The 51,625-nt window shown below is 42.2% G+C and carries 50 protein-coding genes, 4 pseudogenes and 1 other annotated feature; of the genes and pseudogenes, 30 read left to right on the top strand and 24 right to left on the bottom strand.

The genetic code is table 11. The features are described from left to right. Positions 1-116: 116 nt before the first annotated feature. A complete protein-coding gene (tet(H), locus tag HF322_RS11245) occupies positions 117-1,298 on the bottom strand; it encodes a tetracycline efflux MFS transporter Tet(H) (protein ID WP_015589629.1) in 1,182 nt (393 codons plus the stop codon). A 91-nt stretch (positions 1,299-1,389) separates the two neighbouring features. Here tet(H) and tetR(H) point away from each other — a divergent pair, with 91 nt between their 5' ends. Then, positions 1,390-2,013, top strand: coding sequence for a tetracycline resistance transcriptional repressor TetR(H) (gene tetR(H), locus HF322_RS11240; RefSeq protein WP_006248868.1), 624 nt, complete (start codon positions 1,390-1,392; stop codon positions 2,011-2,013). Between the two features lie 2 nt (positions 2,014-2,015). Here tetR(H) and HF322_RS11235 read toward each other — a convergent pair whose 3' ends face one another. The 4 genes from HF322_RS11235 to HF322_RS11220 form a co-directional block, all read right to left on the bottom strand. Then, the gene (locus HF322_RS11235; RefSeq protein WP_219848223.1) at positions 2,016-2,438 is read right to left on the bottom strand and encodes a hypothetical protein; all 423 of its coding nucleotides are present in this window, start codon (positions 2,436-2,438) and stop codon (positions 2,016-2,018) included. A gap of 154 nt (positions 2,439-2,592) precedes the next feature. Beyond that, the gene (locus tag HF322_RS11230; protein ID WP_000155092.1) at positions 2,593-3,477 is read right to left on the bottom strand and encodes an Mph(E) family macrolide 2'-phosphotransferase; all 885 of its coding nucleotides are present in this window, start codon (positions 3,475-3,477) and stop codon (positions 2,593-2,595) included. A gap of 55 nt (positions 3,478-3,532) precedes the next feature. After that, positions 3,533-5,008, bottom strand: a complete 1,476-nt coding sequence (gene msr(E), locus HF322_RS11225; protein WP_000052512.1) for an ABC-F type ribosomal protection protein Msr(E) — start codon at positions 5,006-5,008, stop codon at positions 3,533-3,535. Between the two features lie 638 nt (positions 5,009-5,646). Continuing rightward, a complete protein-coding gene (locus HF322_RS11220; RefSeq protein WP_169393551.1) occupies positions 5,647-5,922 on the bottom strand; it encodes a mobilization protein MobS in 276 nt (91 codons plus the stop codon). Positions 5,923-6,036: 114 nt separating this feature from the next. On the opposite strand from HF322_RS11220, the gene HF322_RS11215 reads away from it, so the two are divergent. The 4 genes from HF322_RS11215 (at position 6,037) to HF322_RS11200 (ending at position 10,361) form a co-directional block, all read left to right on the top strand. Further along, positions 6,037-7,791, top strand: coding sequence for a MobA/MobL family protein (locus HF322_RS11215; protein WP_169393550.1), 1,755 nt, complete (start codon positions 6,037-6,039; stop codon positions 7,789-7,791). A gap of 179 nt (positions 7,792-7,970) precedes the next feature. After that, a complete protein-coding gene (locus HF322_RS11210; RefSeq protein WP_169393549.1) occupies positions 7,971-8,735 on the top strand; it encodes a hypothetical protein in 765 nt (254 codons plus the stop codon). 307 nt (positions 8,736-9,042) lie between these two features. Next, positions 9,043-10,020, top strand: a complete 978-nt coding sequence (gene repM / locus HF322_RS11205; RefSeq protein WP_169393548.1) for a replication initiation protein RepM — start codon at positions 9,043-9,045, stop codon at positions 10,018-10,020. 104 nt (positions 10,021-10,124) lie between these two features. Beyond that, positions 10,125-10,361, top strand: a complete 237-nt coding sequence (locus HF322_RS11200) for a PH domain-containing protein (RefSeq protein ID WP_024432465.1) — start codon at positions 10,125-10,127, stop codon at positions 10,359-10,361. Positions 10,362-10,404: 43 nt separating this feature from the next. Here HF322_RS11200 and HF322_RS11195 read toward each other — a convergent pair whose 3' ends face one another. Then, a complete protein-coding gene (locus HF322_RS11195) occupies positions 10,405-11,301 on the bottom strand; it encodes an RTG family carbenicillin-hydrolyzing class A beta-lactamase CARB-16 (protein WP_015589625.1) in 897 nt (298 codons plus the stop codon). Between the two features lie 230 nt (positions 11,302-11,531). On the opposite strand from HF322_RS11195, the gene HF322_RS11190 reads away from it, so the two are divergent. The 4 genes from HF322_RS11190 to HF322_RS11175 all read left to right on the top strand — a co-directional run bounded on the left by HF322_RS11190 (position 11,532) and on the right by HF322_RS11175 (position 13,528). Then, positions 11,532-12,167, top strand: coding sequence for a recombinase family protein (locus tag HF322_RS11190; protein WP_169393547.1), 636 nt, complete (start codon positions 11,532-11,534; stop codon positions 12,165-12,167). Between the two features lie 52 nt (positions 12,168-12,219). Beyond that, positions 12,220-12,408, top strand: a complete 189-nt coding sequence (locus HF322_RS11185) for a type II toxin-antitoxin system HicA family toxin (RefSeq protein WP_169393554.1) — start codon at positions 12,220-12,222, stop codon at positions 12,406-12,408. Between the two features lie 30 nt (positions 12,409-12,438). Continuing rightward, positions 12,439-12,849, top strand: a complete 411-nt coding sequence (locus HF322_RS11180; RefSeq protein ID WP_169393546.1) for a type II toxin-antitoxin system HicB family antitoxin — start codon at positions 12,439-12,441, stop codon at positions 12,847-12,849. A 190-nt stretch (positions 12,850-13,039) separates the two neighbouring features. Then, positions 13,040-13,528 (top strand): META domain-containing protein, encoded by a 489-nt coding sequence (locus tag HF322_RS11175; RefSeq protein WP_169393545.1) that lies wholly within the window; start codon positions 13,040-13,042, stop codon positions 13,526-13,528. A gap of 105 nt (positions 13,529-13,633) precedes the next feature. Here the strand turns inward: HF322_RS11175 and repM (HF322_RS11170) are convergent, their stop codons facing one another. Then, positions 13,634-14,569: a replication initiation protein RepM gene (gene repM / locus HF322_RS11170; protein ID WP_169393543.1), complete on the bottom strand. Its 936-nt coding sequence runs from the start codon at positions 14,567-14,569 to the stop codon at positions 13,634-13,636. Positions 14,570-15,518: 949 nt separating this feature from the next. On the opposite strand from repM (HF322_RS11170), the gene HF322_RS11165 reads away from it, so the two are divergent. Both HF322_RS11165 and HF322_RS11160 read left to right on the top strand, forming a co-directional pair. Continuing rightward, positions 15,519-16,787, top strand: coding sequence for a putative DNA modification/repair radical SAM protein (locus tag HF322_RS11165; RefSeq protein ID WP_169393542.1), 1,269 nt, complete (start codon positions 15,519-15,521; stop codon positions 16,785-16,787). Positions 16,788-16,805: 18 nt separating this feature from the next. Then, on the top strand, positions 16,806-17,678 hold the full coding sequence (locus HF322_RS11160) for a TIGR03915 family putative DNA repair protein (RefSeq protein ID WP_188211263.1): 873 nt from the start codon (positions 16,806-16,808) through the stop codon (positions 17,676-17,678). Positions 17,679-17,907: 229 nt separating this feature from the next. Here HF322_RS11160 and HF322_RS11155 read toward each other — a convergent pair whose 3' ends face one another. The 5 genes from HF322_RS11155 to HF322_RS11135 form a co-directional block, all read right to left on the bottom strand. Continuing rightward, positions 17,908-18,111 (bottom strand): hypothetical protein, encoded by a 204-nt coding sequence (locus tag HF322_RS11155; RefSeq protein ID WP_169393540.1) that lies wholly within the window; start codon positions 18,109-18,111, stop codon positions 17,908-17,910. An 18-nt stretch (positions 18,112-18,129) separates the two neighbouring features. Further along, positions 18,130-18,384 carry a Txe/YoeB family addiction module toxin gene (locus tag HF322_RS11150; protein ID WP_169393539.1) on the bottom strand — a complete coding sequence of 85 codons (255 nt, stop codon included), beginning with the start codon at positions 18,382-18,384 and terminating at the stop codon, positions 18,130-18,132. Further along, a complete protein-coding gene (locus HF322_RS11145; protein WP_169393537.1) occupies positions 18,381-18,650 on the bottom strand; it encodes a type II toxin-antitoxin system Phd/YefM family antitoxin in 270 nt (89 codons plus the stop codon). The genes HF322_RS11150 and HF322_RS11145 overlap by 4 nt, the downstream gene beginning before the upstream one ends. 278 nt (positions 18,651-18,928) lie before the next feature. Further along, the gene (locus HF322_RS11140; protein WP_169393536.1) at positions 18,929-19,198 is read right to left on the bottom strand and encodes a hypothetical protein; all 270 of its coding nucleotides are present in this window, start codon (positions 19,196-19,198) and stop codon (positions 18,929-18,931) included. A 139-nt stretch (positions 19,199-19,337) separates the two neighbouring features. Beyond that, positions 19,338-19,556, bottom strand: a complete 219-nt coding sequence (locus HF322_RS11135; protein ID WP_169393534.1) for a helix-turn-helix transcriptional regulator — start codon at positions 19,554-19,556, stop codon at positions 19,338-19,340. A 248-nt stretch (positions 19,557-19,804) separates the two neighbouring features. On the opposite strand from HF322_RS11135, the gene parA reads away from it, so the two are divergent. From parA to HF322_RS11120, 3 genes are all read left to right on the top strand, one after another. Next, positions 19,805-20,443, top strand: a complete 639-nt coding sequence (parA, locus tag HF322_RS11130) for a ParA family partition ATPase (RefSeq protein WP_169393533.1) — start codon at positions 19,805-19,807, stop codon at positions 20,441-20,443. Then, positions 20,443-20,652 carry a chromosome partitioning protein ParB gene (locus HF322_RS11125; RefSeq protein WP_169393532.1) on the top strand — a complete coding sequence of 70 codons (210 nt, stop codon included), beginning with the start codon at positions 20,443-20,445 and terminating at the stop codon, positions 20,650-20,652. Before parA ends, HF322_RS11125 begins: the two co-directional genes overlap by 1 nt. A 565-nt stretch (positions 20,653-21,217) precedes the next feature. Next, entirely contained in the window at positions 21,218-21,457 is a 240-nt protein-coding gene (locus HF322_RS11120) for a BrxA family protein (RefSeq protein ID WP_001353740.1), read from the top strand. A 187-nt stretch (positions 21,458-21,644) separates the two neighbouring features. On the opposite strand, the pseudogene HF322_RS11715 reads toward HF322_RS11120, so the two are convergent. Then, a pseudogene (locus HF322_RS11715) lies at positions 21,645-22,622 on the bottom strand (integron integrase). A 340-nt stretch (positions 22,623-22,962) separates the two neighbouring features. Here HF322_RS11715 and HF322_RS11105 point away from each other — a divergent pair. The 7 genes and pseudogenes from HF322_RS11105 to HF322_RS11075 all read left to right on the top strand — a co-directional run. Continuing rightward, the gene (locus HF322_RS11105; RefSeq protein ID WP_169393530.1) at positions 22,963-23,754 is read left to right on the top strand and encodes a phytanoyl-CoA dioxygenase family protein; all 792 of its coding nucleotides are present in this window, start codon (positions 22,963-22,965) and stop codon (positions 23,752-23,754) included. A gap of 78 nt (positions 23,755-23,832) precedes the next feature. Beyond that, positions 23,833-24,675, top strand: a complete 843-nt coding sequence (gene estX / locus HF322_RS11100; RefSeq protein WP_096124041.1) for an alpha/beta fold putative hydrolase EstX — start codon at positions 23,833-23,835, stop codon at positions 24,673-24,675. An 88-nt stretch (positions 24,676-24,763) separates the two neighbouring features. Next, positions 24,764-25,599 (top strand): annotated as a pseudogene (locus tag HF322_RS11095) (AadA family aminoglycoside 3''-O-nucleotidyltransferase). A 28-nt stretch (positions 25,600-25,627) separates the two neighbouring features. Then, positions 25,628-26,125, top strand: a complete 498-nt coding sequence (locus HF322_RS11090) for a hypothetical protein (RefSeq protein WP_001444089.1) — start codon at positions 25,628-25,630, stop codon at positions 26,123-26,125. Positions 26,126-26,185: 60 nt separating this feature from the next. Then, positions 26,186-26,557: a hypothetical protein gene (locus HF322_RS11085; protein ID WP_000119696.1), complete on the top strand. Its 372-nt coding sequence runs from the start codon at positions 26,186-26,188 to the stop codon at positions 26,555-26,557. Between the two features lie 409 nt (positions 26,558-26,966). Continuing rightward, entirely contained in the window at positions 26,967-27,344 is a 378-nt protein-coding gene (locus HF322_RS11080; protein ID WP_001271300.1) for a hypothetical protein, read from the top strand. 22 nt (positions 27,345-27,366) lie between these two features. Further along, positions 27,367-27,519 (top strand): annotated as a pseudogene (locus tag HF322_RS11075) (IS256 family transposase); the annotation flags it as partial. A 55-nt stretch (positions 27,520-27,574) separates the two neighbouring features. On the opposite strand, the gene HF322_RS11070 reads toward HF322_RS11075, so the two are convergent. From HF322_RS11070 to HF322_RS11045, 6 genes are all read right to left on the bottom strand, one after another. After that, the gene (locus HF322_RS11070; protein WP_000251879.1) at positions 27,575-29,191 is read right to left on the bottom strand and encodes a Tn7-like element transposition protein TnsE; all 1,617 of its coding nucleotides are present in this window, start codon (positions 29,189-29,191) and stop codon (positions 27,575-27,577) included. Further along, positions 29,192-30,718: a TnsD family Tn7-like transposition protein gene (locus HF322_RS11065; RefSeq protein WP_001243518.1), complete on the bottom strand. Its 1,527-nt coding sequence runs from the start codon at positions 30,716-30,718 to the stop codon at positions 29,192-29,194. A 2-nt stretch (positions 30,719-30,720) separates the two neighbouring features. Continuing rightward, the gene (locus tag HF322_RS11060) at positions 30,721-32,388 is read right to left on the bottom strand and encodes an AAA family ATPase (protein WP_001276994.1); all 1,668 of its coding nucleotides are present in this window, start codon (positions 32,386-32,388) and stop codon (positions 30,721-30,723) included. Next, positions 32,385-34,493, bottom strand: a complete 2,109-nt coding sequence (locus HF322_RS11055; protein ID WP_000267723.1) for a DDE-type integrase/transposase/recombinase — start codon at positions 34,491-34,493, stop codon at positions 32,385-32,387. Before HF322_RS11055 ends, HF322_RS11060 begins: the two co-directional genes overlap by 4 nt. Next, the gene (locus tag HF322_RS11050; protein WP_001029679.1) at positions 34,480-35,301 is read right to left on the bottom strand and encodes a TnsA endonuclease N-terminal domain-containing protein; all 822 of its coding nucleotides are present in this window, start codon (positions 35,299-35,301) and stop codon (positions 34,480-34,482) included. Before HF322_RS11050 ends, HF322_RS11055 begins: the two co-directional genes overlap by 14 nt. Before the next feature lie 190 nt (positions 35,302-35,491). Continuing rightward, positions 35,492-35,917, bottom strand: coding sequence for a hypothetical protein (locus tag HF322_RS11045; protein ID WP_169393527.1), 426 nt, complete (start codon positions 35,915-35,917; stop codon positions 35,492-35,494). A 406-nt stretch (positions 35,918-36,323) separates the two neighbouring features. On the opposite strand from HF322_RS11045, the gene HF322_RS11040 reads away from it, so the two are divergent. Both HF322_RS11040 and HF322_RS11035 read left to right on the top strand, forming a co-directional pair. Continuing rightward, on the top strand, positions 36,324-36,737 hold the full coding sequence (locus HF322_RS11040; RefSeq protein WP_169393526.1) for a hypothetical protein: 414 nt from the start codon (positions 36,324-36,326) through the stop codon (positions 36,735-36,737). Between the two features lie 141 nt (positions 36,738-36,878). After that, complete coding sequence (locus HF322_RS11035; protein ID WP_169393524.1) at positions 36,879-37,379, top strand: hypothetical protein; 501 nt, start codon at positions 36,879-36,881, stop codon at positions 37,377-37,379. A gap of 61 nt (positions 37,380-37,440) precedes the next feature. Here HF322_RS11035 and HF322_RS11030 read toward each other — a convergent pair whose 3' ends face one another. Next, positions 37,441-38,754 (bottom strand): replication initiation protein, encoded by a 1,314-nt coding sequence (locus HF322_RS11030; protein ID WP_169393522.1) that lies wholly within the window; start codon positions 38,752-38,754, stop codon positions 37,441-37,443. A 756-nt stretch (positions 38,755-39,510) separates the two neighbouring features. Beyond that, entirely contained in the window at positions 39,511-39,906 is a 396-nt protein-coding gene (locus tag HF322_RS11025; protein WP_169393521.1) for a hypothetical protein, read from the bottom strand. A gap of 249 nt (positions 39,907-40,155) precedes the next feature. On the opposite strand from HF322_RS11025, the gene HF322_RS11020 reads away from it, so the two are divergent. Continuing rightward, positions 40,156-42,789: a MobA/MobL family protein gene (locus HF322_RS11020; RefSeq protein WP_169393519.1), complete on the top strand. Its 2,634-nt coding sequence runs from the start codon at positions 40,156-40,158 to the stop codon at positions 42,787-42,789. A 137-nt stretch (positions 42,790-42,926) separates the two neighbouring features. After that, positions 42,927-43,850, top strand: a complete 924-nt coding sequence (locus HF322_RS11015; protein WP_169393517.1) for a hypothetical protein — start codon at positions 42,927-42,929, stop codon at positions 43,848-43,850. 95 nt (positions 43,851-43,945) lie between these two features. Here HF322_RS11015 and HF322_RS11010 read toward each other — a convergent pair. Then, positions 43,946-45,088: pseudogene (locus HF322_RS11010) on the bottom strand (IS256 family transposase); the annotation flags it as partial. 36 nt (positions 45,089-45,124) lie between these two features. After that, a protein-coding gene (locus HF322_RS11005) for an IS3 family transposase (protein WP_169393515.1) occupies positions 45,125-46,344 on the bottom strand; the annotation gives its coding sequence in 2 pieces (ribosomal slippage) (positions 45,125-46,059 and positions 46,059-46,344; 1,221 coding nt in all). Continuing rightward, positions 45,953-46,069: a sequence feature (AL1L pseudoknot), on the bottom strand. (Overlaps the previous gene by 117 nt.) A gap of 67 nt (positions 46,345-46,411) precedes the next feature. Between HF322_RS11005 and HF322_RS11000 the strand changes: the two genes are divergently transcribed. From HF322_RS11000 to HF322_RS10990, 4 genes are all read left to right on the top strand, one after another. After that, positions 46,412-47,554: an IS66 family transposase gene (locus HF322_RS11000; protein ID WP_223193275.1), complete on the top strand. Its 1,143-nt coding sequence runs from the start codon at positions 46,412-46,414 to the stop codon at positions 47,552-47,554. Then, complete coding sequence (locus HF322_RS11765; protein ID WP_308811495.1) at positions 47,517-47,738, top strand: transposase domain-containing protein; 222 nt, start codon at positions 47,517-47,519, stop codon at positions 47,736-47,738. The genes HF322_RS11000 and HF322_RS11765 overlap by 38 nt, the downstream gene beginning before the upstream one ends. Then, positions 47,701-47,847, top strand: a complete 147-nt coding sequence (locus tag HF322_RS10995; protein WP_188211264.1) for a hypothetical protein — start codon at positions 47,701-47,703, stop codon at positions 47,845-47,847. Before HF322_RS11765 ends, HF322_RS10995 begins: the two co-directional genes overlap by 38 nt. A 381-nt stretch (positions 47,848-48,228) precedes the next feature. Further along, entirely contained in the window at positions 48,229-49,761 is a 1,533-nt protein-coding gene (locus HF322_RS10990) for a catalase (RefSeq protein ID WP_308811494.1), read from the top strand. Here HF322_RS10990 and HF322_RS10985 read toward each other — a convergent pair. After that, positions 49,740-50,126 (bottom strand): hypothetical protein, encoded by a 387-nt coding sequence (locus HF322_RS10985; RefSeq protein WP_169393514.1) that lies wholly within the window; start codon positions 50,124-50,126, stop codon positions 49,740-49,742. The two genes, HF322_RS10990 and HF322_RS10985, sit on opposite strands and share 22 nt — an antisense overlap. Positions 50,127-50,428: 302 nt before the next feature. Between HF322_RS10985 and HF322_RS10980 the strand changes: the two genes are divergently transcribed. Then, positions 50,429-51,594 (top strand): IS3-like element ISPpy1 family transposase gene (locus HF322_RS10980; protein WP_169393513.1). Its coding sequence is split into 2 segments (ribosomal slippage): positions 50,429-50,702 and positions 50,702-51,594, totalling 1,167 coding nucleotides; the frame shifts between segments, so codons are not numbered across the junction. Positions 51,595-51,625 lie beyond the last annotated feature (31 nt).

The following is a 51,625-nucleotide window of genomic DNA, read 5'->3' as shown; positions in this document are numbered from 1 at the left end:
TTACCATACTCCTGCACAGGTTTATCTGGCTAACAATAGTTCGGATAATAAATCGTTTTATCAACCCAACTCTATCTTAATTTTATGATAATTTGGTCTAGACATTGGGGAGTACCTTAAGGTGTGGTTTTTCTTTGGTGAAAATAAGCGGTAATAAGCAACATAGCATAAAGTATTGCCCCCATCAGCCATAACAGACCATCCCAATAAGCGACGCTATAACTATAAATAAAGGCAAATAAAAGGGGACCAATGATCCCGGTAATATTGGTTAGGCTCACCAGAGTACCTTGTAATTTCCCTTGCGCATTATCATCGACAGATTTTGATAAATAACCTTGTAATGCGGGTTGCCCCATACCTCCTGCCGCTAAGCAAATTAATGCTGGTAAGATGACCCAAACGTGGCCTATCCACGCTAATAATAAACAGCCCATCATATCAATAGACATACTGATCATAATGGTGGTTTTTTCGCCCCATTTTTGTGCCAATTTCCCAGCGACAATCGCCTGAAAGAAAATATGTAATACACCCAGAACCGCCAAAGACATACCGATAGAAGTTGTGTTCCAATCAAAACGATATTGTGTAAACAGCACCCAGATGGTGGCAGGAATTTGCCCGATAAGCTGGATAATAAAATAGGTTGCTAACCAAAAGTAGAGGCTTTTCTTAAAAAAAACAGTGACTGTATTTGAGGCAGTTTGGTTTTCAGGTGTCCTATTGGCAACAAGCGCTTCTCTTTTTTGTGTTTCTCGGAAAAAGAGCAAAGAGAGTATTAATAATATCGAGTGTGAAATAGCGGCAAAAATAAATGGCATATGAGCACTGATATCACCTAATAATCCCCCTAGCATTGGGCCGATAATAAGGCCAACACCAAAAGCACCACCTAAGAAACCAAAATAGCGAGTTCGATTTTTAGCGGGAGTCACATCACTCATCGCTGATGCACATACGGCACCTGTTGCGCCTGTGATCCCCGCAATGATGCGCCCAATATAGAGCATCCAAAGTGTGGTTGAGAATGCCATTAAAAGATAGTCGAGTGCCGCGCCTAAAAGGGAAAACAGCAAGATGGGTTTTCTGCCGTATTTATCAGACAGTCGTCCTAGAATAGGAGCAAAAATAACCTGCATGGTAGCATAGAGCGCTAATAGCACACCGTAATGGGTTGCCAGTGAATTTTCACTGACAAATTCATTTAATAGAGTAGGGAGTACTGGCATGATAAGCCCGATACCAATGGCATCTAATACGGTGATCAGCAGTATAATAATAATTGATTTATTCATTGAGATCCTAAAAATCTATCAGTGATAGAGTGGGTGTAAAATATCTCTATCAGTGATAGATTGTCAAGGCTATTTTATTTTGAGGTAGGTAATGGCAAAGCTAGATAAAGAACAAGTTATTGATAATGCGTTGATTTTACTTAATGAAGTTGGTATTGAAGGATTAACAACGCGTAAGCTGGCGCAAAAAATAGGTGTGGAACAACCCACATTGTATTGGCATGTAAAAAATAAACGCGCTTTGTTAGATGCATTAGCAGAAACTATTTTGCAAAAGCACCATCATCATGTTTTGCCATTGCCGAATGAAACATGGCAGGACTTTTTGCGAAATAACGCGAAAAGCTTCCGCCAAGCCTTATTAATGTATCGTGATGGTGGCAAAATTCATGCGGGAACACGCCCCTCTGAAAGTCAATTTGAGACATCAGAACAGCAACTACAGTTTTTGTGTGATGCTGGGTTTAGTCTATCTCAAGCCGTGTATGCATTAAGCTCTATTGCGCATTTTACATTAGGCTCCGTACTGGAAACTCAAGAGCATCAAGAAAGCCAAAAAGAGCGTGAAAAAGTAGAGACGGATACTGTTGCCTATCCGCCATTATTAACCCAAGCCGTTGCAATTATGGATAGTGATAATGGTGATGCTGCATTTTTGTTTGTCCTTGATGTGATGATCTCTGGACTTGAAACAGTATTAAAGAGCGCTAAATAAATCTAAATTCGCTGACGCCCTTTTTGGCTAATTAGTTGCCCTTGTATGTCAGCGATACCAATGTGAGCAATACAACCTGCATTAAATTGTAAATAGTCATCTTCGATGCCATCAGAGAAAATTACGCCATTCTCTGGCATCAAAGATCCTAATTGCAGTGGTGAGTCAGGCTCAATAGTGCCAAAAGTCAGTGCAACACCTGTTGTTCTACTTGGAAATGGCTCTCTTACACTAAATTGTAGCTTTCGATCACTCCAGCTAAAGCCTTGTAATAGAGGGTGCGAAGCTTCTCCTGTAATTGCCATCGCACCAGCAAGAATAGATTGAAACCACCCCGTTGATCCCAATCCTGTTGATACAATAATGCCTGATGAAGATTGCACTTCTTCAGCGCCATTCCATTGCAAAATATACTGTGCGGGCACCGCTGCATTCAGGTTACTTCACATAAGAAATTTTATGTTAAATGATTGTTAGAAATGCCCCTTGATCGAGGCATTTTCTATAAAGAATACTAAAAACTAATTAAAGCCAACCAAGTTTCAAAACAAGGCAGTTCTCAGCAATCATATTTTTAAATTATATAACTCCCAACTGAGCTTTTGCTCCAACGATAAGGCTTTCATTTTGAGTTTCTAAGGCAAATAAACCATACATCAAAGGAGAGGCCGCTGCTCTTTCTAAAGTCTGTTCATATAGTTTATTCCAAACTTTACCCCCTAGTTTTTCATACTCGATGATTAGAGTTTTGAGGCTTTCTTCTCCAAACAAAGTTACATGCCCAGCAAAATCAATCGCTGGGTCATCTATATGGGCTGTTGACCAATCAATAACGCCTGAAACAGCTCCATCCTTTGAAGCTAGTACATGCCCAGCATATAAATCGCCATGTATAAATTGGGTGAAATCTGCCCATAGAACATCATTATCCAACCATTTTCTGTAGCGGGTTTCCAATTGCTCACTTATACCAATTTCAGATTTTACTAACTGCAAATTGTTTGCTATTTCAGGTCTTAAATCTGAAGGTTTCATAATTTTCAAATCATTTTCCCGAACTTCTTTTTCAGGAATACTATGGATTTCAAATAAGGTTTTTGCCAAAGATGTTATGTATTTCGGGCTATCTTTGTCCATATTCCAAATTATTTCATAGGTTTCAGCATCCAAATTTAAAACAGGATTATCTTTAAGTATGGGATAAGCCACTAATTCTGTAGATGAAATTCTCCAATCAGGAACCTCTACAGAAAGATGTTTTTTTACCAATTCTAAAATGCGTTTTTCTTTCTTGATTTGTTCCCTCATGCCATCACGACGAGGAATACGCAGCAACCATTGTTGCCCCTTTGTATCAAGAGCAAAAACGACCTTAAAATCAATGCCCATTTCATTGAAATTCATTTTGTCCGTAAGCAACAAGCCGTGTGCTTCAGCAAGTGATTGAATATCTTGAATTGTCATTTTTAATTTCCTTTAAAGAGTTCAATAATTAATGTTCGGATTAGATTGGCTATCATTAACAATCTCTCTCAAAAGTCTTGATGATTTTGTGGTCTTTGATCTCGTAGATAATGTCAGCAATATTATCGACCAATTGCTTGTCATGAGATACGAAGATAATAGTTCCTGCATAGGACTTCATCATTGTTTCTAATGCGGCAATACTTTTTAGGTCAAGATAGTTTCCTGGTTCATCCATAAGCAAAATATTATATTTTCCTAAAAGCATTTTGGATAAAAGCAGTTTGATGATTTCACCTCCCGATAAGTCGGATAAGTTTTTTTGAATATCATTCGCTCCGATCCCCATTGAAGCCAATACTGCACGAATTTCCGCAACTGTGTACTCGCACTCTTCCTGCATAAAGGAGAGCACAGATTTATGCGTGTTAAATTTATATCCTGTTTGTGTAAAGTAGCCAATTTCAGCTTTTGGAGATATGGTTAATCCATCAGCACGTTCTGATATCATTTTTAACAAGGACGTTTTCCCTGTTCCATTCGATCCAGTTATAGCGACTTTAGCGCCAAGCGGTATTATAAAGTTAGCGTCATCAAAGATAGTACGGCTACCAAATTTTAAGCTCAGACCATCTGCCGTAATCGGGAACTTATTGTGCAGTTCTAGGGCTGAACTTTGACGAAAACGAATAGAACGCAAATGCTCTGGTGCTTGAATATCTTCTAATGCAGCCAAACGCTTTTCCATACTCTTAGCTGCCTGATACAGTTTTCTTTGCTTGGTGCCAGTCATTTTTGCATGCCCAAGTCGTCCAGCACTTTCGGTAGAGTTTTTGGATTTTTCTCCTTTTTTCTTATTGTCTAATCGATTAGCTTGCTGGCGTTTTTCTTGCACAGCAGATTCTAATCGCTCCCGTTCCTTCATCATCAGCTCATATTCTACGGCTTGGTGTTGTCGCTCTTCTTCTTTTTGACGCAAGTAATCCGAGTAACCACCCCAATATTCCGTAATTTTACCGTCTTTTAACTCCCATATCTTGTCTACAACCATATCAAGAAAATATCGGTCATGACTGATAACAAGTAATGCTCCATCAAATGCTTTAAGTTGACCAATAAGTAGATCTATTCCATTGAGATCAAGGTGGCTGGTTGGTTCATCCGCTAGAATGCCATGTACTTGTTGGGAAAATGCGGCAGCAATTTTTGCACGAGTTTCCTCTCCGCCACTCATTGTGTCGTTTTGTACATTGGAAACACCAAGGCGAGATAACATTGCCCGGTCTTCGACCGTTTCTATTTCGATTCCGCCCAGTTGGCTGATATGTGCAAAATCACCAAAACGCTGTAATGTCGCTTCGGCTAAAACAATTTCGCCATTAAGTACTTTGAGTAAACTACTCTTTCCTGCTCCGTTATCACCCACAAGACCAATACGGTCATAAGAGTGAATTTCCAATTCATCAATATCCAAAACATCACGCCCAGCATAATCCAAGCGTATGTTTCTCGCTTTAATAATTAAACTCATTTTTATTTACTCCTGTTTAGCTCTTGAAATTTTTTATGCAGCAAACAGGATTTAGGTGAAAACAAAAGCTAGCATCACAGTGTCCTCCCAAAAAAAAAGCTATTCATCCACAGGGTGGACAAATAGCTAGTCAATTAAGTTATAACTGGAAACTATGCACTAAAAGCATACTTATAAATTAAGCATACTTTTACTTTATATATCCGCATATATTCTTAAAGACACAACAAAAGCCCACCATTATAAAATAGTGTCACTATGCAAATAGTTGTGTCTTAACGAATGCGGATAGAATGCATAAACTTACCTAAAAAATAAAATTCAGTTTTATGATAACTTTACTGTTAAAAGAAGTCAAGACAACCTTGTTTTATGCTTGGATATAAGGCTTATTTTAAAATAATAGTAGTGAAGATTTTCTAAAATTAACATAATACACCTTATGCGAAATTAGAAAAATGAGTTTATTGCACTGATATTTATCTGTTTTTTAAATTTTAGACCTGGGTTGGTGACCAGGTTTTTTTATTGCGTATAACAGACGTTGGAAGTCATTTTTCACTGGTTCATACCTTATGATCAAAGTCTGTGGTCAATTAATTTCATACAATTTAGAATGATAGACGAGAGAATGCTAATTATATAGCCGATGCTTTACTCCTAAGCTCCTTCACTAAGTCTACCATCAACTCCTTATCCGTCTGTCTGCTCAAAAAATCCAGCAAATTATCAGCCGTATATTCCTTTAAACCATGTACAGAATCCTTCTCTAAAGCATCTACAAGAAAAGCACCCAGCAGTATTTTCTGCCGTGTCAGCTTCTTATCCAGTTTTTGCTTCTCCCTATTTATCTTAAGTTCAAGCTCGTTAATCTTTTGCTGTTCCTTTAAATCATTACCACCTAGTAAACTCATATCAAATCCTTAAATTATCAAAATTATAGTTCTTCCAACTATAGCAACTTCGCTAATACCTAACAACAGTTTATGGTATAGTTATTTGACGGATGGTTGAGTCCCACTGACTAAGTGCGAGTTTTCGACTTTACAAATGTTTATCCCTATCGGTCAACCATTTATAAAATCAAAACATCGGCAGGGGCAAGCCCCCACACCCCCAACATTGCAAAAAGACGCAATGTTAAAAACCTGAAAACAGAGCTTGTAGAAATGGCTATTTTTATCGCATCGACCAAATCAATATCTCGCAGCAGTGGACAAAGTGCCGTTGCTTCTGCGAGCTATCGCGCTGGTGTTGAGCTTGACGATAAGCGATACGGTAAAACCCATGATTACTCTAAACGATCAGGCGTTATGAGTGCCGATATCATTTTACCGACAGCATTGGCTTCTGCTTATACTGATATTTCACGTAGCGATTTATGGAATAAGGCAGAGGCTGCCGAGAAGCGTAAAGATGCGCGTGTGGCTCGCGAATGGCTGGTTAATCTGCCGCATGAGTTAAGCGCAGAAGACCGTAAAGAAATCGCGCACCAGTTCGCCCAAACGCTTGCGGATCGTTACGGTACGATTGCCGATTGCGCCATTCACAAGCCTACACAAAGAGAGATTGAGCGAGGGGCTGATCCTCGCAACTTCCACGCCCATATCATGTTTACCACGCGTACCGCTGAGCTTAACGATAATAACGAGATTGTACTGACCGATAAGGCAACCATTGAGCTGTCCGATAATAAGCGGCGTGAGCTTGGCATGGAGCGCGTCAATGTTGAAATCAAAGAAGTACGGCAACTATGGGAACAGATCGCTAATGAGAAACTGGCCGAGCATAATCATGAGCTGATTGATTCGCGCAGCTATCGCGATCAAGGCAAAGACATTGAGCCGCAAATCAAAATGGGTAGCGTTGCAACCAAGCTAGAGCGTGACAAATACGAGAGTGAGCGAGAAAAAGCAGAACAAGCAAACAAGAAAGGTGAGGTTTACGAGATAGACGAAACACCGGCCACAATCAGAGGTGAGATTAACCTGATGATCAATGAGCGCAACCATCTAGTACGGACACGCGAACTTGCCGATCTGCGCGAAAAACAGTTATTTATCGTCCCAGCTGCCCCCACACCGAAGTATAAACCCAGTCAGGACAGTAATGATGAGCTGGAGCAAGCTGAATCCGTGGTTGAGCGCGTCAAACAGGTGCGTATTCAGCGCCAGATTGCAATCGATGCCGCTGAGGCGCTTGAAAAAGAGCGTATTGCTCAGCAGCAGCAAGATATGGCGGACCAAAAGGAGCGTGAGCGCCTATTAGCGCAAGAAGAAGCGCGTCAAGCAAAGCGTGAGCAGCGCCGCGCTCAAATAGCAAAAGAAGAAGCCGACTTTAAGGCGCAACACGACCATATCTCGCATCAAGAGCTATCGAGTCAGCACAGGCTTCTAAAAATCATCGACCAAAAAAGCGACTTTGGCCAACACCTAAACACCCTCCTGCATCTTGATCAGCAAATGAGCGCATGGCAGCGCTACCGCAGTGAGCCGAGTACCACTGACCACCAAAAACAGCTTGCAGACCGTGAACAGCATGAAATTGGCAGCCACATTATCGGCCACAGCCAGCAGCTGCTTGATCACATCAAGTCTATAAGCGACCTATCGACAAGAAAAGCACACACCAAAACCTTAGAGCGCGTCTTTGATGACATCAAAGATCGACAACAAAGCGCCCTCAGCCCCGAACACCAGCGCCAAATGCGAACGGTATCCACTGAAATCACCGGTTATAGCCGTGATATCAACCGCAGCCGAGGCATGAGTCCTGGCTTTTAAGCCCACAAGCAATACTAAACGACACTGACGGTCGCATAGAATCACCTCAGAGGCTTCTCAGGCATCCCACAGCGCCATTTTGATGCTAGGGTACCCATAAGCATATAAACCACCCTAAAAACGCCCACAGCGCCATTTAGAGGCCAAATAGCATCACAATTAGCGACTAGGAACGATCCATGCCAGAAAAAGACCTCTCTATCCAAGAAAAAGACCTCTCTATTTCATTAGAAGACCTACTAATTACGCTTCAAACGTATACCAAAAAAATAGATAAGCAGCTGATTGACAGCTCAAACTTAAACCACGCGCATTTTAAACAAGCGCAAGATATTGCTAATTGGGCAAAGGAACTGACCTCACTGTTAAAAACCTATCAAAACAAAGAAACCTTACTGCAAACTGAATTTGTTGAAGCCATTAACAAAGAGATTGCAACCGTCTTTAAAACCAATGAAAACAACTATCACAAGCGTATTGATGAAGGCTTCACTAAGCACATCACTGATGCGAGTGATACGTTCTTAAAAACAACAAAGCTGCTTAATAGAGATTTAGGGAAAATACAGACCTCTGTTACCAGTGTTGCTAGTAACCTTGACGATACTAAAAACAAAATAGCTAAGCTCAATGCCGATGCCTCCAAGCAGATGCTGGATAACGTTAAGCAAGAGTTTGGCCGTCAATTAATACTAACTTTGGTCGTTATGGTTGTTGTGGTATTAGCATTAGCCTCTGGAGCAGCTTGGCTGTTTATTCCTAGCAAAAGCGAGATAGCAAAACGTCAAGATGATTATCAATATCTGGAAAAGGCTGGTGTGGCTCATAACATTGTCAAAATAAGTGGACAAGATGGTCACTATGCGAGGATTGATCCCAAAGACTGTTTTGAAGATGAGAAGAGTTCGTTCTATAGCAAATCAAAGCTATGCAAATTTAAGTAACTTACTTCCTAAATCAACCATTAAAAATAGCCCTTTGTTTTTTAAGCTTATCCACAACCAAAAATGCTTTTAATGCTTTTAAATGCTTTTAAATGCTTTTAAGTTAGCTACAGCCCCTACAGTTAAAGGTCTGTAGAGGAGCTATGACGACAAATTCCTACCCATATGACGACAAATTCCTACCCATATGACGACAAATTCCTACCCATATGACGACAAATTCCTACCCATATAACGACATATAATAATTTGACTATAAAGAGTCATGATAATATCATGTCGTTATAAACTTTTAATGGTATTAACTATGGAAAATAATAAAACCGAATTGGTAGTAAAATCAAATCGCCTTAATACAGCGATTCAGAATTTATCACTTGCTGAAATTAGACTGATACAGTTAGCTATTATTGATAGTAGAGAGCAAAACAAGGGTCTTAGCTCTGAGACCCCATTAAGAATAAACGCCATGAGATACGCTGAAGTTTTTGAGGTTTCTAAGCAAACTGCTTATGAGGCACTTATAGATGCAGAAGCTAACTTGTTTGAGCGTCGCTTCACTTTTATGGATGAACGTGCTCTTAAAGTTAAATCACGTTGGATCAGTCAAGCTACATATATTGACGGTGAGGGAGCGATAGAGGTGATATTTACCCCTGCTGTTGTTAATGAAATCACGCGTATTCATGGAATTGAACAGTTCTTCACAAAATATACTCTAGAGCAGACGGCACAGTTAAAAAGCTTATATGCTGTAAGACTTTACGAGCTTCTCATACAGTGGCGTGAAGCTCGGAAAACCCCGTTATTTGAATTAGAGACTTTCAGAGAGCAGCTTGGTTTAGGGGTTACTGACTACAAACGCATGAGTGACTTCAAACGCCGTGTTCTAGAGTCGTCTATAAAAGAAATTAACGAAAAGACAGATATAAAAGTTAGTTACACCCAAGAAAAAAAGGCTACTACGATAGTAGGCTTTAAGTTTGTAGTTCGTGAGAAATCGAAACCTAAGGCTAAACAGGTAGCTGAAGCTCGCGATGTTGACAACGGTGATATGTTCACTATTGATGGGTTGTCTGATAAGCAGCTGTGGCGTATCAGTCGGCATAAAGAGTTTATAAGTACATATAGCGGTCTTGCTAAAGGCGACGCTGGTAAGAGCTGGTCAGCATACAGCGACTTTATAGTCGGTGAGATCAAGAAGGACGCTTCTAAATTCAGTAAAAAACGCCCTATACGTGAGTATTTAGATGGGAATGAAGAGGAATACGATTTCTCAAAATAGCGAGAGAAACTGACTACCTGAGCCTTTCCTAAATTTCGTGTAAGTACTTCTACAATCTAAATGATAGTTACACACTTTTTAGGAAAGGCTCGACAGCTGACACATTGTTAGTGAAAAATGGTTTTTCTACTCAGAGCATTTCATTGAAAGACATTACCAATATCACTCCTACCAGTAGTACTTTATCTGCTCCAGCACTGTCTTTAGATAGGATTGAGATAGGATATGAAGGTGGTAGCATAGTGATATCACCAAAAGACAAAGATAGGTTCTATCATGCAATACAAGAACGTGTACCAGCATTAAAAACCGATGATAATAATGGGCTGATAAAGAATTAGCCTATAGATCGATGCGCTATACAGGCATCGAACTATAAATAAATCAGTTACGGCTATTCTCCATTAATACTGTCTTCGCTATTTGCTCACCAATTTTTGCAATGACAGCATTTCTTTCTTCAAACGAGGCGTCTGTCTCTGTAATGTATAGAGCGGCTACGATAGGCTTGCGATTTGGAGGCCACATCACCGCAGTAATAGCACGCGACCCATAACCACCAGCGCCTGTTCTATCTGCTACTATCCAGTCACTTGGAACGCCTTTACGAAACAATGCATCGCCAACCTCATTACCTTTAAGCCAAGATTCTAGTTGTTGACGAGATTTGATAGATAGTGTTTCGTCAATTAGTAACTTTTCAAGTGTCGTTACCATTGCAATTGGTGTTGTCGTGTCTCGCTTATCTCCAGGTACCGCTTCGTTAAGTTCTGTTTCCCAGCGATCAAGGCGCGTAGTATCGTCGCCAATGGAACGCAAAAATTTCGTTAGAGCCTTAGGTCCACCAATCGCTTGTAGAATAAAATTGGCAGCTGAATTATCACTGGTTGATAATGTGGCCTGACACAGCTCTGCGAGCGACATCCCTTTTTTACCCACATGTTTTTCTGTTACAGGTGAGTATGTAACGAGATTGCTTTCAGAGAATCTCACAACTCTATCAATTCTTTCTTTACCTAGATCAACTCTTTGAAGAACGTTTGCACAGGCAAGTGTTTTAAAGGTACTACTTAGAGGAAAACGTTCATTAGATTTATGTTCCCAACGTTTTCCCGTTTCCAAATCATGCACAGCTAGACCAATTCTAGCGCCTAATTCAGTTTCAGCATTGGTAACCGCTTCAAGTACTGAGTCTGTTGCATTAGCATTTAATGATAGCGTGAGACATAAAAAAGTAATTACTACGCTAAAAAAACTAGCCTTGTGTTTACGTACGTCCATGATGAGTTAACTTTCCTTCTGGATCAAATTTTTAGATTATATAATATGTAATTAACAAGTATATTTAATAGCATAATTATATCTCATTCATTATTAACTTAGCTTATTTTGGATTGTTAATTTTAGGGTATACCCCAAAAGAACCACTAAATTAGGCTCAAAACTAGATATTAGAACCATCTAAATCAGACTGCTATAATGAAACCACTTATAACAGTCTGAGAGCCACTATGTTTATCCGAGCCTACCTTCGCGCCTCTACCAAACAGCAAGACGCCAGCCGTGCCAAAGCTGAACTGGATCAATTTGCCAAAGATCATGGTCAAAAGATCGCCGCCTACTACATCGAAAACGAATCGGGCGCAACCCTTGCGCGGCCAAAGCTCATGCAGCTGATAGAGGACGCCTCAGAAGGCGACATTATCCTTGTTGAACAAATTGACCGCCTAGCACGGTTAAATCAGGACGACTGGGACACCTTAAAGCAAAAGCTAGCTGATAAAAAGCTCGCCATCGTCTCAAAAGAGCTTCCCACCTCATTCATTGCCTTTCAAGCTGACCACAGCACCGAATTTATGGCCAGCATCCTTCAAGCCATCAACGCCATGCTGCTTGACATGCTTGCTGCCATTGCCCGAAAAGACTACGAAGACCGCCGTCACCGCCAAATGCAAGGCATTGCCAAAGCAAAACTTGAAGGCAAATACAAAGGTCGCGGCAAAGACCTTAAAAAGCGCAAAGTCATTACCAGTCTCTTAAAGTCCGGCCACAGCTACAGCGACATTCAAAAAACCGCCAGCTGCTCACGGCATCTTATTGCTACGGTTTCTAAAGAACTCAAATTAGAAATTAGTGCTCAAGCTTGATTTTATATAACCCTAGGGTTATATTATATTTATAAAAGTGTTTGAGGTGACCATGAATAGCCGTGACTTGATAAAAACTCTCCAAGCCGATGGCTGGTACTTAATTCGAACCACAGGCAGTCACCACCACTTCAAACACGACCAAAAAAAAGGGCTGGTTACCGTTCCTCACCCCAAAAAGGACTTACCCAAAGGCACCGTAAAAAGCATCTTAAAGCAAGCAAAGCTACCCTCATCCTAACCGCTAAACCAAAGGAATAGGAGCACCGACATGTTATATCCCATTGCCATCGAACGCGGCGATAAGCAAACCGCCCACGGTATTATCATCCCTGACATTGCAGGCTGCTTTTCAGCGGCAGACAACTACGACGACATCTTTGAAAACGCCATTGAAGCCATCGCAGGTCACCTAGAATGCCTTGCTGAAGAAGGGCTAGATATTCCTTTGCCAAGCTCTGTTGAAAACTATATTGATGACCCAGACTACCAAGGCATGACTTGGGCAGTCGTTGATATTGACGTCAGCCGCTACCTTGGCGCCACTGAAAAAGTCAACGTCACCCTACCTAGCCGCCTTATTCACCTCATTGATGCTAAAGTTGCCAGTAATAAAGAGCGCTACAAAAGCCGCAGCTCTTACCTTGCAGGACTTGCAGAAAAAGACCTTATACTGAGTTAAAAACAAGCGCGACGTTAAAACATGACTATCTCTCAAAATAACAAAGGGCTTACTCGATAAGCCCTTTGTTATTTTGAGATTGATAAAGGAAATATCGCAATACGGTATGCAAATAGTTACCTGCTCTTGAGCAATTTTTTGCGCTCTGCAATAATGCGGCGAATTATTAATTCGTTTTTGAGGTAAGCATATGAAAAATTCAACTAAGCTTTTAATGGCAAGTGTTTTAGCAGCCGGAGCGCTGGCATCAGGTTGTCAAAGCACGCCAAGCAATACCACCCCATCCCAACAAACCATCACCTCAGACGCACTACAAGCCTATAACTGGCAGCTCGTTGATGCCAAATACAACAACGGCACCAAAGTCGCGCCATTATTTTTTGACGCCTCAAACCCGCTCATTCTTGAATTTATGACGGAAGGCGGCAATAACTTTGTGAGCCTGCTTAACACCTGTAATAACATGGGCGCAAGCTACAGCATCGTCAATGGCAATGTTCAACTTAGCGGCATTAGAAGCACCCGAATGGCCTGTCCTGCCCCTCAAGCCAACTTTGACACGGCAGCTGCAGCAGCCGTTCAAGGCAAATACAGCTTGGGCAAAGGCGCCAATAATCAACCCGTATTGACCATCACAAACGCTGATCAAGTATCGACTTTTAAAGCGGTTGCTAAGTAATTAAGTGATAAATTAGCCAAAATTCCAACGACAATCCCTCTTATTTCAACTTATAAAAAGGTGGAATTTGGCTTAAGAACCTTTCAAAATCAAAAGTTTAGTTAACTATTTTAAATAATCACGAAGAGGACGCTTATTAAATACTGAAGCGTCCTTTTTTATGCGGCTTACCATCTCAGCCTCCCACATCTGCGGGCTTTGATTGGCGGGACTGTTTGGGCTGACCAAATGATTATAATCGCTAATGAATTGCGGATTTTTGACAATTCGCGCAAGCTGCTTGTCGGTTAATCCGTTGATGTTATTGTCTTGTGTTTTGGACGTCGCTTTAACTGTTTTTTCCTTCAAAGGTTTTTTTTGTTTAAAAGTAAAAAAGAAACCCACAATATTTCGACCACATTTTTTCTGATCGTATTTCACCTCAATATCCGTGTGTTTATTAATTTGAGACAAAGCGATGTTAAGAACATTCGCTTTAAAGTTGCTCATAGTTTTGTATTCTCCACCTTCAACACCCAATTGCTGACGGAATTCTTGCAACTCAAACAGTGGGGTTTTCCCAACCGATCGCCATTGAATCAAGAGCTCATATAAGCGAATGGCATAACTGCTGGTTAAGTTTTTTACTTGAGCTAGCTCGTAACTGGTAAATTGCGCCTCAAGCCGCGTAATAAGCGGCACGACATCATGAGTAAATCTTAAATAGACAATTCCCGTATTTGTTTCATAACCAATTTTATCGACCCATCGGCAATGAAAACTGCGATCGTTACCTGTTTTTGGGTTCTTATCATGGTAAGTTACATAACGATCAAACAGCCCCTTACAAGCTTCTTTCATCACGGTGTAAGCCGTTTCGTTATTAACGCCAAAGTTTTTAGCATAGTTGTGCGAATGAATCCGCAATAAGCTGTCTGCACGAATTCCTGTATTTGACTCGCGAGCTTCAACAATCGCCAGTAAAATTAACCGCTGCTCAGCCAAATCTAAGGTATAACTTGCTTGAATTAACGCGTTATCTTTAACTACTAGATCTGACATGTGGATAACTCTATTTACCTATTATTTTCCAATTATTTTACATATGAATAGGTTGTCAATCAAGCTATCTTTTAATGCGATAAGCCTAGCTTAATGCTGCGATAAACCTAGTCTTATTATGCGATAAACCTAGTTTTATCGTGCGATATAACTATTCTTATCATGCGATAAACCTAGTTTTATCTATATATAAAGATATAAAAAACAATTACTTAAAGGTACTTAAAAGCTTTTAGAAGTAGTTAAAAACAATAAAAGCCTTTTGGCTTGTTTCACCTATAAATGAAAGCCAACGACCTATCAGTAAACTACCATCTTTAGTGACTAAAAAAGGAGGAATAGTAAAACTGATATTTGATTAAAAATTAAAAGTGATTGCAGATCCAAAACGCTTAGCATCTAGTTACTGCTCTTTTAAAACTAATAAAAAAATATTCCGCGCGGCGATTTTTTAGGCAAAAAAAAGCCAGCTATAGCTAGCCTCTTATTACTGTTTTGAACAGGGATTTAAAATTAAAATAATGCAAACATAGCCAATAATAATCGTTATATTGCAATGATAATTATTTCTACGCAAAATGGCTTATTTATAATTGGTTAAGCGGTTGATGATTGACATTAATACCTCAGACCCTATTGGTGCCGCTTAGCTCATACGCTATGCCAGCATATCGTTAGCTTGACGTATGCTGACAAACCGGAAAGCAAAAAACTTTGACAACTAAATGTCATTGACCAAGTTTTTTATGAATAAGTGCAAGCTGCTCCTCACTGAACAAACAGCTTAATGCTATTTATCAAGTGTCTTAGGTTTAAGAGGGTTACCAATCCTCTATCAATGGCACGACAACAGTTGTCGTATAGCGTTGTCATTTCCTCTGTTATTACAGTGAGTTACTATTCGATTTGGTAAAATAATACCTTATTAATGACTTGGTAAATCGCACTTATGGCTACCATTAATTATGAACGACTTCAAGGCAAGCTTAATATTTTAGCTGATGCTGCGAAGTATGATGTGTCTTGCTCATCGTCGAGTGGTACGCGTAAAAATCAAGGCGGCGGTCTCGGTGATGCCTCAAAAAGCGGTATTTGTCATAGTTATACTGAAGATGGTCGCTGTGTCAGCTTGCTTAAAATCCTGTTAACCAACCACTGCATCTACGACTGCGCTTATTGCACCTCACGCAAAAGCAATGACACACCACGAGCGGCTTTTACTGTTGAGGAAGTTGTCGATTTGACCATGCAGTTTTATCGTCGTAATTATATCGAAGGGCTATTTTTAAGCTCAGGTATTTTCAAAAGTGGTGACTATACCATGGAGCGATTGGTAGAAGTCGCTAAGCTTTTACGCACACGTGAGCGCTTTAACGGCTACATTCACCTTAAGACCATTCCTGGCGCCTCAAAGGAATTATTACAAGAAGCTGGGCTTTATGCTGACCGGCTAAGCGTCAATATTGAGATTCCAACCAAATCAGGGCTAGCTTTGCTTGCCCCAGAGAAATCGCACGATCAATTAAAAGCGCCAATGGAAACCGTAAAAGATGAGATTATTACCATTCGTGAGAGTCGTAAAACCCATAAAAAAGCTCCCAAATTTGTACCGGCCGGTCAGACCAGCCAGATGATTGTTGGTGCCAGTAATGAAACTGATCTACAAGTGATTCAGCTGTCCAGCCAGTTTTATAAGCAATATGAGCTTAAGCGCGTTTATTATTCAGGCTACGTGCCCATGTTGTCTGATAGCCGCCTACCAGCGATTGGGACCCCTGTGCCAATGATACGTGAAAACCGTCTCTATCAAGCGGATTGGCTGATGCGCTTTTATGGCTTTGATGCCGATGAAATCGTTGACCCTGAATCACCCTTTTTAGATTTAGATTGTGACCCAAAACTGGCATGGGCTATTCGCCATCGTGAACATTTCCCCGTCAATATCCAAACCGCAACTTATGACGCGATCCTTCGTATCCCCGGTATTGGTGTCCGAACGGCGAAGAAGATTATGAAAGCGCGCAAGTTTAATCATCTGACACTCTATCACCTAAAAAAGATGGGTGCTGCCGTCAATCGTGCGAAGTACTTCATTGCAACATCAGGTAAAAACGAGCATCTGGCGCACTTAACTCGAGACAACTTTCGTCAATATGTACTGGCACAAACGCAAACTAAGTTTAAAGATCAACGCAGTGGGCAGTTGGCACTATTTTAAATACAAATAGGAGTATCAATGTCACAACTTGCTTTAAATGCGTCTTATCCTATCGGTCAGTTAACGCCTAATATTTTGCTCTATGAGCCAACTTTTGAAGGTTGGCTCAGCGCTGTTTTTTATGTCTATGCGAACCGCCTACAAGAAGATAAGTTTTTGCAATTAGTGGCTCAGGATGGTTACGTCCCTTCACTAATTGCCCAAGCCACTGAAATCGCCACTGATAACGATAACGCGGAACGGGTGTTAGTAAAGCTGAATCAGCTGGTGGGCCGCGAGGGTATGCGCAATATCCTTTGGGGTTTTTTATCAGAAAAGGACAGTATTGGCACCACTTTATTTCATGTGGTCAAGTACGCTATTGACTATCCTTGCCGCGATATTATGCAAGATTTGGGCAATTTAGACGTGCTTGAACTGATGCAAACCGTCAAATCGGTGGGGCGTGAGCGCCATCGTATGGAAGCTTTCGTGCGTTTTGAACATACCACTGAAGATATTTATTTTGCTAGGATTGAGCCTGATTTTAATGTGCTGCCTCTCATTGGTGAGCATTTTCGTCAGCGCTACCAAGATCAGCACTGGGCGATTTATGATATCACTCGCAGCTATGGTATTTATTATGATAAGCGTCAAAGCACATCATCAAGTCCTGCACAATTGCAAACCATTACTGATCTTGATGAAGCGGTGCTAAGAAATCCTACCAGTATTCATAGCGAGGATGAACTGCGTTATCAAAAGTTTTGGCAAGGTTATTTTACCAACGTCAATATTAAAGAGCGTAAGAACCCGCGCCTACATAAACAGTATTTGCCGCAGCGCTATTGGAAATACTTAAGTGAAAAACAAGTTCTTCCCAATGCCGAACATCTTAGAAAACACCGTTGATGACGCTATTATTTCTGATTTTTGCTTGAATGAATCTAACATTTTTTTGTTATCTTTATTTTTAAAAAATCAGTCACACAAAATTTGAGAAAGGTTTGAGGTATCGTAGGTCAACCCTCCCCTCAAGACAATGGCAAGAACCCTGTTTTTAAGCAGGGTTCTCTTTTTTGAGTAAATGAGTAATTACTTATTTACTCATTTACTCAATAGCAACGATTAATACTGACGGTTAAAATGACTGATCGTCTTTAGGTTTAAGTAAATGAGCTTGCAATGCAAGACCGCCCCGAACCGCTCCTGACCAGTCTGTTACCTCTGGAATATCAGATAGGTCGATTGACTCATCACAACGCTTGGTCAGTTGTTTTAAATCATCTCGCTGTTTTTGGGTTAACGGCGGCAACTCATCAATTGAGTATTTCACCTGACTCATAACTCTCTCCTGCTTTAGCTAATAATGATATCGGCACTGCAGAATAATAATTGCCTCATCAGTAACGCCATAGACCAATCGATGCTCATGATCGATACGCCGTGACCAATATCCTGCCAGATCGTACTTTAAAGGCTCAGGTTTGCCGATACCCTCAAAAGGGGTACGCTTGATGACTTTAAGCATTTTATTAATCTGCTTTACTTTATCTTTACTGGTTTTTTGCCAGTATTCGTAATCTTCCCAGGCATCCGACGTCCAAGATAAAATCAACCTTCCACCTCATCATCAAAACTCACTTCACGATCAATAAGGTTTCCTGATTTTACCGCTTCAATAGACCGTTTAAGACGCTCTGCATTGTTAGGGCTTTTTAATAAATATAACGTCTCTTCATAAGCATTAAATTCATCTAAGCTCATCAGTACTGCAGGCTTTGAATTCTGCCTTGTGATTAAAAGCGGACCCTTATCAGTGTCAACTTTGTCTAAGTATTTAGCCAAGCCTTTTCTAAAATCGCTGTAGTTGACCACATCCATTATTATCTCTCCTATTACCATTATTCGCTTATTATATAAAATTTAAGTACTTAATTACGTACTTAAATGGTTAATATTTAACTACAATACGGTTTTAATAAAAAGGAGGCGTTATGAATCATACTCGGCATATTGAGTAATTGAGTAATTGAGTTAATAAGCATCTGAGTAAGTATTAATTCACTCAAAAATAATATTGATAAATCAAGGAATTATACTTTCTACTTAAATAGAAAAAAGGCTAAACAGAACGTTTAACCTTTTTATTTTACATCAAGTTAAATGTCATCAAACCAACCCACTTCATGTAAAGTACCTAAAAATGCAGCTTCAAGCGCGTTTAAAGCATTCTCCCCCACCGTTAAGCCCTCATCGATTTGCCGCTGAACCCAAACAAAAACCGCCTCATGATTAAAAAATATTGGGCTCACCTCAAGTAGGCTTGCTAAATTATCGCCTGCTTGAATTTGCAAGCTCTTAATAAGTTTTACCGCTAAGTCAATCGCGTCTTGGCTTAACCACGCTGATGGTTTTGGTAACATCTGCATAATTGTTCTCCTAAGAGTAACTATAATTATGGTCATAGTCAAAATGACCTGCTATAGGTCAAATTATACAGACATTTTAGTCTATTACAAGGTTTTTTGTTCTTCTGTAGGTTATTTTGGTGCTAATTGAGTATTTAGCCTATTCTTCAGTTTGGCTATCATCAATGACTTCGTACAAATCGCCAACGCTAATGCGAAAATATAAGCAAAGCTGCTCGATGATATCAAGATCCACTCGGGTGGCTTCTTCATGATACATTCGGGTGATAGTGCCGCGATTGATATTGGTATCGCGAGCCACATCCGCAATCTTAAGACGACGCTCGCCCATAATTGTAGATAAATGACATTTAATCATAACGATCTCCTGATGGTAATAAGGTTGAAAGCTATTATATAAGATATCCCTTTTTTACGCTCTACCCTATCAAAACGTATGACTAAGCGTTGATTTAACTTATAGCAGATAAATAAGCTATTAAATCTGCTTATGTTAATAGCTCTATTACTCAATAACTCATACACTCAATTGAGTAAAAACTTATTTACTCTTATACTCAATTACTTATATACTCATAAGCTCAATTACTCAAAAGGATTTACCTTATGAAGGTCATTGCAGTGCTCAACCAAAAAGGTGGCAGCGGAAAGACGACCATTGCCACTCAGCTTGCTCGTGGGCTTCAATTAAGGGGCTTTAGTGTGCTGCTCGTTGATAGTGACATGCAGGGGAGTGCGCGAGATTGGCGAGCGGTTGATGAGGACAATCCGGTTCCAGTTATTGGTCTTGATCGGCCAACGCTTGATAAGGATTTAAAAAGTGTCAGTGATAAAGATTTTGTGGTGATTGATGGCTCACCGCAGGCTACAAGCCTTGCCGTATCGGCAATTAAAGCGGCAGATTTTGTGCTCATTCCGGTTCAGCCAAGCCCCTATGATATTTGGGCAACGAGTGATTTGGTCGATTTGGTTCATCAGCGCATTGAGATGACCGACGGTCAGCTGCAAGCGGCGTTTGTGGTGTCACGAGCGATTCAAAATGCCAATATCAGTAAAGAGGTCACCAGCGTATTATCGGAGTATGAGCTTCCGGTACTTGATACCAAAATCTATCAGCGCGTCATTTACCCAAAAACGGCAGCGCTTGGGCAAACGGTGTTTGATACCGACAGCTCAAATCCTGCGATGATAGAGATGAATGCGGTCATTGATGAAGTTTTAACGTTTTTTAATGAGGATAAATAATGGCACTGTCAGCAGGACGACCCAGTAAAAAAGTAAGCTCTGAGCTTAATCTTGACGATGTGACGGACAATCCAAAAAAACAGGTTCGGGTTAATTTCAATCTTGATAAGGACAAGCATCGAGCGCTTAAGCAGCTGTCCCTTGATAGCCAAAAAAGCATCTCACAGCTGCTCACTGAGGCGGTAGATCAGATGATTGCGAAGCGGTAGCTAAACTTAAATAAAAAAGCTGCAAGGAAAACAGGCAGCTTTTTTATTGGGCTAATTGTGGGCGGACAAAATAGTTGGGAACTGGGAGGGGTGGAAATGGAGTTTTTAAGGATTATTTAGGGAAGAGTGACAAAATAGATGGGAACTGGGTGTAGCGTCGTAAGCTAATACGAAAATTAAAAATGACAAAATAGTTTGGAACTAGATTTCACTTATCTGGTTAACTAATCTAGCTAACCTGCCGCTCAGCTTAGTACGATCCTATATCCAACTGATCATAATCCTTTCATCAGTATCCCAAATTAAATCCCCCTCCTAGACTGCCTCACCAACACTTTACAGTGATCCCGTATTTCCGGACAGGTGATTGATTTTTTTCGCTTGTACAGGTGTTAAGCCACAGTTATCTTGATGTGGACATTATGCATTGTAATAGCCCATTAACATGCGCTAAGAGCATAAATTAATATACAGTAACAAGCATTACGAGGTGCTAATGTTTGGAAAGCAGCCTCTTCCAACTACAATAATAAGTTAACTATCCTCCACCCACAAATAATTACAAATGACCCCTTTCCGCTATAACTCCGATCTCACCAGCGGCTCGCTACAAACCCGAGAGTGTCGCATTATTACTGGCTTGTTACTCCAAGAGCTTGATGAAGCTGCCTGGGATAAAGCCATGTATAAGGAAAATGTGCTTCAGAAACGCACGCAATCTACGGTAAGACGTATTTCTTCAGCGCTTAGAAAACGCCTAGAACACCTAAGCTCTGACTTTTGGGCTTTTGCGTTTTTATGTTAGGCATTGTCTGGCAACTGGAGGAAGTGTAATGACCATGAATGGTCACTGTGATTGACAGTATCTTGCTTAAACTTATCTGAACAATGGTAGAACTGGCTCATATTTATCCCCTCTATGATTGTTTATCTTTTTCACCATAAAAAGTATCAGGGGCTACTCAGGGCTACATAAAGATATTTATCTACTTTTACTGATTGATAAGTAGCATCAGTCCATCCGCAGGACTGGTGGTGCCGGCAAAATGCTGACCCAACACATGCGTATAGATTTGCGTGGTCTTAACATCGTTATGCCCTAAGAGTTCTTGCACAGTGCGAATATCACGCCCCGCTTGTAATAGATGCGTAGCAAACGAGTGACGAAATGTATGACAAGTGACACGCTTGCTAACGATGCCTGCTTTTTGTACGGCTGCCTTCAATGCCTTTCGCGCAACGGAGTCATGCAGATGATGGCGGCATAATTTGCCGTTATACGGGTGGTTGCAGAGCGTGCTGGAGGGAAAGACAAACATCCACGCCGCTTGTCGATAAGCAGAAGGGTATTTGTGATCTAAAGCAAAAGGCAGCGATGGCCCTACGCCTTGTAAGTTGTCGTCTTGCTGAATAAGCCGCGCTTGCTCAATGAGTTATTTTATTGCTGGGATTAGGCGCGTGGGCAGTAGGCTGTTTCTGCTTTTCCCACCCTTACCGTCATGCACAGTGATGCAGCCATTATCAAAATCAAAATCTTTAACCCGCAAACGCAAGCATTCATTAATGCGCAAACCTGCACCATACAGCAGCGTAAAAATAACTTGGTTGCGAGTATCCATAACCTGCAAAATGCGTTGCACTTCATTTGCAGAGATAACAGAGGGTAGCCGTCTAGGCTTGGATGCTGGCACAAAATCAAGCTCACCCAATGGCTTATTTAAAAATTGGTTATATAAAAAAGCGAGCGCATTAAGAGCAGTTTTTTGAGTGTTTATAGAGACGTTTTCCGCATTCGCTAAATGTGAAAGAAAAAGCCTAACTTCTTCACCAGCCATCTCTAGAGGATGACGCTTACCATGAAACAAAATAAACCGCTTAATCCAGTGAATGTAAGTTTTCTCGGTACGCAACGAATAGCCTTTTTGCCGCATATCTTGGCTGATGCTAAGTAAGAAAGGACTTTTTGCCATAGCTCCACCATTAACTGTAACTTTATACAGTATAATTTAGACTATTCTTACGATAATGCACGTTTTTACTTTAAACCATGCTCGAATTGTTTTTATAGGAAATAAAAAATCCATATAAAACAATTGGTTGGGGATGTTTGAGCGCAATTAACAGGCAGCCAAAACTGGCAAAATGAGCATGCTCGTTTTGCCAGATTTGAATTGATTGCGGCAATGGAAAAAGTAAGGTAGAATCATGCACTTAAATAAATAAAAGGGTAGGGATGCTGAAAGACAAAATGAGCATGCCTATGAATAAGCTGTTATACGGCTACACAGAGTACTTGAGGAACAGAAATCGATGCTTTCCAGTCAGCAGATTGAGCAATTTATTGCCGACGGGTATGTCCGCATTGATCGCGCCTTCCCCAAAGAATTGGCAGATCAGGGCCGAGAGATACTTTGGCGAGACATGGATTGCAGCCAAGTTGATTCCAAAACTTGGAAGAGCCCCGTGGTGTGGCTCGGCGGCTATCACGACGCTCCTTTCGTAAGTGCCGCTAATACGCCGGAGTTGCTGAGCGCATACGACCAATTGGTCGGTCCGGATTGCTGGGTGCCGATGCATGGGCTTGGAACGTTTCCGGTACGTTTCCCGACAGACACGGATACGGGTGATACAGGTTGGCATGTAGATGCGAGTTTCCCTGGCCCGGACTCTGCAGCCGACGATTTCTTATCGTGGCGTGTAAACGTCAATTCAAAAGGCCGCGCGTTGCTCGCACTCTTTCTATTCTCTGACGTCGGCAAGTTGGATGCCCCGACACGAATTCGAGTCGGCTCGCATACGGCGATCGCAAGACTATTGGAGCCCTCAGGTAAAGATGGTATTGCGGTGCGCTCACTGGACCTTGCATCCACGTCAGCATGCAAAGAGATCACTGCCACTGGCGAGGCAGGGACTGTTTATATTTGCCACCCGTTTCTTGTGCATGCAGCACAAATCAATCGGGGGAATGCCCCAAGATTCATGGCTCAACCTCCGCTTTTCCCGAAGAAGGAGTTAGATGTTAGGAGGGCAAAGTCATCATCCATTTATCCTGTCGAGGCGGCTATCCGTGCGGCGCTGAAGCGCCCCGGCGAAGCCGTATAACAATTCATTCAAGCCGACGCCGCTTCGCGGCGCGGCTTAATTCAGGCGTTGTACGTAAAACTCGAAGGCAATTTTAGTATGAAAGAAAAGGTAGTTGTTGATAAAGCGATTTCACTCTATACCGAATCATTCGGCGACCCGGCCCATGAACCCATTATCCTGATCATGGGGGCAATGTCGTCTGCGGTGTGGTGGCCTGATGAGTTTTGCTCCCAACTAGCCAAAATGGGTCGCTGTGTGATCCGGTACGACCACCGTGATACCGGGAAATCAACAAGCTATGAGCCAGGTCAAGCTCCATATTCCGTTGAAGAATTAGCAGATGATGTGGTTCGCGTCATTGATGGTTATGGTCTGGAAGCTGCTCATTTAGTCGGCATGTCTTTGGGGGGATTTCTTTCCCAGCTTGTAGCTCTCAAGTATCCGAAACGTGTGAAGAGCTTGACGCTGATTGCTTCAGAACGGCTTGCAGATGCAGATCCTGATATGCCCGCTTTTGATCCTGCCATCATTGAGTATCACCAACGGGCGGAATCGCTGGATTGGTCTAATAGAGATGCTGTCGTCGCGTATCAGGTCGGAGCGTGGCGAATCAACTCAGGTACTGCGCATGCTTTTGACGCTGAGAAGATACAAAATATCGCTGAGTTAAATTTTGATCGCACTCCGAATATCCTGACAACATTCAACCACACTACTTTAGGTGGTGGCGAGAGATGGCTCGGGAGATTAAATGAGATAGCTGTACCAACTTTGATCATTCACGGCACGGAGGATCCTGTACTTCCTTATGTGCATGGGTTGGCACTGAAAGATGCGATTCGTGGTTCAAAAATGCTGACACTCGAAGGCACGGGACATGAGTTGCATCATGAAGACTGGCCGAGGATTATCCAGGCGATTAAGGGGCAAACGTCATAGCTATCGGTTGCACCGTACAACAAGTTGCTGCACCGTAAAAATTACTCGCTGCGCTCGCAATTTTCCGGTGAGCAAGGCGTTAAACATCATGAGGGAAGCGGTGATCGCCGAAGTATCGACTCAACTATCAGAGGTAGTTGGCGTCATCGAGCGCCATCTCGAACCGACGTTGCTGGCCGTACATTTGTACGGCTCCGCAGTGGATGGCGGCCTGAAGCCACACAGTGATATTGATTTGCTGGTTACGGTGACCGTAAGGCTTGATGAAACAACGCGGCGAGCTTTGCTCAACGACCTTCTGGAGGTTTCGACTTTCCCTGGAGAGAGCGAGATTCTCCGCGCTGTAGAAGTCACCATTGTTGTGCACGACGACATCATTCCGTGGCGTTATCCAGCTAAGCGCGAACTGCAATTTGGAGAATGGCAGCGCAATGACATTCTTGCAGGTATCTTCGAGCCAGCCACGATCGACATTGATCTGGCTATCTTGCTGACAAAAGCAAGAGAACATAGCGTTGCCTTGGTAGGTCCAGCGGCGGAGGAACTCTTTGATCCGGTTCCTGAACAGGATCTATTTGAGGCGCTAAATGAAACCTTAACGCTATGGAACTCGCCGCCCGACTGGGCTGGCGATGAGCGAAATGTAGTGCTTACGTTGTCCCGCATTTGGTACAGCGCAGTAACCGGCAAAATCGCGCCGAAGGATGTCGCTGCCGACTGGGCAATGGAGCGCCTGCCGGCCCAGTATCAGCCCGTCATACTTGAAGCTAGGCAGGCTTATCTTGGACAAGAAGATCGCTTGGCCTCGCGCGCAGATCAGTTGGAAGAATTTGTTCACTACGTGAAAGGCGAGATCACCAAGGTAGTCGGCAAATAATGTCTAACAATTCGTTCAAGCCGACGCCGCTTCGCGGCGCGGCTTAACTCAAGCGTTAGAGAGCTGGGGAAGACTATGCGCGATCTGTTGAAGGTGGTTCTAAGCCTCGTACTTGCGATGGCATCGGGGCAGGCACTTGCTGACCTGCCAATTGTTTTAGTGGATGAAGCTCGTCTTCCCTATGACTACTCCCCATCCAACTACGACATTTCTCCAAGCAACTACGACAACTCCATAAGCAATTACGACAATAGTCCATCAAATTACGACAACTCTGAGAGCAACTACGATAATAGTTCATCCAATTACGACAATAGTCGCAACGGAAATCGTAGGCTTATATATAGCGCAAATGGGTCTCGCACTTTCGCCGGCTACTACGTCATTGCCAACAATGGGACAACGAACTTCTTTTCCACATCTGGCAAAAGGATGTTCTACACCCCAAAAGGGGGGCGCGGCGTCTATGGCGGCAAAGATGGGAGCTTCTGCGGGGCATTGGTCGTCATAAATGGCCAATTTTCGCTTGCCCTGACAGATAACGGCCTGAAGATCATGTATCTAAGCAACTAGCCTGCTCTCTAATAAAATGTTAGGCCTCAACATCTAGTCGCAAGCTGAGGGGAACCACTAGTGTCATACGAACCTCCAAGAGACGGTTACACAAACGGGTACATTGTTGATGTCATGTATGACAATCGCCCAAGTAAGTATCCAGCTGTGTTCAGAACGTACGTCCGAATTCCAGACTATGTCGAACTAGATAACGCGGAGGAGCTGGCCGACGCAATCATTCGAGAGGTTGAGTTAAAGGAGGCATGGCTCACAAGGGTCTTGGGGAACTCAGCCGATCCTGACGCTTCTGTGGGCAAGTGGGACCGGCGCCTAGCGCAGTGCGGTGGTATTGATGAGATGTCAAGTGGGGTGCAGGCAACATACTTCAGTCCAAACGGTCAGCTGGTCGGCTTAGTGGCATACATTGATGCCGAATGGATGGATGAATAGCTCTGACGTTACGATTCAGGTGAGACAACCAGATGGGCATTGCGTACAAGCTCAGTTGCCACCGATGTGGCTACGAGTCTGATCTTCTTTACCTAGGCCAAGGTATGGCGATGCTTCCTGAGCAAATAGTCGGAACGTGCACATGCTGCGACAATCTAACGACGATTTCTATAAATGAAAGCTACGGAGTATGCTCACTTTGTGGGGCTAAGGATCGTGTGATATTTACAAGCTATCAGCATGAGGCAAGGCCAAGAAATCCCTGCTATCTAGAGAGAAGTTTCAAATATCAATGCCCAAGATGCCATGCCTTCAGTATGGAGCCTCCGGATCTACCGGAGATGCTTTGGGACTAATGCTCCGCTTTGCCTCGGGTATCCGTTCGACCTATGTTTAAGAGGAAACGCACGTGTCTGCCGCCAAAGCTCTTGCCTATGCACTTTGTGACAAGTTGGAAAGCAAAAAAGTTGATGAAGTCGTACGAAATCTTGTTTCTAGCGGCTGGAATATTAGGGAAGTGGCCTGGGAAGCTTCGTCCTTTGATCATGAAATGCCCTACTTTGACACGGGGCGGGACTTCGATATTGGATTTCCTGACACGCTGTCATCCAAGATTGAGTTTTTGACCGCGAATGGATCAATCGTCCAAGCACGTGCTCGCCTGCACTTCAAGCAGGCTCTAATTTTTGCCAAGGCGTCCAAACATGTCGCCGCGCTCAAGAACTCATTGGATTACTACTATGGATCGTCTGTAATCCCCCCTCAAAACCACGGAGGCTATTTGTAGAAAATTCCATTAATATGAACTCAAGGTGTTCCCTACGGACGAATCAGCGATGAAGGTGGTGTACCTGGCTATCCAGGCGGCGACCAAGAAATGGACGATGCCGATCCGCAACTGGAAGCCGGCCATGAACCGTTTTATGATCGAATTTGGTGACCGTTTAAATGGCCACCTTTAACTGACCGGCAAAAGCACTTACACAAAAGGGTTTACAGGCTCTTTCAGTCATTCCTTTAATGCGTAAATTGCTCTCTAACCACTCTCTCAGCCCACCCTTCCATATCCTCTCTCGATACTTGCAGCTCCCCCAACCCCTTTGGATGATTCACCCCTCTATGCCCGTCTTGTCCATATAATTGATCAAACAAACTATTTGGCCAATTCAATGAGCTCTTCACCACTCCACGCCGTATCTTTTCAAAATCATTCCGCCATGTTTCGCTATCAACGCCACTCAACACTTTGGTAGAAAGCATTTTCACCCCATCCGATGCATCCACCTCTAGCAATACAAATTCACTGCCATTACGTTGCACCCCAACGGCTTTAATCACTCTTGGTGAGCCATCTTTACACAGATGTAATCGGCTACGCCCAACTTTTGGCAAAACCAAGGTTTCTTCAAAAAGCACCCGACATGCAAATTTAGTTTTTAGAATTGAAAGTAGCTCATCAAAAGCAGCAAATCGATTAGCAAAAATAGAGTTGTAATTGGTTGCATCCTGCTTCCCACCCACATCTGCCGCTGCTAGGACACCACCTAAGTGTGGCTCATCAGTACTAACCAAATTACTATTTTCACTTGTTGTTGCTTCTTCTTTTTCTAAAATAGTTTGGCTACTTTTTCTTGCCCTGCGAGATTTTTCAATTCGACTAGGTCTACTAAAACTTATCCATGTCGGCTCAGCCTCTATGACTCGTGTGTCTGTGTCTATATTGGCTGTTTCCTCATCGTCCAACTGTAGATGCTCATCATCAACAACTGACTCTGTTGAAACCGCTATGTGCTGCGTACTACCATCACCTGCCTCCTTTTCCTGAAAAGAGGCATGGCTAATAGCTGTTGTGCTAGGAAGCATAGCGTTGATTTCTAAACCTACTATTTCCTCAACTAAATAATCCTTATCCTCGTTAGAAGAACGTCCTTTTACATGTAATTTCCAACCCTGCATGGGCGGAGGGTCAAAGCTAAAGCACCAGCTTTCAACGCCGTTCTTAATTTCTCTATTTTGTTGATAGTGCCTAAAAATACTTTCATACGAATCCATAACATCTTGATCCGAAAACAACCAAACCAAAAGCTGCACTACGGCCGACTGCTCTAACGCCCCTTTAGGAAACGATGAACTGGGTAAGATCCTTATCTCTAAATGATCTCGCTCAACCTCATACTGAACGTCGAACTCTTGCTGTAAAGCGGTACTGCTCAAACAGCTTCGACAGAAATAGGAGTTAATTAAAAATAATGACCGAGCTAGCTCTAACTGTGGGATGTGATAACGAGTCTTGCTATATGGTGTTTCAGCTTCGTAAATAAATGAACTCTGCGCTCCATCCTTGTTGCGTACGGAAGCAAAGGACGAGAGATTAGGAAAATCGATTATTTTGGCTCGTTGAAGATCCGATGCTTCAAACTCAATCACACGATCCGCCTTATTTATTTGCTTTGTTGTACTGTTAACCACCTTAGCTCGACTTAATAAAGGCAAATGAGTAAATCGAGTCCATTTCCGTTCTTGCATTGGATTAAACCAAACAAAAATACGCCACTCCTTATGACCCGAGTTACGGAATAAATGACCAATATGTACAACCTGCACATTGTCATTAAATGTAGCTAGCCTAACCACTCACTCTTCCCCATAAACCATTTCCAAGAATCTTTGTGCTTCCTCAGTTATCCGCTCTTTAGATAACGTTGCACTTCTTAATAATCGCCAGCGCCTAAGCTCAACATCTTCCTGTTTAAGCTTAATAAAAGCTTGGCTAATCCGTCTAATTTGATAATCTTCCACACTCTCTGAGTAACGCTTTAAGCAAAGCGCTACCAAAGGCAGTTTCTGTAGATTTTTTGCAAGAGAGGTTCCGTTAGGAGTTTGCTTTAACAGCCAGCTCGATGTCGCTCTTGGGTGATCAAGGCTACTATCTAGACGCTTTATGATTCTTAATAGTTGTCGTACAGCAATTCGATCTCTTTGGTTCCAATCAACTCTAGGGGCGGGTGCCAGACGCTCTTGTTGATGCTGTTGATTCCAGTGAACTAGCCAATCCCTGTCATGTCGGTAAAGCCAAGCGTATAGCACCCCACCCTCTAAAGACTGTCTTGCCGCCTTAATTCCTTGGTATTTATGCACTAGTTGCTGCCAGTCTTTATGCTTAACAGATAAATCTTCAGAGTTAGGTTGCACAGACTGGCTAACAGGTCTTGTCGTTATAGAGTGCTCAGTAAGAGCACTTGCCTGCTGTAGCGCTTCTATAACCGTTAGTTTTGGCAATAAGGCTTGCCACACAATACTATGCTGTAAATAACTAAAGGCTTTTCTATGCTTACGGAATATACTTTTCAGCCAACACGTGTCCTTGTTCTCTGCCAACTTTAAATCCAGTTTCTCTAGTGCCTCATCACTAAAAGTCTGCCTCACTCTCTCCGCCACCAAGTCATGACGAATGTGCTTGCTTTTGGTTAGCCCTAGATCCTGCGCTAAGCGCTGATAAAACAGCGTCCACTGCTCAAGGCTTGGGGAAAGCTCTTGCGCTCGTGGAGCATCTAACAGAGGGGCTATATAAGCAGCTAGTGCTGTTAATTGAGATAGGGAGTCTTTGGGGTAGTCTGAAAGCAGCTCAGTATGACCCAAAGCCCAAAATTGATGTCGGTGATCATCTACAGCTCTATCAAAGAAGACTAAAGCACCGTGTTTTGGACAATATGGCAAAGCGGGCAAATACCAATCTCGTTGCCAAAAGGCTTCCCCATACCTATTTAGCTGAAGAGCAACGCAATCAGGGCAGTATCTAAAGCGGTTATCGCTCTTAACTCTAGAAGCAGCGACTCCTAGCATTAAATGCACCGCACCTTGCGCTTGGTACTCCATTAACCGAATAGCTTCGTCTCGGCGCTCCTTGCCTACAAACGGAGCATATAAAGGGAATAAGGTATGCTCATAAATAAGCTGCTGAACAGCGTAACGTCCTGTTTGATGTAGATGTCTTGCTATCACACCTAAATGCGAGGGCAGACCTAAGGTAGCGACCACCTTGCGGTTGCCATACACCTCATCCAACAGCTGCTTAGGACTAACAATCCCTTGATAAACGCCTGCCCGTGCAATAGTGCTATAAATCAGCTCATTCGAGTACGGAACAGGAAAGTTTCTCATGGCTAACCTGCTTGTTTAAATAAGCTCGCCATATCCACTATTACCCCTTTCCCTTTTAACCGTTCATGCATGGTTTTTTCAGGTTGGCGTTGTGAATAGATATAACGTAAATCCGTATCAGGCAAGCTATCCCAGTCGCTGGGCTTGACTACCTTTATAGCCGAAACCTTTTTACTCTTGGAGGGCTTTTCTAGTTCTGACACTACCGTTTCGCCTTCCATCAACCACTGCAAAACAAGAGGCAGTAACTTTTGTCTTGTCATCGTTGGATTCTGGCTAAACGCTTTTTTAATAGTGGGAATTAACAGGCTTGAATCGTAATCCTCTTTCAGCATCAGATATAAATGACGCTGATCTTCGGTATCTAACTCTTGAAGGGCTTTTTCTTCTGGTGTTTGTTCTTGTATCGCTGCGATATCTAGCTGAAGTTGGATTAACCGTTTATCAATCTCGGGAACGACTAGATCAGAATAACGAGCAATGCGTTCTGGGATACCCGAGCGTAATGCCTCTAGCATGGGGTGCACAGGCTTTAACTCATCTTGATACACTTGCCGCAATAAACCAGCGGTAATACGCTCATTGCCTAAAGCTAGCGCACGGAGCTGAGCGAGTACAAAAAGTTTTACTACAATGTCCATCACTCCTTGGCTTAGCTCATACCACACATCACGGACCTCATCCGATAACAGCGCATCTTTGCGTTGTAAAAGCTGTAATTGCCAAAGATTATCCGTAAAAGCGATCCACTCTTGATTGGGCTTTCCACGTTGCGTTTGTTGTATAGGATCCCAGAATATAGCTCCAAACCCTGCCCCTCTACGTGCAGACCGCAAATCAGCCTCAAAAATCTCTCGTGCTTTAGGGGTACCAATCAACATCACTGGTACGCCAATAATATTCACCATCGTCACAAAAAAGTTCAGCATCTCTTGAGATCCACCCGAACGAGAGCGGCTTAAATGCTGAATTTCATCAATAACCAACAACCCTAAAGCATGTGCATTGGCTATTTGCGACATCAAAGCCAACATGGTTTCTATACCATGACGTTTTAAGCCATAACGACGCTCATAGTTCGAGCCCAAGGCTCGATCCAACGCTCTGAAAAAATTCAAGCAGATTTCTTTTAGCGAACCATTATGCGAGCAGTCTATTTTCAAATACACCACCTGCTCTACATTGAGTTCACGATGGTAAATCACCTGAGGATACGTGGCTAGAATACGATGAAGAGAGGTCGTCTTCCCACTACCAGAACAACCAATTAACAATAAGCTTTGTGCCGTAGATCGTGCCTCCTCAAAGCGAAATGTCTCCAACTCTCCCGTTTGAACACGCTCATAACCATTTTGTAAATGCTTTTGTAAATCTCCTGTTTTAGGATTTCTGCCTACGTAGCCACCTCGAATCATGACCGAAATACGCTCACTTAGTAGCAAATGCGTACCTAATGGCTGAAAATAGTCATCTGGAATACGACAAATGGTATGAGCTCTGATAACACGGGACTTTTGCAAGTCAGAGGAAGTAAGCTGTAAAGAGGATTTCAGTGATGCAGCACTATTCACTGACTCTTGTAATGGTGGTAAGGCCTCGATAAAAGGATTATCACGATAAGCCTCTACCCCCGTATCACGATAAACTGCTTGAATCCGGGTAGCACTCATGACTCATCCTTTTCTGGTGGATCCTGAAATAATTCAGGCACGTATGTGGGTAGGCTGTAATCTTCTTGATCATCCGCTTCCACTGCGTTGAAAGGAATAACTTTAGCCTCATCACCTGAAGAGCTTGGCTTCAAATGCTCCGCACGTTTTTTACGCTCCGAGGTCACGGCTTCTTTTTTATTAGTTTTAATCTGCTTAATGCGTGTTGATTTGGGCTCAGTAGTACTGGGCGTTAACTTATTCGCTTTCTGAATGGTTTGCTGAATAAACGCCTCAAGCTCCCTGCGTTTAGTTAACTCATCCTGCTTCGCATTGGCTTTATTGTGTTTTTCTTGTGCTTGTATATCCCAAACCTCCCAAAATGAGAGACCTTTAAACTGCCGACTACGTTCCGTCAGATTACAGCGCCAAAATACACGGCTGCCAACTTGCGGAAACAAATAAATCGTATCAACCAGCACTGGGTCATAAGCCGCTTCTAAATGTTGAGGTCTAGCTATATCAGTGCTCCGCTGCAACCAACCCTCACGCAGAATCTCTGACCCCGAGTAATACAAACCCCACAAATTAACGCCAAATGAAGAAATAGAGACCTTTCGGCGAGGCAGTAACGCTACTCGCAACTGCTCTTGCTCCACAGCCCTTAAACTACCTGTACGATGCTGCATACCCCATTGCCATAGCTGGACAGGAATAGACGGTAAATCTGTAGGAAAATCAGCATCTCGATCGTATTTATCCATCACCAGATGGTTATTTCTGAATAAGATCGTACGCAAAATAATTTGTGTGAACTCAAATACCGACAGAGATGCATCTAACCTATAGTCTGTTTCACCATGGCTTTTGATCCGACTGCCCTCTACAATGCCAGGTGCAAAGGACTTAAACTCGGCTTGTAGTGTTCTAAAAGTGCTTTCCACTATGCCTTTAGCATCGCCACGTCTAGGTGGAGCACTTTCCACTCGCACATTAAAACTAGAAACTAAGGCTTCGACCTGATGACTCATTAATTCGCCACGGTCCGCTAGCAACACATCTGGCAAACCTACACACGGCCAGTCTGAGCTACTAATCTCAATATCATGCTGGGCACAAATGGCCGTTTTGTCAGAGCAAGCATTTACAAAAGCCTGCATCGCCACCACATAAGACGGATTTTCAAAGCCGATATAAAAGCCCGTGATCATCCGACTAAACACATCAATCACAATGTAAAGCGTTGGTCTTCCTATGATTTTTTGGCGATCATGATGATCCACTAAATAAATATCAGCAATCGTGGCATCAATCTCATAACGACTCCCAGGGCCTAACGCCTGAGAAGTGGCTGTACTACTTAAGGGTCGTACGTCTTTTTTATATACCCCTGCTTTAACTCTAGACTTTAAGCGCTGAGCTTTAGGGTATTCTCGATCATAAAAATAACGAAACTGACGTAGTGTTGGGTAATCCTCTTGGGGAATGCGAGGAAAATACTGAGCAAACAAGTCCACAAATCGTCTATAGGCAACGGTGGTCTTTGTACCTTTTTGATTTAACAGGTGCTTTTCTATGGTCAACCTAAAAAGGCGTTCAATCTCGGGCGTTACCTTGGTTCCTTCACCCTTACCATATTCTCTGGCTCGGCCAATCTTTGCTGTTCCTGTCGCTGAACGTCTTTCCCCTGGTGCACCGCTGTTTTTGTAGTCAGGAATTAATGCATTAGGCGTTTGACCACGCTGCCAGTAACGGCGTAACAACTTATAAACTGTAGCCTTAGTAACCTTATGTTCTTGGACCACATGCTCAACGAGTTCGCTTCTGACTTTAGGGTCGAAACGATCCTTACTATTAATAATAGGAAGAATTTTTCGATAATCCTCCTCGCGCTTCTGGAAGCTGACAGAATCTACAGACGGCTCTTCTAAATCAAGATGTACATAAGGGTCATCAGTTCTAACTAAGCGGCCTTCATCTAAATACTGCATTAGCAACAACTCAGCCCTAGCTTGTGGAACTCCTTTATCAGCGCTTATTTGCATCCAGACAACTTGGCCATCCTCTATAGCCAAAATGCGATACGGATCATTATCAAATAGCACAACCTCATTAATTTGCCACATAGCGCAACTCCTCCATATTCACTACTTGGCTAATACAGAGATCTGCACACTTATTTGCCCTGAAAGACTTATAAATATTGAACTTAATAAAACCATTTGCGGTTAAGGCTCGTATCTCACTCAATGTTTTGCCTAACTCCAAATCATAAGCAATATCAACCTGCTTACAGACATTGATAATGTTTTCATCTCCTTTTTCTTGCAGGATATGGGCCAATGGGGATAGTTGTGCTAAAAGCTCCGCAGAAACTTCTTCTGTTTTCACTGAATAAAGCCATTCAATATTTTCTTTTACTACGGGATTTATTTCTTTATCAGTAAAAATGAACCAAGGAATTTGCTTTTGCTGCCAATAGCGACGCTCTAGTTCTAGTTTTTCTAAGGTACGCTCGTCTTGTAAGGCTGCTGCAGGTTTGACTTGAATAGCAAACTGCTCAAAAGGACCATCTTTGCAGTCCACTAAAAAATCAGTAGACATAACCTGATCTACACCACGAATAACAGGATGCTTAATACCACTATCTATTGCAATCTGCCTGGTATCACTAGGTAATAAGGGGAACTGCTCGCGTATATCTAGCACGCTGCTCTCCCACTCAAGACTGAGAAAAACAGCAAGCTCTAAGTCAGATAGCAAATGATGGACTCGTCCCGTCTTATGAGAATAAATACGGTGGGAACGACCTGAAGAAGGAACTTCTTGTACTGTTAGCCATGGAATATAGTCTTTACCATGCCCTTGGCCACGCCCCTCTTTAATACGACGGGCAATTTGCACTTCAGAAAATGAAGAGTTTGCTTTAGCCATAACAAAAGTCCAGTATGCTTTTTCACAGCATAACTGGACTGATTTCAGTTTACAACTATTCTGTCTAGTTTAAGACTTTATTGTCATAGTTTAGATCTATTTTGTTCAGTTTAAGACTTTATTGTCCGCCCACACTAATATCACAAATCTTAGTTTTTCAAAACAACACAATTTAAATTTAGCAACATTATCAGCTATGGCAAATATCTACGCTTTTTGATTTATAGCAATATAAATACTCCTCTTCTAGCTCGTTCAGTTGTTCTAACTCATCTACTGACACTTTGTTATAAAACGAAGCGTGTCTATAGTACTCCCCTGATGATGCTTCACCGTTGATCGTAAATTTAAATGAATCATTAATATCATCAGAGTCGTAGTTACCGCTTCCACGACGTTCTATAGCATCAATGCTATAGGTTTTATTAAATGTTTTGAGCACCGTAAGCTTTCCGCCTGCACCTTCGCTAAAAGACACCACACAAACATCTTTTGAAACCACGTTATCACCTTTGAACGTCGTACAAACGCCAGCATAGTCTGGATATGGGCGTGCTTGAGCTGCAGTTACACTTGTAATCAAAGCAGTCAATAACAGTAATCCTTTGATTTTCATAAATAATCCAAAATAGAAATAAATGTAAGTGTATCGATATCGCGCTATTAAAAACGCTATTGTACTTTAACTGAAAATTTGTTCTTAAATTTTTTGGAAGAAAAATAGGATAGAATTAACTTAAAATTCTATTTTTATATTAAAATACTTATTTTTCAACACCTTAATCTTAGTAAAAAATATCTTACAGCCTATTCGTATTAAGACCTTGTCTAATTTTTATACGTTTAGAGGTTCACTATAACTCTAAAATAAGCAATCCGAGCTGTTCTTGTGCTTTTGCTAAAAATTTAGTGTGTCGGATTCTTTTTATAATATATAATGCAATTTTTGCAAACATAAATCTATTTATTTTTTAGATATTCTTAAAATAATTAGTGATTTTTACGGGAATAGGGATTTGGTAATGATTAATTTTTTAAAAGCAATCATCGGCATGAGCTTTGCTGCCGTATTCACAGTAAGCCATGCCGATGTGGCAACGATGAACAAGTACTACAACAATCCAAGCCTTGCGCCAAAAGTAAAGCGGTGTCAGGGCGATCAAGATTGCAACGCTTTTTATGCATTATCTAAGCAGTGGAAGTCGATACCCAGCTGTTTTAAGACGGCTTATGGTAAAGATTGCACCGCTAAAAAAGAAGCTCAACGCGGCAATGGTTACAGCCTTTGGAAAGGTGCAAGTTTCAATAAAACTCGTTCATTAGAGTTAGCTAATGCTGCAGAAGATGTGTTTTATGGCGGCGGCAGTGCCAGTAAAGCTGATGAGCGTATCTTTGCTGAAGGCTTAGCGGTGCTTTATTATTTAGATTATAAGTAAATTATTTAATCATCAACTACTTTACATCATGGCCTTTTGAATCATCTGTAAACGCATGAATTTGATTTGCAGATGATTGGTTGATTTATCTGTTATATCTATTCTCAATGTCCTTAAAAAATCTTATTTGAGTCACCATTTATGAAAAAATTATTAATCGCCCTTGCAATATTACCTATGCTTCAAGCAACGGCTGCAGAAGCTGCAACTGATTGGACTCCCTATCTAAAGCCCATGATGCTAGGGTGTAATTATCCGAGCCCCAACGATAAGCTACCAAAAGCTTATAAAGCATCGGTTACGAGCAAAAAGAAGCGTGTCGATAACACCAATGAGATTGACGGCTATGGTGAGGAAATTACCACTTATTATTTAAAAAATTCCACTGCTTTTGGCAAACCAATATCAAAAATTGAACAGTTACAAGGCTATGAGTGGGGGCATTTAAAAGTATACTTTAAAGACAGTAGCTTCACGGCTCTACGACCACAGTTCAAGCTGCCTAACCGAAGCGACCCCGATTATGAAGGTATGGTCGTTGAGAAGAACAATGCTTCAGGCTATGAAATTCAGGGCATTGGATATACAGTTTTAGAATTCAATACCAAGGAAAAAAGCATCTCTTGTTTTTCAGGGCTATAGTCAGCTATTTACATTTAGTAAAATATAAAAAAGCCAACTGACCATCGATCGGTTGGCGTTTTTAATTTAAATACTTATCAAAATCAGTGGTAACAAATTCTCCTGGCGCAGCATCCATTCTAAATTTTAGATAATTGATGTGATTTTCACTACCGACTGCGTAGCCTTTGATTTGATGGTCGATTAAAAATTGAGGATGATTAGCGAAATGGTCGATTTGTTCGGCGGTTAGCGCTTTGCTTTTGATAACACTGCGTTCTTTCGTTTTTTTCTTACTTTGAACGGATTTTTTTGCTAATTTTGGCGGTTCATCACCTTTTTTAAGGGCTAAAAATTCATCGACTAGCTGGAACCTTCCAACCTGTTCAGGGTCTTTTAGCTGATCTTTAAAGTCCTCGAATGCATCGTAATAGCTGATGTTTTTATCGCGCAGTAGGTGAGTGTTTGATTCTACAAACTGGTCTTTATAGATTGCAAGCTTTTTGATTTGAGCGTCGGATAGTCCTTCACGCTGCCAACTCGGCGTTTTTTCTGTATTGATAGATTGGTGTTCAAACGTCGTAGGATTGCTTGTGGTAGTTTCTTTTAACGCTGATTTTTTAGGCCGAAATTTGATTTCTAAATCAGTAAACCTGCGACCTGTTTTAAGCATTTCGTATGTGACTTGATATGGCGACTTTTCATTAATTTCACTAACAGCAGTTTCAATAACCCATTTTTTTAAATCCTTTGTAGCTGAATATTTATTAACTAAGGCTAACCTATATCGCAAGTCTGATAGCTTTATTTTTAAGTAACCAGTTGATTTAAACTGCATCATCATCTGATAGATTCTAAAGCTATATATACTTCCAAAGCCGGACATATCTTCCAGCAGGAATTGAGTAAAATTTGCTTTTAAATCGCTAAGAAAAGGCAAGATTCGATCATTAAATACTATTCGAGCTACTATATCATCCGTGTCCGTATACGGATTCCTTTCCTCAGTTAAGTTATACATTCTTAAAGCTGCAATATAGTTATCATAGTCTGCTGGTCTGGGATACTTAGCCCTTATTTTTGCCTCTGCATTTTTGTCATAACGCAGTACTTCAGATAACCAATGAAACTCTAAAACCCCCTTATCGGTCTGTATAAAAAGAGTTTTCTTCATTAAATCCTTTGTAGCTTTCCTAATATCCCGAGAAGCGACATTAGGACTAGAACCTAAAGCAATAAAATCTTCCCTTGTAATGTAATAAAAATGGCTTGGTTCTACACTCCTACCTCTAGGTATTTGTGCTATTGCAGACAGTATTAGACGCTGCTCATTAACACTTAAATTATATGCAGCCTTCGTAATAGCATTATCCATGACAACTAAATCATTGCTCATGAGCATAATTCCCTTCAATTTAACTACTAAATAGGAGAATAATAACACACTCCCATTTCACCAACAATCCCTCCCATTTCACCAACAATCCCTCCCATTTCACCAACAATCCCTCCCATTTCACCAACAATCCCTCCCATTTAGATTTATCTAAGCCACGTCCTGTAAGCATTTCAGGGGGGTCTAAAAACTCTTTTAAAAACTATATAAAAATAATAAAAAAAAGAGCCAATCGCAAAATTTAGCTTTTCAGCATAAATTTACTGGCAATTCAGCTCTTTTTTTTGAAAAATTTTTAAACGCTTTTTTTTGAAATCTTAACCTTGATGATCACTAACCACTGGCAATAGCCCTAGAAGCGCCACAGAAGCCCCAGAACAGACTTGGAACTGAGTTTTGGTATGCAACTACCACAGCTACCTTTGAAACCCCTTACAGCGCACTACAGCAGCAATCACAAAAACGGAAGCAAAATTTAGAGAATTTAATGGAAAATAAGAGAATATTCCGCGCGGCTGCCAAAGCACAGTTTAAAAACGCTCAGAAAGCCTCTTAAAATGCCCGTAGCAGCTCCAAAATACATTTTTTACCCTAGGGTAGCTGATTTAATCTAAAGCGCCTTAAATCGCAATTTAGAGCTTTTTAGCCACATAGCAGATTTTACTAAAATTTTCAGCACACCAATTTCAGCAAAATCTGCCATCACAACCACCTAACTGATGATTATCCAAAAGCTCCACCGCTAGCGTAATTGCCTTAAAATCTCAGCTCATTGTCCGCTTGGGTAAGTGGATCGCCATATAAATCCGTTTGCGTTGTTTGTTCCTGCGGTTCAGATTTAACCTCAGTTTGAGCTTTAGGCGGCTTAAAATCACTTTTTGCCACCTTCAATCCCTTCTCGATATTTTTTTGCAAATTATCAGCAACGATTGCCAGTTGTGAGCGTTTACTTTTGGCTTTGATGTATTTCACGTTGTTGTATTCGCTCAGAAATATTTCTTGCAGCACTTCTTGATTATTATCAGCCAATGCTTTGGCTAACCACTCGCCCAAGATTAGCTGAATCTCTGCTTTGTCTTTGTTCAACTCATCTTGCAGTTCTTGAAGTCTTCTGAGCTTTTCAGCAAATAAATTATCATCTAAAATCGACATTGCTTTATCCCTCTTTTTAATTAACTATGATAAGCTAATCGTAGCGAAATAGAGCGATGGTGGCAAGGGCGCGAAAATCGCAATCGCGCGGTTTTTTGCGGGATTGCAGATTTTCAACCCTCTGTTAAGAGCGAACTTAGGAGTTTTTAAACCAAAAGACCCACAAGGGGTACTATTTTTGGTTTAAAAACTCCGTAAAGTTCGCTCTGCGAGGCAAAAGCCAAGCTAAATTTAAGTGAGGTGATTTGAATGAATATTAAAGGATTTCACGTTGGCGTATCACCTGTGACGCGCGGTAAAAAACATAGCGTGGTGGCAAAGTCAGCTTATAATTCTGGCTCAAAACTGCGCGATGAAAAAGCCGGATGTGTTCATGATTATTCCTCAAAAAGCCGTGAGAAAAAGATTCAATTGATCAATGATAAAAAGCAGGGATCGGAAAAAGTAATTGAAAAAAATGTGGTGTTCTCAGCCCTGATTTTACCAAAAGAAGCGGCAGGAATTACGGTTGACCGCGAGCAGTTTTGGAACGATATTGAGGCGGTCGAAAAATCAAAACACGCGCAGTTGGGAACAGAAATTGAGGTGATGTTTCCGCATGGTTTGAGTGCTGATGATCGTATCAAACTGGTGGAAACCTACTGTCAAAAACTAGCGGATCGCTATAACATATTGGTTGATGTCAGTATCCATAATCCGCACACGCATCTGCAAACAAAAGCGGACAAAAATGGCAAAGTGATTGAAATCAATGAGGTCACTAAAGATAATCACCACGCTCACATTTTACTGTCAAGCCGCGAAATTTTGCCGAGTAACGATGGAGGTTATACCTTATCTAAACGCAAAAACTGGTCGCTTTGGGCAACGAGTGAACGGCTTAGCAAAGGGCTAAACGGTCGCGGTGATGAGCTGGCATTTCAGCGACGGTTTTGGGCGGAGTGCTGCAATGAGATGCTGCCAAAGAATGCACATATCAGTGAAAAATCCTACCGAGAACAGGGAATAAATAAACTTCCAAAGATGAAGCTGGGTAAGTCGCTTTACAAGGACTTGCTAAAGGGTGAGCGCTCCATCATTTCTGAATACAACGAGGTGATTGATCAGCTAAACGATTATATTGAAAAAAATGGGCTTATCATCGATTACGGCGACGACGGCCGGATTGATGAGGCAGAAAACATTCAAGAGTTTAGAGGCGTTACGGTGAACTACAAAAGGCGCAAACCGTTTTCCAGTATCTCACTTAATAATATTCGTTTGCTACCGCCTCGTTCTGATCTTGAAGCTGTTAAACAACACCATGCTCAATCAATAACAGATTTTCTTGGAAAGGCTAACATCATTGAAGATGACAAACAGGCAAAACGGACTGAGCTGATCTTAAGCTTGAATGAAATTGGTGAGGCGTTATCCCAGCAGGCAAAACAGCATGAAGCGTTTAAAAAAAGATACCGCGCGGTTGATGACTTGATTGATAAGTTTGGGCTCAGCGCAAGCTTTGAGCGCGAAAAAATGGCTGAACTTTTAAATGAGACGCAAACCAAAACTGAGATTAAAACCCTTAGAAATGTATTTATCGAAATTAACAGCTTTGAAAAAGACAGCAACTTACAAACGACCCAATCGGTCAAAGCAATTGAAGATCAGCTGGATCAAATTGCGACCATCATCAAGCAAAATGAGCGCCCCTTACAACGCCTAGCCACCGTGGATCAGATGATCACCGATCGCTTTAAAGGCCTTGAAACCACGCTCACCTCTTTTACCAAAAAGCTTGATAAGCTTGAAAAACAGCTTGAGAGCTTTGAAGATATAAAGACCGAAAAAGCAAAACTTCAAGGTGATTGGGATAGCGCATTTAGCGCCTTAAAAACGATTGAAGTCCCTGCAAGTCAAGACACCTATCAAAAGTTTCATAACTTTGGACACTTTGATAGCGCCCGCCTCAAGCAGTTTCGGCAAGAAATTCGCGATTTTCGGTGCTATAAAGCGGTCAGAATCACACAAAACGAAGAAAACCGCCTAAAGGCGCTGACCGAAAATATGGATGCCTTTAAGCTTGGCAATAAAGACGATATCAAGCAATTAAGCCTGCAGATCACCCGAAGCCAAAAAACCTATCAACTGCGAGCGCCTTTTTATCACAAGCGCCGCGAACTGATTGATTCGCAAAAGCAAGTGCTTGAGCATGATCATGAGCTATACACCGAAATCAAAACCACCAAAACGACCCAGCTTAATCAAGATCGGATTGATGACTGGTACATGAAAGTTAAGCTATTGCAGCAAAACATAGCAGAACAGAACGCAAAAAAAGCGCTTGATGCCCAAAGAGCGTTAGAAGAAGCACAGCGCCAAAGACTACGTGATGCCAAACTCAAAGCCGAGCGAGATCAAAAGGCAAAAGAAGCCCTTGAGAATGCCAGACAGTCACAGATTGAAGATTATCAGAATTGGTTTGATAAATTAATGCTGACCGCGCATAACATGGTGGCTAAAATCGGCTTTGGCAGCATCAAGACCGATAAAGACATCGTTTTATTGGCTGAAAAATTAGTCTGCGATGCTATGGTCTTAGAATCATTAAAGCGATCCTCCAAACTATCTGAGCTGCAAAAAACCTTAAAAGATCGGGACATCAAACGCCTTGATGAGGATATCAATAACCACTCAAAAGCGCTGTTAAAGACAATTGAGGACTTACCAAAGGACACTCATAAAATCGAGGTCATCAAAACACTTAGCGATCGCTTTGATAAACTTCCTGACATCACCGAGAAATTTCAAAGCCTGAACCAAGATTTAGAGCAGCAGGTTACTAAAACCAAGCAATATATCAGTGACCAAGAGCGGCGCTACAGCTCGCCGCGACCGTTTTAATGATATAAAAACGGCAAATTATAATAATAAACTCAGGACGCGCGTCATTAGCTGTCGCATGTTTTTTAGCCCATATTGAAAAGTTGCCCACCCTTCATCACACTTGATTGCAATACTTATTGGATGGGGCAAAACTCATGGACAATCAACAAGACTTGCATGACAAGATAGAAAATTTAGTGACATCGATAGCTAAGGTCATTCCGGCGCTGCAAAATCTCATTGAAGATGCGGATACGACCATCTCGACAAGACTTAATCAGTCGCTTGATAGCGTTGATGAAACAGTTGGCGATGTCAAAGACGTTATTGGGCAGTTAAATAGCAGCGCGGACACGGCAAATCAATCCTTAAAAGACTATCCCGACAAGGTTTTAAAGCAGCTGCAATCGGCAGCCATGGTATTTGCTGAAACTAAAATGCCTGATCGTTACGACGACAAAGTTAAAGCCCTGATTAAGGAGACCAAAACGCAAGTCAGTGCTGCCATCGATGTTCTTGTTGACGACAAAAAAGACAATTTAGCCCAGCAAATAGTCGCGCTGAAACAGGTTACTGATAAGCTTGCGGAAAAAGCTGACAAATTAACGACGTTTATTGATCGATATCAAGACGGTCATGACCAGATCATCCAAGATATTGAAGACTTTGAGGCAGCTTCGGCAAAAAGAGTGGCAGATTCTCATCATGAAGCGCTGAAAAAGCTAGAAAAGCTGCAGCAAGTGATTGAAAACATGAGCATTAAAAAAATCGCTGCTATGTTTGGGGCAGGGATTTTGGTGATGGTGCTTAGCTTTATCGCGCTAACCTTTTGGTATATTCCAAGCTACAACGAGATTTCAGCGCTTAAACGCGAGAAACAGGAGTTAGAAGAAGGCATTGTTGAGCTGAAAACAGGCTGGTCACGAGCTTTAAATGATGCCAAAAAGAATCAGTTGGTTGTTGTCTGTAAAGCCAACATAGATAATCCTAAGGCGATCGGTTTGTGCGTAAGAGCCGATACTAGGTATGCTTTTAGGGATGGCAGAGGCTTAATGTACTATCAAATCAATGTTGAATAATGAGTTGCAGCTAAAGGCTAGATCAATAATTTAGAGAAATAGAGGGTTGTATGAACAAAAAAGCGAGCCCATCCCGAATTCTGTGTAACTGCCATTTAGATTAAATGCTTACTGATACGATCATCAAACATAATCATAAAGCGATTAAGGGCAGACGTCCAGTTACGGATCGGCATTGACCACTTTTTGGATGCCTGCTGAGTTGCTAGGTAGACTACCTTGAATGCTGCCTGATCAGAGGGGAACACCTTACGTTTATTCACCGCTGTCCGAATCACGCTGTTTAAAGACTCAATAGCATTGGTGGTATAGATCACTCTTCTGATATCTTTCGGATACTCAAAGAACACCGTTAAGCCCTCCCAGTTATTGCGCCAAGACTTGATGACATGCGGGTACTCTTTGACCCATACTTCATCAAAGTGCTCAAGATTGGCCTCTGCCATCTCAAGCGTATCAGCACCGTAGATGGCCTTTAAATCAGCTGCTACGGCCTTCTTGTCCGTCCAAGGTACGAACTTCATCGAATAGCGCACCATATGCACGATACACAGCTGAACCTGAGCGTTAGGGTAGACCGTATTGATGGCATCAGGGAAGCCTTTTAGGCCGTCTACACAGGCAATAAGAATATCTTGAACCCCGCGGTTTTGTAGCTCAGTGAGAACACCAAGCCAGAATTTAGCGCCCTCGTTCTCTGATAGCCACATGCCAAGCAGCTCTTTTTTACCATCAAGAGCAACGCCTAAGGCCAGATAGATAGCTTTGTTGATGATCTGCTTGTCCTGACGAACTTTGACGACAATGCAGTCTAAGTAGACGATAGGATAGACGCTGCTCAGTGGCCGGTTCTGCCAAGCGGTGATGTCATCCAAGATGTTGTCAGTGACTCTGGAAACCAAGCTGCTTGAGATGTCGACGTCGTAGATGTCCTTGATGGTTTCGACAATCTCAGTAGTGGTTTGACCTTTGGCGTAAAAGCTGATGATTTTATCATCAAGACCTGAAATACGGGTTTGATGCTTACTGACAAGTACAGGCTCAAAGCTACTGTCGCGGTCTCTGGGGGTGGAGATCTCAAGCTCGCCTGTGTCGCTACGGACTCTCTTTTTAGTGTGCCCATTGCGCTTATTAGGCCTGTCTGCCTTTTCATGCTTGGGGTAGCCGAGATGCTCTTCCATTTCTGCTTCTAGGGCAGTGTCGATGAAGGACTGCATGAGCTGCTTTTGAAAGTCTGAACCGCCCCGACTATATCGGAGAGTGTTTTACTTGAGTCAGGCAGCAATACCTGACAGGATTAAATTATCATAATATCGTTTTTCAAACTCAAAAGGTGACACATAACCAATTGTACTGTGCAATCGTGTTTTATTGAACCAGTCCACCCACTCAAGGGTTGCCAGTTCAACATCATTAACGCCAGTCCAATTCTCCTTTAAATAGTCAATTACCTCAGACTTATAGAGTCCATTGACCGTCTCAGCTAATGCATTATCGTATGAATCGCCTGTTGTACCGACAGAGGCAATCACACCGCAGTCAGCCATCTTATCAGTATAACGAATGGATAAGTACTGAACCCCGCGATCACTGTGATGAATCACGTCTTTAGGGTTGTTCCTGTCTGCAATGGCTTGATTAAGCGCTGCCATTACCATATCGGTATTCATGCGATTAGAGACTTTCCAGCCCACAATAGCGCGAGCAAATACATCAATAATAAAAGCGGTATAGACCCAGCCGCTCGTCGTCTTGATATAAGTAAAGTCAGCCACCCACAGCTGGTTGGGTTGACGTGCATTAAAGTTACGATTAACCAAGTCATCAGCACGCTTTTGGTCATCACGGCTGTTTGTTGTTATTTTATTCTTACCACGCCAAACGCCTTGTAGGCCATGCTCTCTCATCAATCGCTCTACGGTGCAACGAGCCACAGATATCCCATCCGCCTTCATCTGCTGCCAGACTTTACGAGCGCCATAGCGACATTTGCTGTCCTGCCAAATACGTTTGATTTCACTGATATAATAGTCGTCATGTTGCTGACGCAACGAGCGCTTTTCAGGACAGTCCTCTAAGTCTTTAGCCCGATAATAAGTTGATGGGGCAATCGGTAGAACTCTACAAATTGACTCGATCCCGTATTGATATTTATACTCATCGATAAATCTAACCATTGTCTTAGTCAGCGGTCGAGCTCCGCCTGGGCGAAAAAAGCGGCTGCTTTCCTTATGATCTCATTGGCTTGCTTAAGCTCTTTATTCTCGCGTTCAAGCTCCTTGATGCGCTCGGCTTGGCTTTGAGCTTGTACCGATGCAGGGATAGTTTGATCTATATGCTTCTTGTGCCATGAGCGCAGGGTTTCAGGCGTGCAGCCAATCTTAGGGGCAATGGCTTGAATAGCTGACCATGTGGAGGGATAGTCGTTTGCTGCTTCGATCAGCATACGGACGGCGCGTTCTTTAATCTCAGGAGTGTAGATTTGTCTTTTCATTGTCGTATTCTCTCAGAATGTTAAGTCTCCGACAATACCGGGGCGGTTCAATCCTATCCAGACAGAAATGCTCATCGGTGAGAGCGACCTTGAACCAAGCACACAGATCACTGACGGATCGCTACCCTCAGCCACTGATCAGCCTAAAAAAGCAAAGCGTGCTAAATACACGGTTATTCCTGACAACCTTGAGGTTAAAACTCTGGTTCATGAACCACTCACCACCGTTTGTGACTGCGGCTGTCAAATGAAGCGAATTGGGGAGGATAAACAGGACAAACTTGGACTCATCCCCAAGCAGTTTTATATTGAGCGACACCTCTATCCAAAATGGGTATGCCGTGAGTGTGACATCATTCATCAAGCGGCTGCACCCAAGCAAATCATTAACAAGAGCATCGCCACCCCTGAGCTGCTTGCTCACATTCTCATGAGCAAGTATGCAGACCATCAGCCTCTATATCGGCAGAATATTATCTATAAGCGAAGTGGGGTAAATATTCCCGATGCCACCATGGCAGACTGGGTGGGACGCTGTGGCCTCGCCATGGCACCTTTAGTGAATCGCTTGCATTCGCTGTTACTGTCTGAGCCTATCTTACATGCCGATGAAACCCCGGTGTCTATCATGAAGAACCCTGTGAAAGCCGGCAGTAAATCATTAAAGAAAGGCTATGTTTGGGCGTATCTTACGCCACAGCACGGTGCATTAAAAGCGGTGGTGTATGACTTTGCCCAGAGCCGTCGTAATGAGCACCCTAAAGCCTTTTTAGACAAATGGCACGGTAAGCTGATTTGCGATGATTACAGTGGATATAAGTTTTTATTTCATCAAGGCGTGAGCGAAATCGGTTGTATGACCCATGCACGGCGTAAGTTTCATGAATTGCACGTTACTGGACAAAGTGTTATTAGCATTGACGCATTAGCGTTATTCGGGCAGTTGTATGCGGTTGAACGTGAGATTGATGAGCGATTTGAAAAAAATACATCCCCAATGCCAAGAGATCCTCAGATAGTCCGGCAAATCAGGCAAGAGAAAGCCAAACCGATTGCCGATAAGCTGCACCAATGGTTACAAGAAAAAAGACAGTTAACCACTAAGAATGCCAGTATTACTAAGGCGATTGATTATTGCCTAAAACGTTGGCAAGCGCTGACTTGTTATTTGGATGATGGCAGGCTGCCGATTGATAATAATTGGGCGTAAAAACTGGTTGTTTGCCGGTTCGCTACGAAGTGGGCAGCGTGCTGCGAATATTATGTCAATCATTCAATCAGCTCGCTTAAACGGCTTGGATGTGTCTGCCTATTTGACAGACGTGCTAAGACGCCTGCCTATTCAAGATGATCTAGATGAGTTGTTACCTCATCTCTGGATGCCATCGCAATAGGGGATGGTCGGATGCTTACGATGAAGGTATGGATGATGATACATTAGTTGCCAATATTGCAGATACGGGCTTCCCTATTGATGAAGACAATATGTTTGTAGAAGATTAAGATTTTTTCTATAGCATAATGATAAATTCGTCTATGGGCATCTCGTGACTCCGTTGTATTCTTGGTCGAAAACAATAGATTAGTGAGATGCTCTTCTATTTTCAATCACTTTCAATGTTGAGAGTGGAATAGCCGTTTGGACAAATTGAACACAGTAGTTCTGAAAAACAAAACCAAAGCATGTAGTTAATTAATTATACAAATATATAGTAATCGGTTGTAATGATACTTAACAAGGCAGCGCCGTTAAATGCAGAGGTTGTTATGAATAAAAATAGCCGTTTTTCAGAAAAGATGACCTTTATTCTGGGTATACTAATAGAAGCGTATTCAGAATAGATTTTGCACTTTAATCCATTTTTTGTTCAAAGGAGTATTACTATGAGCAACGACATGAACGATAAAAAATGCCCTTACGATATGACGCCGTTGACCATGAGTAATGGTGCGCCAGTGGTTGATAATGAAAATAGCAAAACCGCTGGTAAACGCGGTCCTCTACTTGCAGAGGACTTATGGCTTAACGAAAAGCTCGCTGATTTAAACCGCGAGGTTATCCCTGAGCGCCGTATGCACGCCAAAGGTTCGGGCGCGTTTGGTACTTTCACTGTCACTAATGACATTACTCAATATACGCGTGCTGATATTTTTAGCGAAGTGGGCAAGCAAACGGAGATGTTTGCGCGCTTTAGTACGGTGGCAGGTGAGCGCGGTGCGGCTGATGCTGAGCGTGATATTCGCGGTTTTGCCCTAAAATTCTATACCGAGCAAGGCATTTGGGATTTGGTCGGTAATAATACGCCAGTGTTCTTCGTTCGTGACCCGCGCAAATTTCCAGATTTAAATAAAGCGGTCAAGCGTGACCCACGTACCAATATGCGTTCGGCGACCAATAACTGGGACTTTTGGACATTATTGCCAGAGTCTTTGCACCAAGTCACCATTACCATGAGCGACCGCGGTATCCCAGCCTCTTATAGACATATGCATGGCTTTGGCTCGCATACTTATAGCTTTATCAATAGCGATAATGAGCGTTTTTGGGTCAAGTTTCATTTCCGTACTCAGCAAGGTATTGAAAACCTAACCGACGCCGAAGCTGCTGAAATTATCGCCTCGAATCGTGAAAGCCATCAAGAAGATTTGCTCAATGCCATCGACAATGGCGACTTTCCGAAGTGGAAAATGTACGTGCAAATCATGCCAGAAACCGATGCCGATACAGTACCTTACCATCCGTTTGATTTGACCAAGGTATGGCCAAAAGGGGATTATCCGCTGATTGAAGTTGGCGAGATTGAGCTTAATAAAAACTCAGACAATTATTTCTTAGACGTCGAGCAGGCGGCTTTTGCGCCGAACAATCTCGTGACTGGCATCAGTGCCTCACCAGACCGTATGCTACAAGCGCGTCTCTTTAGCTACGCCGATGCTCAGCGTTATCGCGTTGGCGTCAATCACAAGCAGATCCCAGTCAACAAACCTCGTTGTCCGGTGACCAGTAACCACCGCGACGGTCAAATGCGTGTCGATGATAACTACGGTGGTCGTCCACACTATACGCCAAACAGCTTTGAGCAGTGGCAAGATCAGCCGCAGTACGCTGAGCCAGCTTTAAAGATTGATGGCTACGCAGCGCATTACGATTTCCGTGAAGACGATAGTGATTATTTTAGCCAGCCGCGCGCACTGTTTAACCTAATGAACGATGAGCAAAAGCAAGTGTTGTTTGATAATACCGCCCGCGCGATGGGTGATGCGCTTGATTTTATTAAATATCGTCATATTCGCAACTGTAACTGGTGTGATCCAGCTTACGGTACAGGCGTTGCCAAAGCCCTTGGCATGAGCGTTGAAGACGCTATGGCAGCACGTGAGAATGATCCTGCTCGTCATTTACCTAGCTGTCTGTAGTTATTAAATCCAGTTAGTAAAAATAGCGGTGGCGTTCTAAAAGGTATACCGTATTGTGTGTAACTGCTATTTGCTAACAGGGTATAAGCAGTTACACAAAGTTTGGGAAAGGCTCTTTTTTGTTTGGGTTTATAAAGACGCGTTAATACATTTCCATAAGAAGTACTTACTGAAATATCTTGTATGCTAAACATCTCTGGCGCATCCGCATTCCAATAACGCCTATCTTGATTATAAGCAAGACGCATTGATGGATAACCATCATTTTCTGGCGTAGGTTGAGGATTATCTGCATAAAATTGCATAACTTGCTTCATTTCTGGCGAAATAAGTTCTAGCACATTGATTTTATTTTTAGTTTTCATTCATGCCTCCAATTATCACTGTAGGGTATTGTAAATAATGAGGCTTAATAAACTGGGATCTTGATATCCAATATTGAACGTTAGCGCTAAATGGGAAGTGGGAGTGGTAAATATGTGATCTGACTTTGATTTAAATAAAATGGCAAAAATAGGATTAATTGCACAGTTTTTCTTAACTAAATATAGAGGTGAGAATAGAAATGATTATGATATGTGCTATTGTGTATAATACTCCCGGAAAACTAGACCAAAAAATTGTAGCAAATAAGATAGAATAACCTTTAGAAAAAGAGGTCTATCTAATGACAAAAGTACGTAAGCGTCACAATGCTGAATTTAAAAGCAAAGTCGCCGTTGAAGCCATCAAAGAACACAAGACCCTCAACGAGTTAACCACAGAATATGGGGTTCATGCAACCCAAATCAGCAACTGGAAAAAGCAGGCTTTGGCAGTTATCCCTACTGCATTCAATACCAAACAGCAAGCCAACGAACAAGCCCAGCAAGCTATTATCGATGAACTACATAGGCAGCTAGGGCAAGTTATAAGCGAAAGAGACTGGCTTAAAAAAAAGTCCTTACAGCTACCCTGAGCACTCGTAAACAACTGCTAGAACCTGACAACAAGGATTTTAGTGTTCGTAAGCAATGTGAATTACTCAGTATCAACCGCTCAAGTCTGTACTATCAGCCAAAGCCCATCAGCGAGCTTGATATTACCCTGATGAACCTGCTTGACCAGCAGTACACCAAGACCCCATTTTATGGGGTTAAACGCATGACAGCGTATTTGAGGCAACTAGGCTATCAAGTGGGAGAAAAGCGAGTTAGGCGCTTACTACGGCAAATGGGGCTAGACGCTATTTATCAGCATCCTAACACGAGTAAGCCTAACTCTGAGCATCAAGTTTACCCGTACTTGCTTAGGCATGTACCGATTAGCCGTTGTAATCAAGTGTGGAGTACTGATATCACCTATATTCGCCTAGCCAAGGGCTTCGTATATTTGATGGCGGTGATAGATTGGTACAGTCGTTATGTTCTAGACTGGTCGCTATCTACCACGCTTGAGGCGGATTTCTGCGTGGATACGGTGAGCAGCTTATTGCACAATGGGTTACGCTGTGAGATTTTTAATACAGATCAAGGCTCTCAGTTTACCAGCCCAAGATTTACCAGACCGCTCATTGAGCAGGGTATTGCTATCAGTATGGATGGTCGCGGTAGGGCACTGGATAATATCTTTGTGGAAAGGCTTTGGCGGTCAGTGAAGTATGAATGCGTGTATTTGCGACAGTTTGAGACAGTCAGTCAGGCAAGAGCAGGTTTGAAAGAGTATTTCGAGTTTTACAATCATGAGCGTTTACATCAGTCGCTCGATTACCATACTCCTGCACAGGTTTATCTGGCTAACAATAGTTCGGATAATAAATCGTTTTATCAACCCAACTCTATCTTAATTTTATGATAATTTGGTCTAGACATTGGGGAGTACCTTA

It is taken from the genome of Psychrobacter sp. MF31 (assembly GCF_012847335.1).
Taxonomy (GTDB): domain Bacteria; phylum Pseudomonadota; class Gammaproteobacteria; order Pseudomonadales; family Moraxellaceae; genus Psychrobacter.
This window is presented reverse-complemented; position numbering and strand designations above follow the sequence as displayed.

Bases quoted from the DNA above. Each gene is read 5' to 3' on its own strand.
- HF322_RS11155 (WP_169393540.1), bottom strand. From the start codon at position 18,111: ATGAGTCAGGTGAAATACTCAATTGATGAGTTGCCGCCGTTAACCCAA.
- HF322_RS11060 (WP_001276994.1), bottom strand. From the start codon at position 32,388: ATGAGTGCTACCCGGATTCAAGCAGTTTATCGTGATACGGGGGTAGAG.
- HF322_RS10990 (WP_308811494.1), top strand. From the start codon at position 48,229: ATGAGCAACGACATGAACGATAAAAAATGCCCTTACGATATGACGCCG.
- HF322_RS11210 (WP_169393549.1), top strand. From the start codon at position 7,971: ATGCCAGAAAAAGACCTCTCTATCCAAGAAAAAGACCTCTCTATTTCA.
- repM (WP_169393543.1), bottom strand. From the start codon at position 14,569: ATGTCAGATCTAGTAGTTAAAGATAACGCGTTAATTCAAGCAAGTTAT.
- HF322_RS11190 (WP_169393547.1), top strand. From the start codon at position 11,532: ATGTTTATCCGAGCCTACCTTCGCGCCTCTACCAAACAGCAAGACGCC.
- HF322_RS11165 (WP_169393542.1), top strand. From the start codon at position 15,519: ATGGCTACCATTAATTATGAACGACTTCAAGGCAAGCTTAATATTTTA.
- parA (WP_169393533.1), top strand. From the start codon at position 19,805: ATGAAGGTCATTGCAGTGCTCAACCAAAAAGGTGGCAGCGGAAAGACG.
- HF322_RS11030 (WP_169393522.1), bottom strand. From the start codon at position 38,754: ATGAGCAATGATTTAGTTGTCATGGATAATGCTATTACGAAGGCTGCA.
- estX (WP_096124041.1), top strand. From the start codon at position 23,833: ATGAAAGAAAAGGTAGTTGTTGATAAAGCGATTTCACTCTATACCGAA.
- HF322_RS11125 (WP_169393532.1), top strand. From the start codon at position 20,443: ATGGCACTGTCAGCAGGACGACCCAGTAAAAAAGTAAGCTCTGAGCTT.
- HF322_RS11045 (WP_169393527.1), bottom strand. From the start codon at position 35,917: ATGAAAATCAAAGGATTACTGTTATTGACTGCTTTGATTACAAGTGTA.
- HF322_RS11220 (WP_169393551.1), bottom strand. From the start codon at position 5,922: ATGAGTTTACTAGGTGGTAATGATTTAAAGGAACAGCAAAAGATTAAC.
- HF322_RS11145 (WP_169393537.1), bottom strand. From the start codon at position 18,650: ATGGATGTGGTCAACTACAGCGATTTTAGAAAAGGCTTGGCTAAATAC.
- repM (WP_169393548.1), top strand. From the start codon at position 9,043: ATGGAAAATAATAAAACCGAATTGGTAGTAAAATCAAATCGCCTTAAT.
- HF322_RS11120 (WP_001353740.1), top strand. From the start codon at position 21,218: ATGACCCCTTTCCGCTATAACTCCGATCTCACCAGCGGCTCGCTACAA.
- HF322_RS11195 (WP_015589625.1), bottom strand. From the start codon at position 11,301: ATGGACGTACGTAAACACAAGGCTAGTTTTTTTAGCGTAGTAATTACT.
- HF322_RS11015 (WP_169393517.1), top strand. From the start codon at position 42,927: ATGGACAATCAACAAGACTTGCATGACAAGATAGAAAATTTAGTGACA.
- HF322_RS11000 (WP_223193275.1), top strand. From the start codon at position 46,412: ATGCTCATCGGTGAGAGCGACCTTGAACCAAGCACACAGATCACTGAC.
- HF322_RS11180 (WP_169393546.1), top strand. From the start codon at position 12,439: ATGTTATATCCCATTGCCATCGAACGCGGCGATAAGCAAACCGCCCAC.
- HF322_RS11185 (WP_169393554.1), top strand. From the start codon at position 12,220: ATGAATAGCCGTGACTTGATAAAAACTCTCCAAGCCGATGGCTGGTAC.
- HF322_RS11765 (WP_308811495.1), top strand. From the start codon at position 47,517: ATGATGGCAGGCTGCCGATTGATAATAATTGGGCGTAAAAACTGGTTG.
- HF322_RS11065 (WP_001243518.1), bottom strand. From the start codon at position 30,718: ATGAGAAACTTTCCTGTTCCGTACTCGAATGAGCTGATTTATAGCACT.
- HF322_RS11025 (WP_169393521.1), bottom strand. From the start codon at position 39,906: ATGTCGATTTTAGATGATAATTTATTTGCTGAAAAGCTCAGAAGACTT.
- HF322_RS11160 (WP_188211263.1), top strand. From the start codon at position 16,806: ATGTCACAACTTGCTTTAAATGCGTCTTATCCTATCGGTCAGTTAACG.
- HF322_RS10995 (WP_188211264.1), top strand. From the start codon at position 47,701: ATGAGTTGTTACCTCATCTCTGGATGCCATCGCAATAGGGGATGGTCG.
- HF322_RS11175 (WP_169393545.1), top strand. From the start codon at position 13,040: ATGAAAAATTCAACTAAGCTTTTAATGGCAAGTGTTTTAGCAGCCGGA.
- HF322_RS11055 (WP_000267723.1), bottom strand. From the start codon at position 34,493: ATGTGGCAAATTAATGAGGTTGTGCTATTTGATAATGATCCGTATCGC.
- HF322_RS11020 (WP_169393519.1), top strand. From the start codon at position 40,156: ATGAATATTAAAGGATTTCACGTTGGCGTATCACCTGTGACGCGCGGT.
- HF322_RS11050 (WP_001029679.1), bottom strand. From the start codon at position 35,301: ATGGCTAAAGCAAACTCTTCATTTTCTGAAGTGCAAATTGCCCGTCGT.
- HF322_RS11135 (WP_169393534.1), bottom strand. From the start codon at position 19,556: ATGATTAAATGTCATTTATCTACAATTATGGGCGAGCGTCGTCTTAAG.
- HF322_RS11090 (WP_001444089.1), top strand. From the start codon at position 25,628: ATGCGCGATCTGTTGAAGGTGGTTCTAAGCCTCGTACTTGCGATGGCA.
- HF322_RS11230 (WP_000155092.1), bottom strand. From the start codon at position 3,477: ATGACAATTCAAGATATTCAATCACTTGCTGAAGCACACGGCTTGTTG.
- HF322_RS11140 (WP_169393536.1), bottom strand. From the start codon at position 19,198: ATGCAGATGTTACCAAAACCATCAGCGTGGTTAAGCCAAGACGCGATT.
- HF322_RS11035 (WP_169393524.1), top strand. From the start codon at position 36,879: ATGAAAAAATTATTAATCGCCCTTGCAATATTACCTATGCTTCAAGCA.
- HF322_RS11105 (WP_169393530.1), top strand. From the start codon at position 22,963: ATGCTTTCCAGTCAGCAGATTGAGCAATTTATTGCCGACGGGTATGTC.
- HF322_RS10985 (WP_169393514.1), bottom strand. From the start codon at position 50,126: ATGAAAACTAAAAATAAAATCAATGTGCTAGAACTTATTTCGCCAGAA.
- HF322_RS11040 (WP_169393526.1), top strand. From the start codon at position 36,324: ATGATTAATTTTTTAAAAGCAATCATCGGCATGAGCTTTGCTGCCGTA.